The organism is Streptomyces sp. NPDC051563, assembly GCF_044454225.1.
Classification (GTDB): domain Bacteria; phylum Actinomycetota; class Actinomycetes; order Streptomycetales; family Streptomycetaceae; genus Streptomyces.
This window is the reverse complement of sequence record NZ_JBITDL010000026.1, coordinates 27914-83871: the sequence shown is the minus strand read 5'-3', so window position 1 is coordinate 83871 and position 55958 is coordinate 27914. Positions and strand designations below refer to the sequence as shown.

The following is a 55958-nucleotide window of genomic DNA, read 5'->3' as shown; positions in this document are numbered from 1 at the left end:
AAACTCCGTCAACCCCGCTTGTCACCGGGGTCCACGGAATCGCTTTCCGCCGCCTCGTCGTACGCCGACGTGCCCGAGTCCAGCAGCGGTTCCTGCTGCTTCATGTGCGCCGGGGCGAAGTAGCGCAGGGCGTGGTAGCCCGTGATGACGACGATCGTGCCGAGCGCGATCCCGCCCAGCTCGAAGCTGTCGCTGATGTGGAGCTGCACCCCGCCGACACCGATGATGATGCCCGCCGCGGCCGGCACCAGGTTCAGCGGATTGCGCAGGTCCACCCGGCCGTTGATCCAGATCTGCGCGCCGAGCAGGCCGATCATGCCGTAAAGGATCACGGTGATCCCGCCCAGCACCCCGCCGGGGATCGCGGCGACGACCGCGCCGAACTTCGGGCACAGCCCGAAGAGGAGGGCGAAGCCGGCCGCCGCCCAGTAGGCCGCCGTGGAGTAGACGCGGGTGGCGGCCATGACGCCGATGTTCTCGGAGTACGTGGTGTTCGGCGGGCCGCCCACCGCCGTGGACAGCATCGAGGCGGCGCCGTCGGCGGCGATGGCCGTGCCGAGCTGGTCGTCGAGCGGATCGCCCGTCATCTCGCCGACGGCCTTGATGTGTCCTGCGTTCTCGGCGATCAGCGCGATGACCACCGGCAGCGCGATCAGGATCGCCGACCACTCGAAGGCCGGCGCGTGGAAGGCCGGCAGCCCGACCCAGTCGGCCTTGGCCACCCCCGACAGGTCGAGCCGCCAGTGGTCCACCGCATCGGGACCGCCCACCGTCGAGTGGATCTTGCCGAAGACGAGGTCGAAGATCCACGAGATGCCGTACCCGAAGAGCAGGCCGAGGAAGATCGCGATCCGCGACCAGAAGCCCCGCAGGCAGACCACGGCCAGCCCGGTGAAGGCCATCGTCAGCAGGGCCGTCCACTGGTCCTGCGGCCAGTACGTGGAGGCCGTCACGGGCGCCAGGTTGAACCCGATCAGCATCACGACCGCGCCCGTCACCACCGGCGGCATCGCCGCGTGGATGATCCGGGCCCCGAACCGCTGGACAGCCAGCCCCACCAGGAACAGCGCCGCGCCGACCACGAAGACCGCGCCCGTGACGACCGCGCTGTCCCCGCCGCTCGCCCGGATCGCCGCCGCGACGCCCACGAAGGAGAGCGAGCAGCCCAGGTAGGAGGGGACCCGGCCGCGGGTCGCCAGCAGGAAGATGACGGTGGCGACACCCGACATCATGATGGCGAGGTTCGGGTCCAGCCCCATCAGGACCGGGGCCACGAAGCTCGCCCCGAACATCGCCACGACGTGCTGGGCGCCCAGCCCGGCGGTCCGCGGCCACGACAGCCGCTCGTCCGGCCGCACCACCGCGCCGGGGGCGGGGGTCCGCCCGTCTCCGTGCAGGGTCCAGCGCACGCCGAGGCCCATGTTCCACCGCTTTTCGTTCGTTCTGCGTCGTTCGTCAGGAGCGTGGTCACGCTACGAGGCCGTAGGTGGCCAGGCGACATATTACGGCCGGATAGGTGCAGGTTCGTCCTGGTTGACGGCCGGGGCCTGCGCCGTCACCGGCCGCTGCCGCAGGACGGTCGCCCCCACGATCAGGGCGAACGACAGCAGCGTGACCAGCCCGAACGACACCACCAGCGAGGTCGCGTCCGCCACCGCGCCGATGGCCGACGGGGCGATCAGCCCCGAGGTGTACGTGATCGTCGCGACGCCGGCGATGGCCTGCGCCGGGGCCGGGCCGCTGCGCGCGGCCGCGGCGAAGGCCAGCGGGACCACCACCGCGATGCCGAGCCCGATCAGCCCGAACCCGGCCAGGGCCGCGGCCGGCTGGTGCACGGTGACCACGAGCAGCCCGCCCGCGGTGGCCAGAGCGCCGCCCGCCCGGACCGTGCGCACGGCCCCGAACCGGTCCACGACCCTGTCCCCGACGAGCCGGGCGAGCGCCATCGTCAGGGCGAAGGCGGTGGTCGAGGCGGCTGCGAGACCGGCGTCGGTGTGCAGCACGTCCCGCAGGTACACCCCGGACCAGTCCAGGCTCGCGCCCTCCGCGAAGACGGCGCAGAAGCCGATCGCGCCGATGAACAGCGCGGACTTCGGGGGCAGCGCGAAGTGTGGCGGAGCCTCCTCCCCGCCGGTGTCGGTGCGCAGGTCCAGGACGCCCCGTACGGCGATCAGCCCGGCCAGCGTCAGCGCGAGCGCGGCGATCAGGTGGTGCAGACGGGCATCGGCGCCCGCGTGCGCGGCCACGGTGCCGGCGGCCGAGCCGATCAGGGCGCCCACGCTCCACATGCCGTGCAGCGAGGACATGATCGAGCGTCCCAGCCGGTTCTCGGTCTCGACGCCCAGCGCGTTCATCGCCACGTCCGACATGCCGGCGGTGGCTCCGTAGACGAAGAGCACGAAGCAGAGCGTCCACAGGTTCGGGGCGAGGCTCGGCAGGACGAGGGCGAGCGTCCACAGGCTCAGCAGCATCCGCAGGGCGGTGCGCGCGCCGAAGCGGTGGTTGATGCGTCCGGCCAGCGGCATCGTGAAGGCCGCGCCGAGCGCGGGGAAGGCGAGGGCCAGGCCCAGGGTGCCCGCGCTGAGCTGCGCGTGCTCCTGGATCCAGGGGATGCGGGTCGCGAAGGAGCCGGTGACCGCGCCGTGTGCGCAGAAGACGCCGGCGATGGCGAAGCGGGCATGGCGCAGTCGCGCCGGGCTGAGGTCGGTTTCCCCGGTCATGACCCGTAAACTATCAGGGACCCTGCCTGATAGTTAGCCCCCGGAACTCCTAAGATGGGCTTCGTGACTCCTGCCAAGGCCCTGACCGCCACCGCCGGCGCCGCCACCCGCGCCTCCACCCGCGCCGCGTCCCCGGCTCCGTCCCCCGCCTCGCCGAGCACGGCCCGGGCCATCAACGACCGGCTCGCCCTCCAACTCCTCCAGGAGGAGGGACCCCTGACGGCGCCCCAGCTCAAGGAGCTGACCGGCCTGTCCCGGCCCTCCGTGGCCGACCTGGTGGAACGCCTCACCGGAGCCGGACTGATCGAGGTCGTCGGGGAATCCGGCGAGCAGCGGCGCGGACCCAACGCCAAGCTCTACGGGATCGTCGCGCGACGGGCGTACCTCGCCGCCCTCGACGTGCGGACGGACAGCGCCACGGCGGTCGTCGCCGACCTCCTCGGCCGGCCGCTCGCGCAGGCGGCCCTGCCCGTGGACGCCGTGGAGGAGGCCGTCGACCGGCTGGAGGAGCTCGTCCGGGAGGCGGGCGCCGACCGGCTCCACACGGTGGTCATCGGAGCGCCGGGACTGGTGGCCCCCGGCAGCGGAGAGCTCCGCGACACCGCCGGCCTGCCCGCCTGGCACCGGGACCTGGTGGCGGCGGTGCAGCGGCGGCTGCCGGCGGTGGTCGCGGTGGAGAACGAGACCAACCTGGCGGCCCTGGCGGAACAGCGGGTCGGAGCCGCCCGGGACCTGAACTCCTTCGTGCTGCTCTGGCTCGGCGAAGGGGTCGGCGCCGCGGTGGTCCTCGACGGACGGCTGCGCCGGGGCGCCTCCGGCGGCGCGGGGGAGATCGGCTTCCTGCCGGTGCCCGGTACGGGCGGCCTCCCGTCGGCCACGAACTGCGACGGCGGCTTCCACGAACTGGCCGGGCGGGGCGGGGTGGCCGCGCTCGCCGCGGCCCACGGCTACGACGGGCCGGTCGAGGAGGCCGTCGCGGGCGCGGCCGGGCCGGAGTTCCTCGACGCCCTGGCCGAGCGCCTCGCCCTCGGCGCGGCGGCCGTCGCGGCGATCCTGGACCCCGGCTGCGTCGTGCTCGGCGGGGAGCTCGGCCGCGCGGGCGGCCCCGGGCTCGCAGCCCTGGTGGCCCGCCGCCTCGCCGCACTGAGCCCGATCCCGACCGAGGTCCGGGCCGGCGCGCTCGGCGACACGGCGGTGCTCACGGGGGCCCGGCTCGCCGCCCGCGAGTCGGCGCAGGCCGACCTCTTCACGGGCTGACCTCAGCGCGGCCCGCCCGGCCGCCCTCAGCCGGCCCCGGGGCCGGCCAGGAACTGCGCGAAGGTCTTCTTGCCCACCGCGTGCGCGGGCGCCAGGTTCCCGCCGCGGACGAAGCGATCGGCTGCACCCAGGTTCCCCGTGCCTCCCGTGACCAGGACGCCGCCCATGGTTCCGCTCCCTTCCCGGGCCGGCGCGCTCCCGTGCGAGCCCGCCGCGCGCTCCCGTGCGAGCCCGCCACCTGGGGACCGTACAGCCCACGGGGCCAAGGGAGTTGGCGGGACCCGGCAAGATCGCCGGACGGTCCGGGAAACGCGGGGACCCGGTGGCCGCCGGGCCACCGGGTCCTCACGTTCCTTCACCTACGAGGTCACCTGTGCGGTCACCGCGCGGGGAGTCAGCAGGCGCCCTGGTCCTTCCAGACGCCCCACTCGCCGGTGGTGCCGGGAGTCTCGTTCTGCGTCCACCACTGGGCCTTCCAGTTGCGGCCCTGGTACGAGACGACGTTGCCGCTGTTGTAGACCGTGCCCGCCACGTACGCGGGGTTGGTGCACGTGCCGCCCGGAGGAGTCGTGGGCGGGGTGGTCGGCGGCGTGGTCGGGGGAGTCGTCGGCGGGGTGGTGGGCGGCGTGGTCGGCGGGGTCGTGGGCGGGGTGGTGCTGCCCGGCTGGACCACCGTGGTGCCGCGCGCCAGGTCACCGGCGAGCGCGTACGTCGTGCCGGAGATGTTCACCGTCCAGTTGGAAGGCGTGGAGACCGGCAGGTAGTAGTTGAAGGCCAGGTCGACCGAGGCGCCCGGGGCGAGCGTCTGCCACGCCGGGAGCTTCAGCGAGACCCGGTGGAAGTCGCCCTTCAGACCGCCCACGTTGCTGCCGGTGTGGTCGCTCTTGATCACCTTGGTGCCGAAGCCCGACTGGTCGGAGGCGTTGGCCGGAGCCGCCGTCGAGTAGTCGAACTGGAACTCCGTGCCGCCCGGGAGCGTCGCGTTCGTGTTGTTGGTGATCTTGAGCTTCGGGGTGATCGGGTAGTTGGAGTCGCCGAGCTTGAACTCGTTGAACTCCGTCTTGATGTCCACGGCCTGCGTCGGCAGCGCGGTGTTGGACTTCTTGGCGCCGTACGGGGAGGCCGCCTTGAACTTGTCGTACATCACCGAGGTCAGCGTGTCGCCGATCTCGTACTGGCCCTTGGCGGCGTTCCAGCCGTAGTCGCCGGCCATCTCCCAGACCATGGTGCCGCCGATGCCGCGGTTGACCACGTAGTCGGCCTTGGCCGCGACCGACTGCTCGTCCTCGGTGGAGAGGAAGACCTTCTTCTGCGCGTTCCACAGCCAGGGGGCGACCAGGTTCGCGTCGTACTTGCGGACGTAGGTGCCGGTCAGCGTGGTGTTCGCCGGGAAGCCGTACTTGGTGACGTAGTCGCCGACGATCCCCTTCTCGAGGTTCTTGGCGTGCCACATCGGGTTGGAACCGGCGGGGGACTCGACCCCGTTGGTGTCCTTGTCGTGCCACAGGTTGTCGATGCCGACCGCGCCGTCGCCGCACTTGGTCAGACCCGCGCCGGCCGGGCAGGTGGTCGCGGAGGCCTTGCCCCACAGACCGTCGGTGCCGCCCTGGACGTTCTTGAAGCCGCGGGTGTAGTAGGGCAGGCCGATGTTGATGCGGCCCGCCGGCATGGAGCCGCGGAAGTAGTGGTAGGCCCAGTCGGTGTTGAGGTAGCCGATGCCGCCGTACTGGGAGCTGCCGTAGACGTTGGCGGCCGCCAGCTCGGCGTCCTTGCCGTCGTCGAAGAGCGAGGCGTTGGGACCGACGTACTCGTTCCAGGCGCCGTGCAGGTCGTAGGACATGATGTTGACGTAGTCCAGGTACTTCTGCATCTGGAACGTCTCCATGCCGCGCAGCAGGTAGCCGGAGGAGGGGGCGGCGACGGTCAGCAGGTAGTGCTTGCCGTCGGCGGCGCCGGCCCGGTCCAGCTTCTCGCGCAGGGACTTCATCAGGACGTCGTAGCCCTGGACCAGTCCGGCCCGGCGGGCGTTGGAGAGCTGCCAGTCGAGCGGGTTGCCCGCGTCCTTCATCGTGGTCGGGTACTCGTAGTCGATGTCGACGCCGTTGAACCCGTACTTGCGGATGAACTCGACCGAGGAGTCCGCGAAGGTGTTGATGCCGGCCGTGTTGACCGAGCCGTCGGCGTTGGTGGCCATCGAGTAGAAGCCGCCGGACGCGACGCGGTTGCCGTCGTCGCCGAAGTAGCCGCCGGTCTCCGCCCAGCCGCCGACCGAGATCAGCGTCTTGACGTTCGGGTACTGCTTCTTGAATTTGTTCAGAAGGTTGAAGTTGCCCTTGTAAGGGAGGGCGGGGTCCATCTCGGCACCCGCGACGCCCGGCCAGGTCATCCCGGTGGCGGAGTTGTTCGCGTTGTCGTTGCCGACCGAGATCTTGTTGTTGCCGTCGACGTGGGCGAAGGCGTAGTTCAGGTGGGTGACCTTGGACCACGGGATGTTGTTGGGCAGGTAGGCGGGGGTGCCGTCCTTGCCCGTGCGCCAGCCCGTGAAGTAGCCGATGACGCGGCGCTGGTGGTCGGCGCCCATCTTCTCGCGGCCCTCGGTGTCGTAGACCGAGCAGTACGGGACGTCCACACCCGCGGTCTTGTACAGACCGTCGGGGCGACAGGACTCGTTGTCGGCGGCGTGCGAGACGCCCGCCGAGAGCCCCGCGACCAGCAGTCCGGCGATTGCGGCGCCGGACGTCAGGAGCATGGCCCGCGTCTTGGTGGGGGACAGCATTGTGCCTCCTGGGGAGGGGAGGATGGCAGGACACAACAGGCTGAAAGGTGGTGCGTGTTGGCCCGTGACGTGCGCACATCTGACGGGCTGTCTCCCGGGGAAGATGAAGGGAACGTTAAGAGGACTAGACCAACCCGTCAATAGGTCTGGACCAAAGTGCGCGATCCGGCAAGGTCCGGCGCGGGTTCCGTCAAGGGGATCTTCCGCGCATGTGCGGGGGGCGGGAATCGGCCGGACGGCGCAATCCGCGCGCCCCGGGGTGACCGCATGTGTGACCCAGGCCACATTGACTCACCTGTATGGCTGCCGATCACCCGTGGCACACTGGCTTCAGTACCAGTAGCAGCGCACTCCGGGGTCGGTGTAATTCCGAACCGGCGGTTATAGTCCGCGACCCGTCCGCAGCCAGCGGCCGGTTGACCAGGTGAAATTCCTGGACCGACGGTTAAAGTCCGGATGGGAGGCAGTGCGCGGCGGGCCAGTCACCGGTACGCCGCCGTCGGCGGTCCATCGGCACATCCCTCGGGACGTGCCGTCGAACGGACCGATCTCCCGGCCCCGGCGTCCCCGCGTGTGCTACCCGCTTCATCTGTCGTTTCCCGACAGGCCCCGGAGTCCGTGCCCGATGAGGCAGGAGGACCCGGTGGCGACACACGCCGCGCACGCAGCACCCGACGCGGGCACCCGCGCCATGCGCCGAGCCGTAGAGCTCGCCGCCCGCGGACTCGGCTCCACCAGCCCCAACCCGGTCGTCGGCTGCGTCATCACCGACGCCTCGGGCAGCATCGTGGGCGAAGGCTGGCACGAGCGGGCCGGCGGCCCGCACGCCGAGGTCCACGCCCTGAACGCGGCCGGCGCGGCCGCCCGCGGCGGCACCGCCTACGTCACCCTCGAACCCTGCAACCACACCGGCCGTACGGGACCCTGCGCACAGGCCCTCATCGCCGCCGGGATCGCCCGCGTGGTCTACGCGGTCTCCGACCCGAACCCGCAGGCCAGCGGCGGCGGCGCCACCCTGCGCGCCGCCGGGATCGACACGGAGGCCGGACTGCTCGCCGAGGAGGCCGCGGCGGGCAACGCCGCCTGGCTGACCTCCGTACGCCTGGGCCGCCCGTACATCCTGTGGAAGTACGCCGCGACCCTCGACGGCCGCATCGCGGCCGCCGACGGCACCAGCCGCTGGATCAGCTCGCCGGAGTCCCGCGCCGACGTCCACCGGCTGCGCGCCGAGTCCGACGCCGTCGTCGTCGGCTCCGGCACCCTGCGCGCCGACGACCCGCACCTCGCGGTACGGGGCATCGACGGCTTCACCTCCGCCGACCAGCCCCTGCGCGTGGTCCTGGACACCCACGCCACCATCCGGCCCACCGCCCGGGTCCTGGACGAGGCCGCGCCCACTCTCGTCGCCGTCGCCGAGGATGCGGACACCCGCCACCTCGCCGGAGTGGAGCTGGCCCGGCTCCCGTACGACAAGTACGGGATCTCCGTGGACGCCCTGCTGCGCGAACTGCACGGGCGCGGCATCCGCTCCGTCCTCCTCGAAGGCGGCCCCACCCTGGCCGGCGCCTTCGTCGCCGCGGGAGCCGTCGACAAGGTCGTCGGCTACCTCGCCCCCGTCCTCCTGGGCGCGGGCCCCCTCGCCCTCGCCGACGCCGGCATCGGCACCCTCGCCGACGCGCTCCGGCTCCGGATCACCGAAACCGTCCGCATCGGCACGGACATCCGCGTCACCGCCGTCCCCGAGTCGGCCCCCTCCGCCCCCACAGCCCTCAAGGAGCACTGAGTGTTCACCGGAATCGTCGAAGAACTGGGCGAGGTCGTCGCCGTCGAGGAGCTCGCCGAAGCCTCCCGCTTCCGCCTGCGCGGCCCCGTCGTCACCGAGGACGCCAAGCACGGCGAATCCATCGCCGTGAACGGCGTCTGCCTGACGGTCGTGGAGACCGGTGACGGCGAGTTCACCGCCGACGTCATGCAGGAGACCCTGAACCGCTCCAGCCTCGGCGCCCTCGCCCAGGGCTCCCGGGTCAACCTGGAGCGCCCGATGGCGCTCGGCGGACGGCTCGGCGGCCACCTGGTCCAGGGGCACGTGGACGGCACCGGCGAGATCCTCGACCGGACCCCCTCCGAGCACTGGGAGATCGTCAAGGTCGCCCTCCCGGAGAACCTCTCCCGCTACGTGGTCGAGAAGGGCTCCATCACGGTCGACGGCGTCAGCCTCACCGTGGTCGAGGCCGCCGCCGACTGGTTCACCATCAGCCTCATCCCCACCACCCTCGCGCTGACCACCCTGGGCATCAAGAAGCCCGGCGACCCGGTCAACCTCGAGGTCGACGTGCTGGCCAAGTACGTGGAGCGGCTGCTCGGCGCGAACGGCGGGCAGGGGGAGACGGCACGATGAGCGCCCTGAACTGGCTGAACTCGGAGGCGTTCACCGCCTTCGACCAGCACATCAAGTGGTCCGACATGATCGGCAACACGATCGGTCTGATCGCCCTCGCCCTCGGCTGGCGGCGCTCCATATGGACCTGGCCGGCCCAGTTCCTCTCCGGCGCGATCCTCTTCGTGGCCTTCGCCGCCGGCCACCTCTCCGGCAGCGCCGGCAAGCAGGTCATCGTCATGCTCGTCGCCGCGTGGGGCTACGCCCAGTGGAACCGGGGCCGGAAGCAGGCCCAGGACGGCGGGCTCGCCGTCCGCTTCGCCACCTGGCGCGAACGCGGAGTCCTGGTGGCCGCGGCCGCCGTCGGCACGGTCGCCGTCGCCCTCCTCTTCACCGCCTACCCGGCCCTGTCCTGGGACCCCTGGCCCGACGCCTACATCTTCGTCGGCACGGTCGTCGCCATGTACGCCCAGTCGCGCGGCATGGTCGAGTTCTGGTTCGCCTGGCTCCTGGTCGACCTGGTCGGCGTGCCCCTGAACTTCGCCAACGGCTACGCCTTCTCCGGTTTCGTCTACGTCATCTACGGCGCGCTCGTCCTGTGGGGCATGCGCGACTGGTGGCTCCGCTCGCGCACCACCACCGCCCCGGCTCTGGAAGGAGCAACGGCATGACCCCGAACCCCGTCCTGAAGCCCGTGCCCGACGTCGAGCACGAAGAGGTCTTCCGGCTCGACCCCGTCGAGCAGGCCATCCGCGACATCGCGGCCGGGCGCCCCGTGGTCGTCGTCGACGACGAGGACCGCGAGAACGAGGGCGACCTCGTCATCGCGGCCGAGAAGGCCACCCCCGAGATCATCGCCTTCATGATGAGCGAGTGCCGCGGCCTGATCTGCGCCCCGCTGGAGGGCGACGAGCTGGAGCGCCTCGAACTCCCGCAGATGGTCCAGCACAACACCGAGTCGATGCAGACCGCCTTCACCGTCTCCGTCGACGCGAGTGGCGCCCACGGCGTCACCACCGGCATCTCGGCCGCCGACCGCGCCACCACCCTGCGGCTGCTGGCCGACGGTGTCTCGGGCCCCGAGGACTTCGTCCGTCCCGGACACGTCTTCCCGCTGCGCGCCAAGCCCGGCGGCGTCCTGGTCCGCAACGGCCACACCGAGGCCGCCGTCGACCTCGCCCGCCTCGCCGGCCTGCGCCCGGCCGGCGCCATCGTGGAGATCGCCGGCGAGGACGGCGTCATGCTGCGCCTGCCCGAGCTGATCCCCTTCGCCCGCAAGCACGGACTGACGATCATCTCCATCGAGGACCTGATCGCCTACCGCCGCTCCGCCGAGCCGACCGTGCGCCGCGAGGCCCAGGTCAGCCTGCCGACCGCCTTCGGCCACTTCACCGCGTACGGGTACCGCTCCACCGTCGACGGCGTCGAGCACGTCGCCCTCGTCCACGGCGAGATCGGCGACGGCGAGGACGTCCTGGTCCGCATGCACTCCGAGTGCCTGACCGGCGACATCTTCCAGTCGCAGCGCTGCGACTGCGGCCCCCAGCTGCACACCGCCATGGAGCGGGTCCAGGCGGCCGGCCGCGGGGTGATCGTCTACCTGCGCGGTCACGAGGGCCGCGGCATCGGCCTGCTGTCCAAGCTGCGCGCGTACGAGCTCCAGGAGCGCGGCCGCGACACCCTCGACGCCAACCTGGAACTGGGCCTGCCGGCCGACGCCCGCGACTACGGGGCCGGCGCCCAGATGCTCGCCGACCTCGGTGTCCACAGCGTCCGGCTGCTGACCAACAACCCCGAGAAGGCGGAAGCCCTCGTCAGCCACGGCATCAGGGTTTCCGACCGGGAGCCGATGCCCATGGAGGCGGGCGAGCACAACCTGCGCTACCTGCGCACCAAGCGGGACCGGATGGGCCACGACCTGCCCTGGCTGGAGGGGACCGTGACCACCTCCGCCTGCGGCAACCAGTAGCACCACCCCGAGCACCACCCACACCCCACGCAGTAACCCATACGAACGCAACGAGGAGCAGAGCTGTGAGCGGCAAGGGCGCACCCGAACTGAGCGTGAAGAACTGCGGAGACCTGCGTGTTGCAGTGATCGCGGCCCAGTGGCACGAGAAGGTCATGGACGGCCTGGTGGACGGCGCCCTGCGGGCCCTGCACGAGCTGGGGATCGACGAGCCCACCCTGCTGCGCGTCCCGGGCAGCTTCGAGCTCCCGGTCGTGGCGAAGGTACTGGCCGGTCGCGGTTACGATGCCATCGTCGCCCTCGGCGTGGTCATCCGCGGCGGCACCCCGCACTTCGACTACGTCTGCCAGGGCGTCACCCAGGGCCTGGTGCAGGTGTCGATCGACACCGGAGTCCCCGTCGGCTTCGGCGTACTGACCTGCGACAACGACGAGCAGGCGCTGGACCGCGCCGGGCTCGAGGGGTCGAACGAGGACAAGGGGCACGAAGCGGTCACCGCCGCCGTCTCCACCGCCATGACCCTGCGCACCGTCAGCGAACCCTGGCGCCAGTAGGCGGCCCCGGACCCCGTATTCTGAGGACCATCATGGCGAACAAAACCCCCAAGAGCTTCGAAGAGCTCTTCACCGAGCTCCAGCTCAAGGCCAACGGTGACCCCAGCACCTCCCGTACCGCCGAGCTGGTCGGCAAGGGCGTCCATGCCATCGGCAAGAAGGTCGTCGAGGAGGCCGCCGAGGTCTGGATGGCCGCCGAGTACGAGGGCAAGGAAGCCGCCGCCGAGGAGATCTCCCAGCTGCTCTACCACGTCCAGGTGATGATGGTGGCGCGCGGGATCTCCCTCGAAGACGTCTACGCGCACCTCTAGGCCCCGGCAGTCCTCAGGCTGCAGCGGTCCCGCGCGGGCCCCCGGCACAGGCTGCCGGGGCGTCCGCGCGCCCCGCACACGTACCAGCACACCCTTTCGCACCTACGCACCAAAGGAAGCCCCATGCTGCGCATCGCCGTCCCCAACAAGGGTTCACTCTCCGGACCGGCGTCGGCGATGCTCCATGAGGCCGGCTACCGGATGCGCAAGGAGTCCAAGGAGCTCGTGGTCGTCGACCCCGAGAACGAGGTGGAGTTCTTCTACCTCCGCCCCAAGGACATCGCGATCTACGTGTCCTCCGGCAAGCTCGACATCGGCATCACCGGCCGCGACCTGCTGCTCGACTCCGGCGCCAGCGCCGAGGAGATCCTGCCGCTGAACTTCGGCCGCTCCACCTTCCGCTACGCCACCATCCCCGGCACCGCGAAGGGCCCCGAGGACTTCCACGGGATGACCATCGCGACCTCGTACGAGGGAATCGTCGCGAAGCACCTCGCCGACCAGGGCATCGAAGCCTCCGTCGTCCACCTCGACGGCGCGGTCGAGACCGCCATCCAGCTCGGCGTCGCCCAGATCATCGCCGACGTGGTCGAGACCGGCACCAGCCTGCGCAACGCCGGACTAGAGGTCATCGGCGAGCCGATCATGACCTCCGAGGCCGTCGTCATCCGCGGCAACGGCACCGACCCCGAGGACCCCCGGGCCCAGCAGTTCCTGCGCCGCCTCCAGGGCGTCCTGGTCGCCCGCAGCTACGTGATGATGGACTACGACTGCCGCGCCGAGCACCTGGAGCGCGCGGTCGCCCTCACCCCGGGCCTGGAGTCGCCGACCGTCTCCCCGCTGCACAACGAGGGCTGGGTCGCCGTCCGCGCCATGGTCCCCGCCAAGGAGGCACAGCGGATCATGGACGACCTGTACGAGCTCGGCGCGCGCGCGATCCTCACCACCTCGATCCACGCCTGCCGCCTCTGACGGCCCCCCGGGTCTCCCCGATTTCCCCGATCCGTCACCCGGCACCACCCGAAGGCATCTGACGCACATGGCCGACGCCACCGCCCAGCCCGCACCGCCCGCCCTGCCGGTCACCTTCCGGCCGACCCGCACCCGGGCCGTCCTGCTGGGCGTGGGCGCCGCCATGTTCGTCACGATCACGTCGATCGCGCTGGTACTCGACACCCTGCACCCCGGTGAGCGGATCGCCTTCGTCTTCACCGCGGCCCTGCTCTCCTCCGTCCTCGTGCTGCTCAGCCGCCCCAAGGTGGTCGCCGACGAGACCGGGGTCACGGTCGTCAACCTCACCACCACCCGCCGCCTGGAGTGGGCGCAGATCCTGCGCGTCAACCTCCGCCCCGGCGACGCCTGGGTGTTCCTCGACCTCAACGACGGCACCAGCCTGCCCGCCCTCGGCATCCAGCCCGGGGTCGCCAAGGCCCAGGCGATCGGCGACGCCCGCGCCCTGCGCGCCCTGGCCGAAGCCCGCGGAACCGGCTCAAAGAACGACTGACCCGGCCCGACCTCGTCGCTGCGTCCCATTGCGGCGGCGGTCCCAATGACTAACCTGGTGGGCGGGGCACGCACGTGCGTGCCCTCCCACACGCCCCGGGACCCCGTGGCCCGTGGGCACCATCGACCTGAGGAGTGACTCCCTCCAGCAATGGACGGATCGTCCGGTAGTACACGCGCCGCCCTCCCTCCGGAGGCGGCGGCATGACCATCCCGCTACTCCTGCTCGTGGCGGCATTCGCCCTGATCCTCGCCAACGGTTTCTTCGTGGCGGCCGAATTCGGCCTCGTCACCGTCGAGAGACCCGAGGCCGAACGCGCCGCGGCCGAGGGCGACCGCCGTGCCCGCACGGTCGTCGCAGCCCTGCGAGAGCTGTCCTTCCAGCTCTCCGGCACCCAGCTCGGCATCACCATCACCTCCCTCGTGGTCGGCATGCTCGCCGAGCCGGCCCTCGCCGCCCTGCTGGCCGGGCCGCTCGAAGCGACCGGCCTCCCCAAGGGAGCCGTGCCCGGCGCGGCCGTCGTCATCGGCATGCTGCTCGCCTCCGCCGTCCAGATGGTCGTCGGCGAGCTCGTCCCGAAGAACTGGGCGGTCTCCCGGCCGCTCCAGGTGGCCCGTTTCGTGGCCGGCCCGCAGCACGTCTTCTCCCGGGTCTTCCGGCCCGTCATCGCAGGCCTCAACGCCGTCGCCAACCGGCTCGTCCGGGCGCTCGGCGTGGAGCCCACCGAAGAGATGGCCTCCGCCCGCACCCCCGGCGAACTGGTCTCCCTGGTCCGCCATTCGGCCCAGGCCGGAGCCCTGGAACAGGACACCGCCGACCTCTTCGTACGGACCCTCTCGCTCGGCGAGCTCACGGCGCAGCTGGTCATGACCCCCCGGGTCAAGGTCAGCGCCCTCCAGCACACGGCCACCGCGGCCGACGTGCTCAACCTGACCCGCGCCACGGGCCTGTCCCGCTTCCCCGTCTACCGCGAGCGCATCGACGAGATCACCGGGGTCGTCCACCTCAAGGACGCCCTCGCCGTGCCCGAGTCCGAGCGCGCCCGCACCAGCGTCAGCGGGATCTGCGTGGCCCCGCTGCTGGTGCCCGGCTCCCTGCCGGTGCAGCCGCTGCTGGAACGGCTGCGCAGCGAACAGCCCATGGCCGTGGTCGTCGACGAGTACGGCGGCACCGCCGGCGTCGTCACCCTGGAGGACATCGTGGAGGAGCTCGTCGGCGAAGTCCGCGACGAGCACGACCTCGCGGAGGACGGCAGCCCCGAACTGGCCGCCGTACCCGCCGAGGACGGCCGCCCCTCCTGGGAGGCCGACGGGAGCTGCCGCGTGCAGACCCTGCGCCGGATAGGCCTGGAGGTCCCCGAAGGCCCGTACGAGACCGTCGCCGGGCTCGTCGCCGATCTGCTCGGCCGCATCCCCGCCCCCGGGGACCGCGCCGAACTGCCCGGCTGGAAGCTCTCCGTGCGCCAGGTCCGCCGCTACCGCGCCGAGCGGGTCCGCCTCGTGCGCACCGCTCCCGCGGGCCCCGGCTCCTACGGGCTCGCCTCCGACGGGTTGCCCTCCGTGTCCGCGGCCCCCGCGGAGCTGGCACAGGTGGGTGGCCGGTGAACGCGCTCCAACTGCTCTTCGCCCTGCTGCTCGTCCTGGCCAACGGCTTCTTCGTCGGTGCCGAGTTCGCCCTCGTCTCCGTCCGCCGCAGCCAGATCGAACCGCTGGCCGCCGGGTCCAAGCGGGCCCGCCAGGTGCTCCACGGGCTGGAGAACCTGCCGCGCATGATGGCCGCCGCGCAGTTCGGCATCACCATGTGCTCGCTCACCCTCGGGGCCGTGGCCGAACCGACCGTGGCCCGGCTCCTGGAGCCCGTCTTCCACGCCGCCCACGTGCCCGAAGGCCTGGTCCACCCGCTGGGCTACGCGGTGGCCCTCACCGCGGTGATCTTCCTGCACCTGGTCATCGGCGAGATGGTCCCCAAGAACCTCGCCATGGCCGCCCCCGAGAGGACGGCCCTGTGGTTCAGCCCCGGACTCGTCGCCTTCGCGCGGGTCTGCGGACCGGTCACCACGGCACTGGGCGCCTGCGCCACGCTGATCCTGCGGCTCTTCAAGGTGGAGCCCAAGGACGAGGTCGAGGCCGTCTACACCTCCGCCCAGCTCGGGCGCCTGCTCAAGGACTCCCGGCAGGCCGGTCTGCTGGAGCCGGTCGAACAGGAGCGTCTGGAGGACGCGCTGGAACTGGGCAGCCGTCCGGTCACCGACGTCCTCCTCGCCCCCGCCCGGCTGGTCACGGTCGGCCCGGCCGTCACCCCGCGCCAGATCGAGCAGCTGACGGTCCGCACCGGGTACTCCCGGTTCCCCGTCCGCTCCGACAGCGGTGCCTTCATGGGCTACCTGCACGTGAAGGACGTCCTGGACCTGGAAGACCGGGAACGGGCCGTGCCCCAGCGGGTCTGGCGCCGGATGACCACGGTCTGCTCCACGCTCCCGCTGGACGACGCCCTGACGGTCATGCGCCGGGACGCCACCCACCTGGCGCAGGTCGCGGACCCGTCCGGGCGGGTGCTCGGCCTGGTCGCGATGGAGGACGTACTGGAAACCCTGGTCGGCGAGGTCCGCGACCCGGCCCACCGCACCGCGCCGCACGCCCGCCGGCCCGAACCCCGTTCGGAGGGGGCGCTCACCGGCTGACGCCGCCGCAGGACCTCTCGTACGAGGGGTCCTGCGAAGGCGGCGGGCCGCCATACTCGTCTGAGGCGGCGGGAGGGGGCGTTCATGCGATCCGGTGAACACGGTGAGCACAGTGAAGACGGCGAACACGGCGACTTCGGCGAACGCGTGTCCGGGGAACCGGACTTCGGGGACTCGGCGCGTGCCGTGCTGGAGCTGCTGCGGGAGGATCCCGACGCACCCTCCCCGGTGGCGCGCCGACTGCGCGAGGTGCTCCTCGACGGACTGCCGCCCGAACGGGTCGGCGCCGTCGCCGCCTTCGAGCGCGAACCCCACGCACCGGCCGCGGCCCTGGCCCTCGAAGCGGTCCTGATCCAACGCGCCGCGGCCGAGCCGGAGTTCGCGGACCGGGTCCGGGCGCTGCTGCACGGCAGGCTCGGGGACGGCGGGGCGGACGAGCGATGGGCCGAGCAGTACGGCGGACGGCCCCTCTGGGCGGGCTGGTTCCTGATCGCCGCGGCCGTCGCCTTCCTGGTCCTCTCCGCCTTCGCGGCCTTCTCAGGCGAGCCCCCGGACCTGCCGTAGGGGGTGTCTTGTCGATCAGGCCGGCCTCACAGCGGCGGCGGCTCCGGCCGTTCCTGGGGGCCGCGGCCCGACAGGACCTCCCCGTAGGCCTGCATCAGGTCCGCCAGCCGCAGGGTGCAGAGGTCCTCCCGGGACGGATCACCGGTGAACCCCGACAGCCGCAGGTCCCGGTACGCGCAGCTCTTCTCGTACAGCGTGCGCAGGAACCGCCCGTTGCCCAGCTCGTCGATCCACCCCTGCTCCACCACGTGCCCGCTGATGCTCCGCAGCTCCTCCAGCGCCTCCTCGTCCCACCGGTCGCCGTTGGCGTCCGCCAGCACCCCGCCGATCGACGTGAGTTCCGGCGGCCGGTAACTGGGGAAGTCCACCCGCGTGGTGAACCGCGAGGACAGCCCCGGATTGGTGGCGAGCAGCCGGTCCATCCCCGCCGGATAGCCCGCGAGGATCACGACCAGGTGGTCGCGGTTGTCCTCCGCCCGCTTCAGGAGCACCTGCAGGGCCTCGTCGCCGTACGCGTCGCCCTTGCTGTAGCCCGAGTTGGAGAGGCTGTACGCCTCGTCGACGAACAGCACCCCGCCGATCGCCGAGTCGATCAGCTCGTTCGCCTTCACGGCGGTCTGCCCGAGGAACTCGCCGACCAGGTCCGCGCGCCCGGCCTCCACGAGATGGTCGCCGCCGAGCAGGCCCAGCGCGTAGAAGACCCGGCCCAGGATCCGCGCCACCGTGGTCTTCCCCGTGCCCGACGGCCCGGAGAAGACGAAGTGCCGTTTCGGCGGCTGCACCGGCAGCCCCTGCCCCGTCCGCAGCCTGGCCATGTGCAGCTGCGCGGAGAGCGCCTTCACCTGCCGTTTGACCGGCTCCAGGCCCACCATCCGCTCCAGCTCCGCGAGCGCCTCGGCCAGCGCCGCCGGATCCGCCGGTCCGGCCGGCAGTCCCGCGGGTGCCGCCTGCGCGGGCAGCGAGGCCTTGTGCCGTACGCCGGCCGGCAGACCCGCGCCGGGTCCCGGCGCTCCCGCGCCGTGCCGCGGCTCCGGCGGGTCGGCCGCCATCGGCGGCTCCTGGTCCGGCTGCCCGTCGGCGGCGACCCCCTGGACGGGACCGCCGCCCAGCGCCACCGCCGCGAAGTCCCCGCCCGCCGGGGCCGCTCCGTGCCCGCCGAAGGCCTCGTAGCCGCCGCCGCTCGCGTATCCGGCCAGGCCGTCGGCGTCCTCGCTGTCCTCGATCGCCGTCAGCCGGGCCGCCGTGTCCATGAACGCCGGGTCCACCCGGTGCACCGCCCGGTACAGCGGCAGGGCCGCCGCGCTGCGCCCGGTCCCCTCGTGGGCCCGCGCCAGCCAGTACCGCAGCTCCTTGCGCTGGGGCTGCTCGCTGCGGCAGCGCATCAGGGAGGCCGCCAGCAGCGGCTCGGCCTGCCCGTACATCTCCAGCCGGACCCGGGCCATGCCGCCGAACAGGCCCGCCTCGATGCCCAGGAGCGGATCGTCGACCAGCGATTCGGTGGAGCGGACCAACTGCTCCCAGTCCTTGACCAGGTACGCCCGGCAGGCGTGCAGGAAGCGCACCTGGGGGTCGGTGTCCACGGGCGGCAGAGCGGCCAGCGCCTGGTCCAGCTCGGGGACGTGGCGCCCGTCCAGCCAGTGCGAGGCGTGCGCCAGCAGCAGGTCCCGCCGGGTCTCCAGCACCGGCTGCACCCACCAGCCCAGCCAGTACCAGGAGTTCAGCGTCCGCCGGTGGCGGGCCCGCTGTTCCCCGAAGCGGTCCTGGTGGGCGTACATGCGCAATAACGCGTTGGTGGTGTCGACGCGGAGCGCGTGCAGGCCCAGCCAGCCGTCGGCCATCGCCGGATCGAGTCGTACGGCCGTCCGGAACTCCTCCTCGGCCTGCGGGTAGGCGCCCATCGTGCAGGCGTCCACTCCTCGCAGCCAGGCGAGTTCGGCCGGGGCGTGCGCGCTGCTGCCGTGCGCGGCGAAGTCCATCACATCCCCCACAAGCCTGCCCCCGTGGTGCCCAGCAACCCCCGCGATGCGCACGCGAGTTGTTCCTGCGCCGATGAAATCAGGGGTGCATCGTACCTGCGGTTACGCACCTTACGTAGGGTGCGTCGAAGACGGGCCGGGTACGGATCCGGGCGGTCCGCCGTGACGGAGGGTGAGGGAATGGCCGAGATGTGCCCCCTGCGACGCGGCGGCGGAGGAGTGCCGGGCGGGACGTCGCGGGGGACCGGCGGACAGAACGAAGCCCCCGATCACGGGGGAACAATCAGGGGCTTCGCGTCCGTGGCGGCCGGTGAGAGCCGCTTCCACAGAACGTAAGGCCGTCCCGGTCCCGGGTCAAGCGGCTTGGAGACACCCGCGGGGCGGTCCTTTCCGTGGCCCTTCAGGCCTGGGGGGCCTCGTCACCTTCCGTCACGAGAGCACCTGTTCCGGCCGCCCCGGCCGCCCCGGAAGTCCACTCGTATCCCGTACTGCTCTGCCGCACCAGGGTGTCCGCGAAGGGGCGCGAAGGATCATCCGAGAAGTGCGCGAGCTCCGCGCGCTCCCATCCGTCCCAGAAGTCGGAAAGTTCGCGCCCGTCCCGGTTGCGTCCGCGCCCCCACGACTGCGCACGCGGCGTCTCCATCCACAGCAGCCGCGCCAGGTGCGGGCGCAGGGCGCGCCGTCCGGCACCGACCCCCTCGACGAGCAGCACCGGACCGGGCTCCAGCACCCGCTCCGGCCCGAACCGCCGCTCGACCCAGTCGTACGGGGCCCAGTGCGCGGCCCGCCCCGCGGCGAGCGGCTCCAGCACCTGGGCGCGCAGCCGCCCCACCCAGCCGAACAGCTCCTCATGGGTGGCCACATCGTCCAGCCGCACCACGGGAACCCCGCCCAGGGCCTCGGCGAGCACCCCCGCGAAGGTGCTCTTCCCGGAGCCGGCGTGCCCGTCGATCCCGATCACCCGGACCGGCCCGAGGGAGGGCGGCAGCGCGGCGATCTCGCGAGCGAGGGGCTGGACCGATGAAAGCGCAGAAAGCGACGGAAGGGACGGAAGTGACGGCTGAGTCTCCACGCCCCCAGCGTATGACGTCGGCCGGGGGCTCAGCCCCCGGAGGGCGTGGCATCAGGGGTGGCGTCGGGCTGCGCTTCGGCGGGCAGCGACCACACGTGGTCCGGAGTGGCGATCTCGGTGACGGTCCTGCCGATGAGGGTGCTGAGGCTCCCGTCGTCCTGGTCCCGGTCCTCGTCCGAGTTGACGATGACGACGAGGACCACGTGGTCCTGCGGGAGCTCGGCGGCGACCGTCTCGTAGCCCGGGAGCTCTCCGTTGTGCCCGACCCAGCCGTTCACCTCGGCGATCCCGAGGCCGTAGCCCACGCCCGGGTATCCGGTGGGCAGGGCCCGCATCCGCTCGGCCTGGGTGCCGGGCTTCAGGAGCGGACCTCCGCCCGCCGTCCGCCCGCCGGTCAGCGCGGGGACCCAGGTGTGCAGATCGTCCAGCGTGGAGGTCATGGCCCCGGCCGCCCAGGCCCACGAGGGGTTCCACGAGGAGGCATCGACGGACGCGCCGCCGGGCGAGAACGTCGTGTAGCCGTGGGCGTACGGGCTGGGGATCTCGGCGCCCTTCGGCAGCGCGGTGTCCGCCAGCCCGACCGGTTCGAGCACGTGGTCGCGCAGGTAGTCGGCGAGGCTCCGGCCGCTGAGCTGCTCCACGAGCACGCCGAGCAGCACCGTGTTGGTGTTGCTGTACTCCCACTTGGCCCCCGCACTGAAGTCCATGGGGTGCTTGAAGGCGACGCCCAGCAGTTGCTCAGGGGTGTACGTACGGTTCGGATCGGCTTGCAGCTCGGCCAGCCAGGCAGTGTCGGCGGTGTAGTTGAAGAGTCCGCTGCGCATGTCGGCGAGCTGGCGAATCGTCACGGCGTCCGCGCCGGCCACCCGCTTCAGCTGCTCGGCGAGCGGCCCGCGCAGGTACTGCAGGACGGGGGCGTCGAGGCGGAGCCTGCCCTGGTCGACGAGCTGGAGGACGGCCGTGATCGTGAAGGTCTTGGTGACGCTGCCGATGCGGGTGTGCAGGCCGGTCTTCATGGCCTGGCCCGTGGCGGTGTCCGCGGTGCCGAAGGCACGCTCGTAGGAACCTCCGCCCTCGAACCACAGGCCGACGCCCACCCCCGGTATGCCGGCCTTCTTCATGGCCGCGGTGATGGCACCGTCGAGGCGCTCGGCGGTGGCCGCGTCGACATCCGCCGCCCGCCCCTCGGGCAGGGTGCCCGCGCACAGCGTGGTCAGCACTAGGGAGGCGGCGGCGATGGCCGGGACGGCCCGGAACCTACGCATGACGGATCACCCCTGAACCGGGTTCCCCGAGCCTTTCCTCCCATCCTAGGAACGGGCCCGCCCCCCGGCCACCGGGTGCCCCCGAGCGCGGCTTGGCGGACCCTGCGGGGCTAGGTCCCCTACCCGCCCTCCGCCGGAGGGGCTGGGAAGGGGTACCGGGCTGCGCCCGGACCCCTCGCCTCAAACGCCGGCGAGGCTGGATTTTGGCCGGCGCAGCCTGCATGTGCGGGTACGTGCCAAACGAATCGAGCCGGCCGCCTGCCAAAACCCAGCCCCTCCGGCGTTTGAGGAGCGGGGGTCCGGGGGCTGGCCCCCGGGTACGGCGCCGCACCCGGCAAGGGTCCGGGCGGAGCCCGGGGAACGGTGGAAGGGCGGGTAGGGGACCTCCCCCGCAGGGCCGCCCAGCCGTGCGGGCCGGCCCGGCGTCACCCGGACACGGCATCGCGGCTTCGCCGCCCGGCAGCCGGGAACTGGAAGGGTGTGCGGGAGCCGACCCGCCGCACCGACCCCTGGGGGCCACGCCGATGACCGCACCCACACCCCGCCGCGCCCTCCTGGCCGTGGCCCTCGCGGCCGCCACCGCGGCCACCGTCCCGGGCGGCCGGGCCTCCGCCGCCGGGCCGGGCCCGGAGCCGATGACCCCGGCCCCGGCTCCGGCCCCGGCCCCGGTCCCGGAAGGAGCCACCGGCGGAGCCACCCGCAAGACGGTGGACAACCGCTTCTGGTACTCGTACGCCCACTGGACCGCCGGCCTCCACCAGGGCACCACCGCCCTCGGCGGCGCCCGCCCCGGCCTGGAGATCAAGACCCCGACGGGCCGCAGGGAGTACGCCGACCCGCACACCGGGAAGAAGAGCACCTGGGAGTACGCCGTCTGGACCTCCCCGGTCCACGCCTCCACCGTCCCCGCCACGGAGGCCATCGCCTCCTGGAACGCCCGCACCCCCGCCGGCACCTGGATCCAGACCGAACTGCGCGGCACCTACACGGACGGCACCGCCACCCCCTGGTACGTGATGGGCCGCTGGGCCTCCGGCGACGGCGACATCCGGCGCACGTCCGTGGACGGGCAGACCGACGGCAAGTCGACCGTCTGGACCGACACCCTGGCCGTGGACGCCCCCGCGAGCGGGCTGCGGATCAAGGACTGGCGGCTGCGCCTGACCCTGTACCGCAAGCCCGGGGCGAGCCGCGGCCCCACGGTGTGGCTGGCCGGCGCCATGGCCTCGGACGTCCCGGACCGGTTCGGCGTCCCGGCGTCCACTCCGGCCGGCGGGGCCCACGAGCTGAAGGTGCCGAGGTACTCGCAGGAGACGCACGCCGGGCAGTACCCCGAGTACGACAACGGCGGCGAGGCCTGGTGCAGCCCCACCTCCTCGCAGATGATCATCGAGTTCTGGGGCCGCCGGGCCAGCGCCACCTCCGTGGCCTGGGTCAAGAAGGAGTACGCGGACCCCCAGGTCTGCCACGCCGCCCGCTCCACCTACGACTCCGCGTACAAGGGCTGCGGGAACTGGCCCTTCAACGCCGCCTACGCCGCCACCTACCGGCAGCTCGCCGGCGTCGTCACCCGCCTCGGCTCCCTCGCCGACCTGGAGACGCTGGTGCGGGCCGGGGTCCCGGTCATCACCTCCCAGTCCTTCACGGCGGAGGAGCTCACGGGCGCGGGCTACGGCACGGCCGGGCACCTGATGACCGTCATCGGGTTCACGGCCGCGGGCGACGTGATCGCCAACGACCCGAACTCGGCCGACAACACGGCCGTGCGACGGGTCTACAGCCGTCGGCAATTCGAGAACAACTGGCTGCGGACCAAGCGCCACAACGCGGCCGGCAAGGTCGTCTCGGGCACCGGAGGCGTCTGCTACCTCTACGGTCCGATCCGGCCGAACCCGGCCCAGGTCCTCGCGCTGCGGGCGGTCGGAGTGCTCTGAGGTTTTGCGTTGCACCGAACGGCATGTAAGCGGAACATAAAGGGCAAAAGGGCAAGAGGAGCTTCTCATAGGAGGCAGCCCGCCATGACCACCCAACCGAGAATCGAACACCACCCCGACCTCGCTGAGATGCGTTCGCGCTTCGAGCGGGTCACCAGCACCCCGGGTGCCCAGGTCGTCGAGGCGCTCGCCCTGATGACGGGCCTCTACATCGCCGCGTCGCCGTGGATCGCCGGATTCAGCGGGCTCGGCTCGCTGGCGATCAACAACCTGATCGCGGGCCTGGCCTACTGTCTGTGCATGAGCGGACTCGGCTCCGCTTACGAGCGCACCCACGCCATGGCCTGGACGGCAGTCGGTCTCGCCGCCTGGACGATCGTCGCGCCCTTCGTCATCTCCGGCGACGTCAGCACCACCCGCACGGTGTGGAGCAACGTCCTCGCCGGCGGCATCGCCCTGTGCCTGGCCCTGGCCATGGCGGGCATGGCGGGCCGCAACCGCACCACCTGATGCGCACCACCTGATGCGCACCACCTGATCCGAAGCGCACGACGTACGACCGACCGCTCACGCCCCCGGTCCGCATCCAGCGGCCGGGGGCGTGAGACATGCCACCCGTGACCATCGTCTCTACCGCGAGCGCCGCCTCCGCTGTCACATTGGAGACATGACCGCACACAGCGCCGCCCCGACCGCCCGCGCCCGTGACCTGGCCCGCACCGGCGGACCCGAGGACGATTCCTCCTCCTGGCTGGAGCACGTGCTCGGCTGGACCCTGGTCGTGGTCGTGGCCATGTTCGTCACCCAGGTCGGCTGGTTCTTCTAGCCTCCGCCCCGGCCCCGGCCTTTGTCGCGGCTCCCGCCTCCGCCTCCGGCTCCACCCGCCAGTGCCCGTCCGGGATGCCCACCAGCCCGTACAGCAGCCGTACGGGCGAGCGCGCCGGCAGCAGCACCACCCCGGCCAGCAGGGCGAAGGCCCCGATCCCGGCCCACCACCCCAGCAGCCGGACGAGGACGCTGGCGCCCAACGCCCCCGCGAACGGCAGCCCGTAGACCCCCGCCCCGGCGATCGCCACCGCGATCACCCGGGGCACCTTGAGGTCCGCCGCGGCGCCCGGCAGCCGCCAGCCCTCCACCAGCCAGCCGATCTCGGCCAGCAGCATCGTGCCGATGACGGCCGTCCCGAAGATCAGTACGGCCAGGAAGGTGCCGGAGGTGGCGAAGGCGAGCATGCCGTTCGCGACGCCTTCCGCCCGCCAGTCGGCGAAGGCCTGCGGATCGGCGCTCAGCAGCCGCTCGTACCCCCTGCCGTCCCACCCGTGGATCAGGGTGAAGAACAGCAGGAAGTACCCGGCCACCGCCTGGAGGTACCCCCAGTACCCGGCCCCGACCAGGACGAACAGCCGCGCCACCAGGAAGCCGAGCAGCGCGCCGACCACCACCGAGGCCCCGTAGAAGAGGGCGAAGCCGGCCCACACCCCGTCGTGGTCGCGGGCCGCGTGCATGGTCGACCAGGCCGGGTTCTGCCAGAGCAGGTACGCCCCCGTGGGGGCGGGCAGCAGGGCCGCGTAGAGCAGGGTGAGGGCCAGGTACGGATTGGCCGCGCGGCTCCTCGTGCGGACCCCCTCGCCCCGGACCGACCGCTCCCACCACTGGAGCTGGCGTCCGGCGGCCACCGCGAAGGTGGCGCCGATGCCGTACGCCCACAGCGGCGCGGCCTGCACGGGGATCACGAGGCCACCAGCCGCAGGTCGTCGGTGCGGATCACGTCGGAGGTGACGAGCGCCTGCTCCGCGCTCACCCGGGTCATGAAGACGAACGGCGGGATGACCGGGGGAGCGGGCAGTCCGTCCGGGCTGAAGGTCACGCACAGCAGGCCCTCGATGCATCCGCTGAACCTCGTCAGGTACAAGGTCACGTCGCCGCTCAGGTCGAGCTTCCCGGCGGCGAGCCCGTACTCCTCGCGGCCGTCCCGGCTGTGCAGTTCGTAGTCGGTGAGCGTGGCCGCCCGCATCCGCAGCACCAGCACCTTCAGCGGGCCGTCCACCGTGGGCACGTCGGTGACCCCCGCGAAGGCGAACCCCTGCGGGGCGAAGAGCGAGGTGGTTACGGTCGGGGGAGTGCGCGCCGCCATCGGCGGACCGGCCCGGGCGGCCCTCGCCTCCCCGGTGCCCGCCACCAGCGAGGCGAGCAGCAGCACCGGCAGCGCGGCGGCCAGCGTGCGCGGCCCGCTGCCGTCCAGGCTCGGTACGTACGGGCCCTCCTCGCCCGCCTCCGGACCGGGCCGCGGGGTCCAGCCGAAGGCCAGCGCGCTGCCCGCGATGCCGAGCAGCATCCCGACGAGGAAGCCCCCGAGGTTGGTCGCCACGAAGGACAGCACCGAGAGCAGCAGGGCATGGATCGAGACGTAGGCCCGGGTCTGCGGCAGCAGCCACAGGAACAGCCCGGCGGCGATCAGTGCGAGGCCGATCCCGATGGCCGCGATCCCGCCGAGACCGAGGCTGACCAGCACGGTGAGCGGGGAGAGCGGGACCAGCAGCAGCTCGGTCCCGCCCAGGATCACCAGCAGGCCGCCCCAGAAGGGCCGGGTGCGGCGCCAGGCGCGCAGCCGCCGCCGGGGGCCGGGCAGTGGGAGGCGGCGTTCCAGCCACCCGCTGCCCGGCCCGGCGGCCTCGCGCAGGCCTAGAAGCACTTCTTGCCGTCCAGGCTGACGTTCAGCTTCAGGCCCTTGAGGTGGAAGTTGCCGCCGGTCGCCGACCAGGCGTGCGACTTCACGTCCACGACCTCGATGTCCCCGGCCTGGAGGCCGAACTTGCCCGCCTCGCCCTTGATCCCGCCGACCTGGTCGAGGGTGGAGGCGTCGCGGCCGATCTGGGCCGTTCCGAAGACGGCGTCGCCGGCCAGGTCCTCGCCGTCGATGACGAGATTGCTGGCGGTGACGGTGCCGGCCGGTCCGCCGGCGGTCAGCTTGAACACCACCGTGCCCACCGGGGTGTCCACCTCGGCGGCCTGGCAGATGTCCGTGAGGGTGGCCTCGCCGATGCCGAGCAGGGCGACGGGATGGCCCTTGCCGTCGACGGAGCGGTCCGTCTGCACGTAGGAGGCCAGTCCCTTGCTGCTCAGTTTCGACGAGGAGACCTGGAAACTGGTCCCCGAGACGGCGAAGGAGGCGGCGAGCGCGCCCTGCGCCATGACCATCGCCATCGCCCCGACCGCGACGACCGCGGGCATCGCGACGGCGGCGGTCTTCTTCCAGTGGACCCGGCCCTCGGGCGTCCTCCTCCTCGGGCCGGTCGTGCTTCCGGGGCTCGTCGTGCTCGTCGTGCTGGTCCTGTCGGTGCCCATGAGGTGGTCCTCCCGTACGTCGTCCGGTGCGCAGGGGGAGTGCAAAGGGGGGTGCTCAGAGGTCTGCCATACTGCGGGCATCCTGTGGCAGTTCGAGGCTAGGGCTGAATTTGAATAATAGTCAACAGCGCGGAACGAGCGGACGTTCGCAGGTTCGGCGGGCCGAACTCATAGCGATCGGACGCAAGTTGTTCGCCGACACCTCGTACGACGCGCTCTCCATGGACGACATCGCCAAGCACGCGGGTGTGGCCAAGGGGCTCATCTACTACTACTTCAAGAGCAAACGCGGCTACTACCTGGCCATCGTCGAGGACTCGGTGGCCGAGCTCGTGGCCCGCGCCGCGGGCGAGAGCGAACTGCCCACCGCGCAGCGGGTGCGCACCACCATCGACGGCTACCTGTACTACGCCGAGCACCACCAGGCCGCCTACCGCACCATCGTCACCGGCGGCGTCGGCTCGGACTCCGAGGTCCTCGCCATCCGCGACGCCGTGCGCGAGGAACTCATGGCGACCATCGCGGAAGGCGCGTACGGCCGCCGCGAGATCCCGCCGATCGCCCGGCTGGCACTCGTCGGCTGGCTGGCGGGCGTCGAGGGGAGCACCCTCGACTGGATCGGCCCGGCGCAGGCTCCGGCGGACGCCGCGGCGCGGGTACCGGCGCAGGTCCCGGTGCACGAGCCGGTGCAGGTCCCGGTGCACGACCCCGACGGGTCCCCGGCCACGGTCCCCGCCCCGGCGCCGGCCCGGGAAGGCCGTGGACCAGGGACTCCCGGCGGGCCGGGGCACCCGGACCGGGCGGAGTTCGGCGCGCTGCTGGTGCGCACGCTGCGCGCGACCCTGACGGTGATCGAGGAGTTCGCCCCCGAATGCCCGGCTCCGCCCCTCCCCGAGGAGGATCTCGTACCCGTGACGGGAAGCCCCTGATCGGGCATACTCAACCGCCGCAGCCTCTTGAACAGGACCTTCCCGCGATCCGGGAGGGCACCATCGGTTGTGAGCCCCGAGACCCGGCGACGCGTACCACCCTCACGCGCCGCCCCGTGCTTGAACGTGAGGAGAGCGCTGCCATGACCGACCGCGCGCCGCAGGTGGACCGATCGCTGCCCACCGAGGAGTCCCGAGACCTGCTCGCGCTCGTACGCGAGATCGCTCAGCGGGAGATCCGCCCCCGGGCCGCCGAGGAGGAGGACGCCGGCCGCTTCCCCCGGGAGGTCTTCTCGCTGCTCTCCGAGGCCGGACTGCTCGGGCTGCCGTACGCCGGCGAGTTCGGCGGCGGCGACCAGCCGTACGAGGTCTACCTCCAGGTGCTGGAGGAGCTGGCCGCGGCCCGTCTGACCGTCGGGCTCGGCGTCAGCGTGCACTCGCTGGCCTGCCACGGCCTGGCCGGGTACGGAACCAAGGAGCAGCAGGGCGCCCACCTGCCCGACATGCTCGGCGGCGGACTGCTCGGCGCGTACTGCCTCTCCGAGCCGTCCTCTGGCTCGGACGCGGCCTCCCTGACCACCAAGGCGGTCCGGGACGGCGAGGACTGGCTGATCAGCGGCACGAAGGCGTGGATCACCCACGGCGGCGTCGCCGACTTCTACACGGTGCTGGCCCGCACGGGCGCCGACGGCCCCAAGGGCATCACCGCCTTCCTGGTCCCGGGCGACGCGGAAGGCCTCACGGCGGCGGTCCCCGAGAAGAAGATGGGCATGAAGGGCTCGCCCACCGCCCAGCTGCACTTCGACGGCGTACGGGTCCCCGACACGCGCCGCATCGGCGAGGAGGGCCAGGGTTTCACCATCGCCCTGGCCGCCCTGGACGCGGGCCGCCTCGGGATCGCCGCCTGCGCGATCGGCGTGGCCCAGGCCGCGCTCGACGAGGCCCTGGCCTACGCCCTGGACCGCAAGCAGTTCGGGCACCCCATCGCGGACTTCCAGGGCCTGCGGTTCATGCTGGCCGACATGGCGACGAAGATCGAGGCGGGCCGCGCGCTGTACCTGGCGGCGGCCCGGCTGCGGGACGCGGGCAAGCCCTTCTCCCGCCAGGCGGCCATGGCCAAGCTCTTCTGCACCGACGCGGCGATGGCCGTTACGACGGACGCGGTCCAGGTCCTGGGCGGCTACGGCTACACGGCCGACTTCCCGGTCGAGCGGCTGATGCGCGAAGCGAAGGTCCTCCAGATCGTGGAGGGCACGAACCAGATCCAGCGCATGGTGATCGCCCGCCACCTGGCGGGCCCGGAATCCCGCTGACGGGCGGGCGCGTGGGCCTGTGAGGGGCCCGTTCCCGGGCTGTGCGGCCCGTCTGCGCTCAGCCGCCGAAGAGGGGGCCGGTCGGCCAGATGGGGGAGGAGGCGATCCGGGACCACTCCGGGTCGCGCTGCCCCGGCACGGTCCGGCCGTCCTCCTCCCACCGGGTGCGCAGTGCACGGTAGATGGGCGGGTCGGGCACCTGCCGAACCGATTCTTCGTGCCCTGCGGCGGGTGCCCGCCGGCGGCGTCCCACCCTCGGCGGGGAAGTCTCCATCGTGGTCATACCGGGCCAACGCGCCACCGGACCCACGGGTAACCCCGCCCATCCGTTCGACCCTTCCCCTACGGCTCCCCCCGCGACGCCGCCGCGGTTCCCCCGCGACGCCCCTCCGGCTCCCCGCTCACGCCGGTTCGACGGGCAGCCACAGCTCGCAGGTGGCGGTGCTGAAGTCATCGGCGCGCTCCAGGAACGCGACGATCGAGGGACCGGGCCGCAGGCGCCACGGGTTGGAGGGGAACCACTCCGTCGCGGTCGCGGCCCACGTCGTCTGCAAGGCCTGCGGAAAGGGGCCGGCGGTCCGGAAGACCGCCCACATCCCGGCCGGCACCCCGATGACGTCCAGATCACCGGGGGCCGGGGACCCGCTCCCCACGGCGACCCCGTGCAGGTAGGTCAGTTCGCTCCCCTCCGTGCCGTCGGGGTCGACCCCGTCGGACACCTGCAGCAGGCCGGCCGGTTCCGTGTCGCCGAGGGCCTTGAGCCGCAGGTGCTCCTCCAGCGGCAGCGCGGCGATGTGCCGCTGGATGTGCGGGTTGACGCCCTCGTGGATGAGCGGAACCCGGGCGGCGTGTCCGACCAGCCGGAAGGCGGGGCGGTCGATGAGGCGGGTGTCCATGGGGGTGCTCCCTTCGACGGTCAGGCGGATCCTGAGCCGTGGCTGTGTGCGCAGGGGGCCTCCGTCTCGGCGCACGTCGCGGGGCCCGACGCCGTGGACCGCGCGGAACGCGCGTCCGAACGCCTCGGTCGAGCCGTACCCGTACCGCACGGCGATGCCCAGCAGATCGTCCTCGCCCCGGACGACGTCGCCGGCGGCTACGGTCATCCGGCGCCGTCGCACGTACTCGGACAGCGGCATGCCGGCCAGCGACGAGAACATCCGGCGCAGGTGGTACTCGGTCGTACCGAGCTCCCCGGCCAGTCCGCGGACGTCGAGCTCCTCGGCGAGGTGTTCCTCGACGAGGTCCACGAGCCGGTTGAGTGCCGAGATCACGAGGCCTCCCTATCGGTGCCAACCCTGCCCGACCCCACCCCGGCGGGACCCGATCGTTGCGATCCGATCCGGTGTGCTCCGGCCCGGTGCGATCACGCGGGGGCGTGGCCGCCGGGCCCGGAACCGTCGCCGAGGGCCGGAAGCACCAGCGCCGAGTCCGCGTGGACCGTGATGCGCACCGGTGCCGAGGCGGTGGCGTCCAGCGGTGATTCCCCGGTGCCGGTACCGCGGGCGTAGCGGGGATGGGCGCCCCCGCTGATCTGCCAGCGTATGCGGTGACCGACGCCGAAGCGGTGCGCGGTGGAGCTCATCGGCACGGTGATCCGCGAGGGCTCCCGCCCCTCCGTCCGCACCTGGCCCAGCCCGTCGCAGACGTTCACGGAGCGGCCCTGCGCGTCCACGTCGCACAGACGGGTGAAGACGTCGGCGTGGCCGGTGTCGGTGGAGACGCTCAGCCGTGCGGAGACCGGACCGAGGACGTCCAGGGGCTCGGTCAGCGGTGGGCCGGTGAAGGTCAGTACGTCGTCCCGGGCCTCCAGGGTGCCGTTGTCGCGGGCGCCCGCCGTACGGGAGAGCAGCGGACCGCCGAGCGAAGGCGTGGGGTCGGCCGGGTCGTAGCGGAACGAGACCACGGGTGCGGACTCCGCCGGAGCCTGCCGGATCAGGTGCCCCTCCGCGGTGGGGAACCACGGGCCGGCGACCGTGTCCGGCGCCCAGTCGTCCATGTCCCGCCAGGCGTCCTCGCCGCCTATGTGCACGCGCACCCGGGTGGGACGCAGGCCCGAGGGATCGTCGCACAGGTGCGCGCGCAGCCAGGCGAGGCTCTCGGCGAACACCTCGGGCCACCCCTGCTGCAAGGCGGAGGTGTGGGTCCACGGGCCGACGAGCAGGGAGGTCTCGCACCCGGCCGCACGCAGGCGGTGGTACTGCTCGAAGGTCTGGTCGCCCAGCGCGTCGTGCCATCCCGTGATCAGGGCGGTCGGCACCTCCAGCCGCTGCGCCACCGCCGCCAGCGACGCACCGTGCCAGTACGGGTCTTCGGCATCCGGGTGCGCCATCACGTCGTCCAGCCAGGGCACTTCGCCCCCGAGGGCGGACGCGTGCGCCCCGCGCAGCGGCTGCGCGGTGGTGGCGTCGCCCAGGCGCCGCTGCAGTCGCAGGGTCGCCTTCACGAAGGTCGCCATCCCCTGGTGCTGGTACGTCATGCCCGCGCCGACGGCGAGGGCGTTCTCCAGGCGCAGCGCACCGTCCGCGTGGAACAGGGCGTGCGGATCGTGCAGGCCCACCTGCACCACCATCGCCTTCAGCTCCGGCGGGGGTTCCACGGCGAGGGCCCACTGCACGTATCCCAGGTAGCTGGGTCCGACGGTCCCCAGGGTTCCGTTGAACCAGGGCTGTTCGCGCAGCCAGGCCACCGTGGCGAGGCCGTCGGCGGCCTCGTTGCGCCACAGGTCGAACTCCCCGCCGGAGCCGCCCGTGCCGCGGCAGCTCTGCAGCACCACGTGGAAGCCCTGTTCGGCGAAGAGCACGCCGTACATGGGGGACCACGGCAGGCCCCTGCCGTACGGGGAGCGCACCAGGAGGGTGGGGAAATCGCCCTCGGTGCGGGGGAAGTAGTGGTCCGTGATCAGCGGGCTGCCATCGGCGGCCGGCACCGGCAGGCCCGGCTCCCACCCGACGTCGTGCCGCTTGGCCGGGAGGCCGCGCCAGGCCGCCCTCATCAGCCGTGCGGCCAGCGGAGGCTTGCCGGCGGGCGCCGCCCAGGCCGGCCTCGTCCCAGGACCCTGCGTGCGTACTGCTGCCATCGTGCCCCTCCTCTTTATCCGTACGATGTACGAGAATAGCTCATGTTTGGATGAGGGGCGCAAGGGCCTCGATCAAGGAAGCAGGCGCGGATCATGTCCCGTGCAACAGAAACCGGCACCCCGGGCGTCGACCCGGAGCAGCTCTGGCTGGGCTCCGACCGGCCCCGCAGGGGCCGCAAGCCCTCCTACAGCCGGGAGGCGATCACGGCGGCAGCCGTCGCCCTGGCGGACGCGGAGGGGATCGAGGCCGTCACCATCCGGAAGGTCGCCGCGGAGGTCGGGGCCGGCGCGATGTCGCTGTACAGCTACGCCCCCGACAAGGAGACGCTGCTGGAGCTGATGGTCGACCACGTCGCCGGCGAGCTGCCGACCGCGCACACGCCCACCGATGACTGGCGGGCCGAGCTGAAGGCGATCGCCCACCTCCAGCGCGCCCACATGCTGCGCCACCCCTGGCTCCCCGCCGCACTGACCGGCCGCCGCACCCCCGGACCCAACACCCTGGCCTTCCTGGAACGCGCGCTCGCCGCCCTGCGGCCCACCGGGCTGGACGGCGCGGCGAAACTGGAGGTCTTCGCGCAGCTCACCGCGTTCGTGGCCGGGCACGTAGCCCACGAGATCGCGGGGGCCGCGGCCCTGCGGTCCCCCGAACGGCTCGCGGCCGAAGTCCGCTACCTCACCACCGTCGCCACGGACGGCCACCACCCGGAACTGGCCGAAGCCCTGGCCGCCCCCGCCCGCCCGCTCACCCCCGAAGCCACCTTCACCCGCTTCCTCACCCGCCTGATCAACGGCCTCACCACCCCCTGACCCCCGCCGGCGAAGCCCCCGCGCACCCCACCGCCTGCGCGCCCGGTCAACCTCACACCCCGCGGCCCCACCCCGGCCCCGCCGCCTGCGGTCCCACCCCGGGCCCGCCGCCTGCGGTCCCACCCTGGCCCCGCGGTCCCACCCTGGCCCCGCTTCCCGCGGCCCCGGTCGGCCTCGCCGCATGCGAGCCTGGGTTGTGGGTCCAGCCGCCCTACCCTGCCCCGACGGGTCCACCCGTGCCGGCCCAGCCGGTCCGCACCTCAACCCGAGCCGGCCCGACATGCCCCTTCCCGGCGCGGCGGGCCCGTCGCTCTCTGGCCCAGGCTGGCGGGCCCGGCCGGGCCCGCCTGGCGCTGAGGCAGCACCCTGGCCGGCCCAGCTGGTCTGCCGCTCCCGATCGGCCCGGCGGTCTCCGCCCGCCTCGGACCAGCCGGTCTTGCCGCCCCCGCCCTGGACCAGCCGGCCCTCCCGCCCCCGGACCAGCCGGTCCTGCCACCTCCGCCCCGGCGCAGCTGGTCCTACCCCCGCCCCGGACCAGCCGGTCCCCCCGTTCCCGGTCCGGATCAGCCGGACCCCCGCCACGACGTGTCTCCCTGCCAGTTCGTGCCACAGCCCTGTTCCCCGGACCAGGATCTGACGTACCGTCATGTCCGCCCAGGTGTCATCCCGCGCACCCGTCCCGGAGGTTCGCCATGTCCGCCGACCGGCCCGTACCGCTCGACGAATACCCCATCCACCAGGCCCCGTTGTCGATGAAGCACCTCGTCACCGGCGACCGCAACGCCTACGACCGCTGCATCTTCCACGTCTTCGACCACGCCGGCCGCGCCGTCCTGATCCTCGGCCTCGGGGTCTACCCCAACGCCGGCGTCATCGACGCCTACGCCACCCTCCGCCTCGGTGACGAACTCCTCGCGGTCCGGGCCTCCGACGCCCTCACCGACGACCGCATGAACCTGTCCGTCGGCCCGCTCCGCATCACCGTCGACGAACCCCTGCGGCGGATCACCCTCTCCTGCGCAGCCGACCCCGAGGACCCCGACGGGCTCTCCTGCGAGATCACCTGGACCGCCGAGTTCCCCGCCGTATGGGAGCCGCACCACACCCAGCGCCGCGGCGACCGCCTCATCCTGGAAGGCCGCCGTTTCGTCCAGGCGGGCAGCGTCACCGGCACCATCCGCGCGAAGGGTGAGGAGTTCATCCTCGACGCCGACTGGACCGGCACGCGCGACCGGAGCTGGGGGGTGCGCCCGATCCCCGGCGAGGAGGGCGGCCGCGCCGCCGAGGAGCACCGGCCCGAGGGCTTCCACTGGCTCTGGATCCCCGTCCGGTTCGAGGACCGCTTCCTGATGGTCATCACCCAGGAGGACGCCGACGGCCACCGGGCCCTCAGCGAAGCCGTCCAGGTCTTCCGCGAGGGCAGCGGCCGCCACGACGTCCAGCTCGGCTGGCCGCACACCGACATCCGCTACCGCCCGGGCAGCCGCCACCCCGAGAGCGCCGTCGTCCACCTCACCGACCCGGCCGGCCGCAAACCCCTCGAACTCGGCGTGGAGATCCTGAACTCCTCCCCGCTCGCCGTCGGAGCCGGCTATCCGCCCGCCTCCGACTGGCAGCACGGCACCTGGCAGGGCCGCGGCTGGACCGACCGGCGCACCTACGACCTCTCCGACGCCGCGGCCCACCCCATGGCCGCCTTCGGGGTCACCGACCACTCGGCCCGCTTCACCCTCGAAGGCCGCACCGGCTACGGCATCTTCGAGCACGGCAGCTTCGGCCGCCACGACCCCAGCGGCTTCGCCGACTACAGCTCGACCGCCCCGTAGCTCCTGCGCCCGCCACCCTCAACAGCCAAGCCAGAGAAGGGGTTTCCCATGGCAGGACCGGCACCGCGCCCCCGTACCTCCACCCGCGAACCCGAGGAGCTGGGCCGCCGCCTCGCCGCCTGGCTCGACACCGAGCTTCCCGGCGCGAAGGTCACCAACATCTCCGTCCCCGGTTCCAACGGCATGTCCAGCGAGACCCTGCTCTTCGACATAGAGCACCCCGACGCACCCCTCCGCGCCTGCGCCCTGCGCCTCGCCGCCGACCCGGCCGCCTACACCGTGTTCCCCACCTACGACATGCCCCGCCAGCACCGGGTCATGAGCCTGGTCGCCGCCCACACCGACCTGCCGGTCCCGCGCGTGCAGTGGCTGGAAGAGGACCCCGGCCCGCTCGGGGCCCCGTTCTTCGTGATGGCCCGCGCCGAAGGGCGCGTACCGCCCGACGTGATGCCCTACACGTACGAGGGGAACTGGCTGCACGCCGCCACCGACGCGCAGCGCGCCACCCTGCAGGAGGCGAGCATCGCGCTGCTCGCCCGGCTGCACGACCAGTTCCCGCCCGAGGAGGCGCTGTTCCTCCTCCCGGAGGGCGACGGCAGCCCGCTGCGCCGGCACGTCGAGGCCCAACGCGCCTACTACGAATGGGTGGTTGAGGGAAAGTCCCGATCGCCCCTCCTTGAGCGGGCGTTCGCCCGGCTCGAAGAGCTCTGGCCCGCCGGCGAGGGCGGCTCGGCCGTCCTCAACTGGGGTGACGCGCGCATCGGCAACGTCATCTACGAGGCCGACGGCTTCGCACCGGTGGCCGTCCTCGACTGGGAGATGGCGGCCTGCGCCCCGCGCGAGGTCGACCTCGGCTGGACCGTCTACCTGCACCGGTTCTTCCAGGACCTGACGGTCGGTTTCGGCCAACCGGGCCTGCCGGGCTTCCTGCGCCGCGAGGACATCGAACGCCGGTACGCCGAACTCACCGGGCACACGCCGCGGGACATGGAGTTCCACACGCTCTACGCCGCCCTGCGGCACGGGATCGTGATGCTGCGCATCGCCTACCGGCAGGCGCACTTCGGCGAGGTCGAGATCCCGGCGGATCCCGACGGCCTGATCCTGCACCACGCCAGTCTCAGTGCCATGGTGCAGGGAACGTACTGGTAAGCGTCACGACAGGCCCTGGGCGGCCCGGGCCCGGGCTCAGGCGGCCTGCGCGTGCTGGCGCATCTGCGGCATCACCGCGGGCGCCGGCATCCGCACCGGACGCGAGCCGGGGCCGCCGACGTGCGAGAAGGGCTGCGTCCGCCAGTCCAGGCCCTGCGGCAGCGCCAAGTGGACGACGGGCTCCAGCTCCGCGGCCTCGCCGTCACCGTCGCCGAAGCCGAGGGTGGGCAGCGCGTCGGAGGCCGGCCGCCCGGTGCCCGCGCACACCGTGAGCCCGAAGGGGTTCCACGGGGTCAGGCAGAGGGCGTGCTCCGGCAAAAACTCCTCGTCCGCGACGAGGGCGATCGACTGGCCGCAGTCGGGGCAGGTCGCGTGGTGGATCTCGAAGCCCTCGGCGTATTCGAGGTAGTCGTCGTCGTCGGCGTAACCGCTCTCGACGATTTCCAGGGGCTCCGGTTCGGTACGACCGGCGCGCTTGGTGTTCAGCATGGATGTACTCCCCCTTGGGTGGGCCGGGCGGGCAGGTTCTTCGGCCACGGCCACCCCAAGCACTTCCCGTCGCGCGGCACGAGTAACCACATCCGGCCGCCGTACGCCCGCATACCCCTGTGGCCTTGGTCACATGCCCGCCGCAGGTGCCACCTCAATCCGTGGACACGGCTGGGCCTGGACGGTTCGGGGCCGTAAGTTGTGCGGCTATGAGCGCAATGGAGGAGCTGGACCGCCAGATCGTAGATCTGCTCGTGCGGGACGGGCGGATGAGCTACACGGACCTGGGCAAGGCCACCGGACTGTCCACGTCGGCGGTCCATCAGCGGGTACGCCGCCTGGAGCAGCGCGGGGTCATCCGCGGCTACGCGGCGGTCGTCGACCCCGAGGCCGTCGGCCTTCCCCTGACGGCCTTCATCTCGGTCAAGCCCTTCGACCCGAGCGCCCCCGACGACATCGCGGACCGCCTCTCCGGAGTCCCCGAGATCGAGGCCTGCCACAGCGTCGCGGGCGACGAGAACTACATCCTCAAGGTGCGCGTGGCCACCCCCCTGGAACTGGAAGACCTCCTGGGCCGCCTGCGCGCCCTGGCCCACGTCTCCACCCGCACGACGGTCGTCCTCTCCACCCCGTACGAGGCCCGCCCGCCCCGGGTGTGATCCCGCTGCAGCTCCGTGGTTCCCGCCGGCCAAGTCCAGCCCCTCCGGCGTTTGAGGAGCGGGGTCCGGGGCGGAGCCCCGGGGAACGGGCGAAGGGCGGGTAGGGGACTCCGCCCCGCAGGGTCCCCACCGAGGACCCTCACCCGGGGCCCGTGTTCCGCGAGGCGAACCGCACCCGCCAGACTGTCGGCATGACAGACCGCACCACCGACTCCGCCAACGCCGCCGGAGGCCCCCGAGCCACGGACTCCACCCCCGCCGCCGCAGGCCCCCGCACGGTCCTCCTCCGCGGCGGCGAGGTCCACAGCCCCGCCGACCCCTTCGCCACCGCGATGGTCGTCGAGCGCGGCCACATCGCCTGGGTCGGCTCCGAGGGCGCGGCAGACGCCTTCGCCCAGGGCGTGGACGAGGTCGTCGACCTCGCAGGCGCGCTGGTCACCCCCGCCTTCACCGACGCCCACGTGCACACCACCTCCGCGGGCCTGGCCCTGACCGGCCTGGACCTGACCGGGGCCCGCTCGCTCCCGGAGGCGCTGGAGCTCGTACGCGCGTACGCGGAGCGCCGCCCCGCCGACCGGGTGCTCCTCGGGCACGGCTGGGACGCCGCCCGCTGGCCCGAGCGGCGCCCCCCGCGCCGGGAGGAACTGGACCGGGCCGCCGGCGGGCGCCCCCTCTACCTGAGCCGGATCGACGTCCACTCGGCGGTGGTCACCACCGCCCTGCTGGAGCTCGTCCCGCAGGTGCGGCCGGACGGGGACGAGCCGCTGACCCGGGACGACCACCACGCCGTACGGCGGGCCGCGCTGGCCGCCGTGACCCCCGCCCAGCGCGCCGAGGCCCAGCGGGCCGCCCTCGACCGGGCCGCTTCCCTGGGGATCGGCTCCGTCCACGAGTGCGGCGGTCCGGAGATCTCCTCCCCGGAGGACTTCACCGCCCTCCTGGAACTGGCACGGACCCACCCGGGCCCGCGGGTCTTCGGCTACTGGGCCGACCGGGACCTCGCCCGGGTCAAGGAACTCGGCGCCGTCGGGGCGGCCGGCGACCTCTTCGTCGACGGGGCCCTCGGCTCGCACACCGCCTGCCTGCACGCCCCGTACGCCGACGCGGAGCACACCGGCACCGACTACCTCGACGCGCGGGCCGTCGCCGAGCACGTGGCCGCCTGCACCGAGGCGGGCCTCCAGGCGGGCTTCCACGCCATCGGGGACGCCGCGATCGCCGCCGTCGTCACGGGGGTCCGGGCCGCCGCCGACAAGGTCGGCCTGGACCGGGTGCGGGCCGCCCGGCACCGCGTCGAGCACGCCGAGATGATGACCCCGGCCACCATCGCCGCCTTCGCGGAACTCGGCCTCACCGCCTCCGTGCAGCCCGCCTTCGACGCGCTGTGGGGCGGCGAGCAGGGCATGTACGCCGACCGGCTGGGCGCCGAGCGCGCCCGCACCCTCAACCCGTACGCGGCCATGCTCAAGGCCGGCGTCCCGCTCGCCTTCGGCTCCGATGCCCCGGTCACCCCCCTCGACCCCTGGGGCACCGTCCGGGCGGCCGCCTTCCACCACACCCCCGCGCACCGCATCTCCGCACGGGCCGCCTTCGCCGCCCACACCCGCGGCGGCTGGCGGGCCCTGGGCCGCGACGACGCGGGCATCCTCGTCCCCGGCGCCCCGGCCGACTACGCGGTCTGGGACACCGCCGAACTGGTGGTCCAGGCCCCCGACGACCGGGTCGCCCGCTGGTCCACGGACCCGCGCTCGGGCACTCCCGGACTGCCGGACCTGACTCCCGGGGGCGAGCTGCCGGTCTGCCTCGCCACGGTGGTCGGCGGCCGGGAGGTATTCGTACGGCCACAGGGGTGATCCGGGTGGCCGTGGTTCGGTGAGTGCGGCCGGACCCGGATAGGTTCGGCCGGGTCCACCACCGGACGTCCGAACCGGACGGAGCCGATCGCTCAGCCGCGCCCGCGCCTCGGGGGCGAGGGAAGGTTTCGCCGCAAGGATGTCGCCCCTGCTCCACAGGAGCTTGGGGGCAGGTGGCCTCCGATCGGGGCCCTGCGGTCCAGTAGACAACGGTCAGGCGGCCCGCAGCCAGCGGGAGCCGGTCCGGCCCGAAGGACCGCGGGCCCCGATCGCTGTTCTAAAATCATCCTCTGCGACACGACGTACAGGATGTACGAGAACGCAAAAGGGGAATCAGTGAGCGACGGCGGACAGCGAAGCTACGGACCGCTCGGCACGGCCTTGGTGATCATTCCGACCTACAACGAGGCGGAGAACATCGGGCTGATCGTCGGCCGCGTCCGCGCGGCTGTACCCGGGGCACACGTCCTGGTCGCCGACGACAACAGCCCGGACGGCACCGGAAAGCTCGCCGACGAGCTGGCGGCCGCGGACGACCAGGTCCACGTCCTGCACCGCAAGGGCAAGGAAGGCCTCGGGGCCGCCTACCTGGCCGGCTTCGGCTGGGGCCTGGAGAACGGCTACGGCGTCATCATCGAGATGGACGCCGACGGCTCCCACCAGCCCGAGGAGCTGCCCAGGCTGCTCACCGCCCTGGAGGGCGCCGACCTGGTGCTGGGCTCCCGCTGGGTGCCCGGCGGACGGGTGGTGAACTGGCCCAAGAGCCGCGAGTTCCTCTCCCGGGGCGGGTCCACCTACTCCCGGCTGATGCTGGGCGTCCCGATCCGCGACGTCACCGGCGGCTACCGCGCCTTCCGCCGCGAGACCCTCGAAGGGCTGGGCCTGGCCGACGTGGCCTCCGCCGGCTACTGCTTCCAGGTCGACCTGGCGCGGCGGGCCGTGCAGAAGGGCTTCCGCGTGGTCGAGGTGCCCATCACCTTCGTCGAGCGTGAGTTCGGCGACAGCAAGATGAGCAAGGACATCGTGGTGGAGGCCCTGTGGAGGGTCACCCAGTGGGGTCTCAAGGAGCACGCCGGCAAGCTCTCGGACAAGGTGTCGGACAAGCTCACGGGCAAGCCCCGGAACACGTAGCCGCACCGCCCCTGACGAGGAGACACCCCCTAGGGGATGTCCGGTACCTCCGGCTGAGGACGTCTTTACACCGACCCAGGCACACTGGGGGTATGACGACCGGAGTTCCGACCTCTACGGCCCCCCGGCGGCGTTCGCCCGCCCGTACGTACCTTCCCCTGGCCATCGCGGCCTGGCTGATCCTGGAGATCTGGCTGCTCGGCCAGATCGCCGGACTGATCGGCGGCGGCGGTGTCGCCCTGCTCCTCGCGGGCGGCCTGGTGCTGGGTGCGGTGGTCATCAAGCGGGCCGGGCGACGTGCCTTCAAGAACCTGACGGACACCTTCCAGCAGGCCCAGGAGGGCCGTCAGCCGACTCCGCCGCAGCCCGGCAAGCCCGGCACGGGCAACGGCCTGACCATGCTGGCCGGCCTGCTCCTGATGATGCCCGGCCTGATCTCCGACGCGGCCGGCCTGCTGCTCCTGCTCCCGCCCGTCCGCGCCCTGATCGGCCGCCGGGCCGCCCGCTCCCTTGAGCGGAAGATGGCCTCCGCGCCGGCCGGCTCCTTCGGCGACGCCTTCCAGCAGGCCCGGATCCACTACCCGGACGGCAAGGTCGTCCCGGGCGAGGTCATCCACGGCGAGGTTGTCCGCGAGGACGGCGGCCCGCAGCACCCCGGCAACGGCTACCGGCCCCCGCTGACCCCCTGACGGGGGGCGCCCGGCGGTGAAGACCACCCCTGACGGGGGCGCGCACGACCAGCACGACAAAGCCGAGGGGCCCCACCACACGGTGTGTGGTGGGGCCCCTCGGCTTCTTGCTGTCTTGCGGTGCTGCGGTACTGCTCGCCGCTGGTGCGTCCGGCTGTCAGGCGGACTTGCGGCTGTCCCGCGGATGCACGGCAATGTTCATGGCGCCGGAACGAAGGACCGCCAGCCTCTCGGCCAGCACTTCCTCCAGCTCCTCGCGGGTGCGCCGCTCCATGAGCATGTCCCAGTGCGTTCGCGCAGGCTTGCCCTTCTTCTCTTCGGGCCCATCCCCGTCAACCAGGAGTGCCATGGCGCCACACGCCTTGCACTCCCACTCCGGCGGAATTTCTGCCTCAACCGAGAACGGCATCTCAAATCGATGTCCGTTCTGGCATGCGTACTCCACCGCCTGGCGCGGGGCCAGATCGATGCCGCGGTCCGTCTCGTAGCTGGTAACCACGAGCCGCGTACCGCGGAGAGCTCGCTCACTCATGAATCGTGCCTCCCGGGCTTGTCGCCCACAGGACAGGTGTCGCTGTCGTCGTCATCCGGTCAACGTCCGGTCGGCGGTATAGATTCCCGCTCCGGGTCATGCGTCGCCCGTCGTACCGCCCCTTGTTGTACCCACCAGTGCCCGTTTTGTCACATCTGGCAGCAGATGTCACCCAACGTCTTCACTTCATAAGCACGCAGTAACGGTCCGCCTGGCAGGCCAAAGGCGTACACTACCGGCCCTTAGCTTGAACGTCGAAATTCGTTCCGAATTCGCGCGGCTGTGACCCCTCGGATCCGTCGGTTGCGTCGGATCCCCGGTCAGATCCGCTCGGGTACAGGATTCCCCGCCGCCTCCACCGCACGCCGCACCGGCACTCGGGCGAGCAGCACGAAACCCAGTGCGAAGAAGACCACCAACGAGATGATCGCGTCCCGGTAACTGCCCGTGACCTGGTACGTAAGCCCGAAAACCAGTGGTCCCACCCAGCTCAGCCCCCGGTCGCTCATCTCGTACGCGGAGAAGTACTCGGCCTCCTTCCCCGCCGGAACCATGTGCGAGAACAGCGAGCGCGACAGCGCCTGGCTGCCGCCCAGCACCAGTCCGATCATCGCGGCGAGCGCGAAGAACCAGACCGGGGTCCGGGCCGGCAGGAAGTATCCGGCGGCCAGGGTCACGCCCCAGGCCAGCAGCGATCCGAGGATCGTCCGCTTGGCGCCGTAGCGGACGGCCAGCCGGCCCATCCCCAGCGCACCCGCCACCGCCAGGATCTGGACCAGCAGCACGGCGACGATCAGCGTCGACTGCTCCAGCTCCAGCTCCTCCGAGCCGTAGAGGGAGGCCTGGGAGATCACGGTCTGCACGCCGTCGTTGTAGATCAGGTACGCCAGCAGGAACGACAGGGTCAGCGGATAGCGCCGCATGTCCTTCAGCGTGGCCACGAGCTGCTTCCAGCCGCTGACGGGCGGACCCTCCCCGGGCTCCCGGACCACCGCCCGGTCCCGCAGCCGGCGCAGCGGGACGATCGTGAAGGCGCCCCACCACAGCCCCGCCGAGGCCAGGCAGATCCGTACCGCCTCGCCCTCGGAGAGCCCGAAGGAGTCGTGGCCCTGGTAGAGCACCAGGTTCAGTACGAGCACGAAGGCGCCCGAGGTGTAGCCGAAGGCCCAGCCGCGCGAGGAGACGGTGTCCCGCTCGTCCGGGGTGGAGATCTGCGGCAGATAGGCGTTGTAGAGCACCACGGAGCACGACAGCGAGGCGTTGGCGACGATCAGCAGCAGCCCGCCGAGCAGGTACCGGTCCCCGCCCAGGAAGAACATGGCGGCGGTGGCCGTCGCGCCGGTGTACGCGGCCGCCGCCAGCAGCGGCTTCTTGCGGCCGCTCCGGTCGGCCAGGGCGCCCACCAGCGGCATGAGCAGGACGGCCACGATCACCGAGGCGGACACGGTGTACGCGAAGTACGAGCCGGCCCGCACCGGGATGCCCAGCGGATGGACGTACCCGTCGGCATCGGCGGCGGCCTTGGCCACCGCCGTCAGGTACGGCCCGAGGAACACCGTGAGCACGCTCGTCGAGTAGACGGAGCTGGCGAAGTCGTAGAAGTACCAGCCGTGCTGTTCGCGCTTGCGCGCCGCCGCCGCGGCCCGGGCCCCGGCGGCTTCCGCTCCGCCGTCCCCGGCCCCCGGTTCCGCGTCTTCCGTGGTCTGCGCACTCATTGGTTCCCCCTCGCTGGTCCCCGTACCGCTGCGGCCGCCGCCACCGGGCGCGCAGCCGAACGGGCCGGTCAGGCCCAGGCTCCGCGCCGGTCCAGCACCGTGCGCAAGATGTCGATCCGGTCGGTCATGATGCCATCGACTCCCAGGTCCAGGAGAGCCTCCATGCGTTCCGGTTCGTTCACGGTCCACACGTGCACCTGGAGCCCCCGCTCGTGGGCCGTCCGCACGAACCGGCGGTCCACCACGCGGATGCCCGCCTGGGTCTCCGGCACCTGGGCCGCCACCGCGCCCGCGCGCAGCGCGGCGGGGATCGCGTACGACCGCAGCCGCAGCCCGACCACCCCCGCGACCCCGTACGAGGTGGCCAGCCGCGGGCCGGCGATCTTCTGGGCCCGGGCGACCCGGCGCTCGGAGAAGGAGCCCACGCACACCCGGTCCCAGACCCCGGTCCGCGCGATCAGGCCGACCAGCGGATGCACCGCGGACTCGTCCTTGATGTCCACGTTCCACCGGGCGTCCGGGAACTCCTCCAGCAGGTCCTCGAAGAGCGCGAGGGGCTCGCTGCCGCCGGCCCGGACCTCGCGGATCCGGCTCCACGGCAGCTCCCGGATGCGCCCCCGGCCGTCGGTGACCCGGTCCAGGGTGGCGTCGTGGAAGGCGACCAGCTTCCCGTCGGCGCTGGCGTGCACATCGGTCTCGAAGTACCGGTAGCCCGCGGCGGCGGCCCGCCGGAAGGCGGCGGCGGTGTTCTCCAGCCCGTCCGCGGCCCCGCCGCGGTGCGCGAAGGGGATCGGACCGGGGTGGTCGAGGTAAGGGTGGGGGAGGCGTCCGTGTGTCACCGCGGCAGTATGCCCGCTGCTCGCGCCGGCGCGGGAGCACCCCCGGTTGCCGGTGGGTGAACGGCCGCCGGGTCAGCTCCCCGGCATGCGCGGCCCGCGGCCGGAGTACACGTACGCGGCACGGCCGCACGGGTCGTCGTAGCACTCAGCCTCGCCCCGGTGCACCGCCACCAGCGAGTCCGGTCCCCGCCACCAGTCGTCCGCGATCCCCGCCACCTCGGGAACCCGCTCGAAGCCGGTCAGGTCGAGGTCGTCCACCGCGTCACCGGTGAGCCTGGTGACCTGGTCCGCCCACCGGAAGGCGAAGTGGGCCAGCGCCTGCGACTCGATCCACCCCTCCACCGTGGCGTGCAGCGGGGCCCAGCGTTCGCCGTAGGCGCCGAACTCGCCGTCCGGAGAGATCAGGAACCCGAAAGCGACCGAGCACCGCGGGAATCCCGCGGGGATCCACCACCCCTCCTCGGCGGAGCCCTCCGGGATGTCGGTGTCCAGGACCTTGGGACCGCCCTCGAACTGGTGCGAGGGCGGCAGGATCAGGCCGCCCCAGCGCGCCGCGTACGCCTCCGCCCGGTTGATCTCCCGCGCCGGGGCGCCGTCGGCGAGCCAAAGCTCCCGGTGGGCGCCGACGTCCACCGGCTCCTGCCGGGTGCACTGAACCGTCACGAAGTGGGCGGCGCGCTCGGTCAGGTCCGGGATGCCGCGGGGAAAGAGGTCCAGAGCCACCCTCCGGACGCTACAGGCGGGCCCCGGGCCGGGGCCTCCCCATTTCGCGCGGAGCACTCCGTGGCACCCTGGACCCTGCAGGACCAATCCAATGACGGCCCCCACGGGTCGGCAGGGGCCAATTCGACGAAGGTGGACCGGAACGCATGGCTCAGTGGACCTCGGCGGTCGGTGCCGCACAGCTCGGCCGGCTCATCACCTCCCAGCAGGGCCGGGCCTCCGTGCCCGGCGGGCGCAAGCTGCCCGCGTACCGCACCCTCGCCGACGGCATCCGCCTGCTCGTCCTCGAAGGCCGCATCCCCGTCGCCGCCCGGCTCCCCGCCGAGCGGGAGCTGGCCGTGGCCCTCTCCGTCAGCCGCACCACCGTCGCCGCCGCCTACGAGGCCCTGCGCGGCGAGGGGTTCCTCGAATCCCGCCGGGGCGCGGGCAGCTGGACCTCCGTGCCGGCCGGCAACCCCATGCCGTCCCGCGGCCTGGAGCCCCTGCCCCCCGAATCCCTCGGCTCGATGATCGACCTCGGCTGCGCCGCCCTCCCGGCCCCCGAGCCCTGGCTCACCAAGGCCGTCCAGGGAGCCCTGGAAGAACTCCCGCCGTACGCCCACACCCACGGGGACTACCCGGCCGGACTCCCCGCGCTGCGCCGCATGCTCGCCGACCGCTACACCGAGCGCGGCATCCCGACCATGCCCGAGCAGATCATGGTCACCACGGGCGCGATGGGCGCCATCGATGCCATCTGCAGCCTCTTCGCGGGGCGCGGCGAGCGGATCGCCGTGGAATCCCCGTCCTACGCCAACATCCTCCAGCTCATGCGCGCCGCCGGCGTCCGCCTCGTGCCCGTCGCCATGGGGGAGGGGCTGACCGGCTGGGACATGGACGTCTGGCGTCAGGTGCTCCGCGACTCCGCCCCCCGGCTCGCCTACGTGGTGGCCGACTTCCACAATCCGACCGGGGCCCTGGCCTCCGACGAGCAGCGCCGCGCGATGGTGGACGCGGCCCGCTCCGCCGGCACCGTCCTCGTCGCCGACGAGACCATGGTCGAGCTCCAGCTCGACCCGGCGCTGGAGATGCCCCGCCCGGTCTGCTCCTTCGACCCGGCCGGCTCCACGGTCATCACCGTGGGCTCCGCCAGCAAGGCCTTCTGGGCCGGCATGCGCATCGGGTGGGTCCGCGCGGCCCCCGACGTCATCCGCAGCCTGGTGGCCGCCCGCGCCTACGCCGACCTGGGCACGCCCGTGCTGGAACAGCTCGCGGTGGACTGGCTGATGCGTACCGGAGGCTGGGCGCAGGCCGTGGAGATCCGCCGGGACCAGGCGCGCGAGAACCGGGACGCGCTGGTGGCGGCGGTCCGCCGGGAGCTGCCCGACTGGGAGTTCCGGGTCCCGCTCGGCGGCCTGACCCTGTGGGCCCGCGCGGGCGGGCTCTCCGGCTCCCGGCTGGCCGAGGTGGGGGAGCGGGTGGGCGTACGGGTCCCCTCGGGGCCCCGCTTCGGTGTCGACGGGGCCTTCGAGGGGTACGTCCGGCTCCCCTTCACCGTCGGCGGCCCGGTGGCCGAGGAAGCGGCGGCCCGGCTGGCCGCCGCCGCCCGGCTGGTCGCCACCGGAGCGGGCGGCGGCGGGGCGGAGCCGCCGCGCACCTTCGTCGCGTAGGACAGGACGAGCCGGAGGGGCCGGACGGATCCGATGCGCCGGACCCGCGGAGTCCTACGGGGCGTCCGCCGGGACCTCGGGGATCTCCGAGGCGTCGATCGCCGGGCCCTGCGCCTGGGCGGGCGCCTGGACGATGTGCAGCGGCTTGCTCAGGGTGACGTGGTCCGGGACCGGCTTGGGCGGTGCCTGCCGCTCGGGCAGCAGGTCCAGTACGGCCTGCCGGTGTCCCGGGTGGGTGGCGTCGTCGTACGGGTCCGGGGTGGCCGGCACCTGGAGCCGGTGCACGGGACCGGAGCCGAGCCGGGCGTACCCGCGCCCCGGCGGCAGTACGGCCGTCGGCGTGGTGTGCGGGGGCAGCCCCAGCACGTCGGCGATCTGCTGGATCGTGGCGGCTCCGAGCACCGCCCGGGCCCGCGTGTGCTGCCAGACGGAGTCGTTCAGCAGCTCCAGGTGGTCGAACTGCTCGACCACCACCACGGTGACGTGCGCGGCGCGCCCGTGCCGCAGCGGCACCTGGAGCTGGGCGATCGGGTCGGGGGCGCCCTCGGCGGTGGCCAGGTGGGCCAGCACGCTGGGCCGGTCGAGCAGGATCCACAGCGGACGCCGGGTGTCCTCGGGGGCGGGCCGGCCGGCTTCGCGGGCCCGGTGGGTGGCGATCAGGCGCCGCTCGGTCTCGCGGGCGGCCCATTCCAGGGTGGCCATTGCCCCGGTCGGCCCGCACTCCACGGCGAGCACGCCGGCGCGGCCGGAGAGACAGGAGTACTCGCCGGTGCCGCCGCCCTCCACGATCAGTACCTCGCCCCCGTGCCGCAGGGCCTGCAGCGCGATGGAGCGCAGCAGCGTGGACGTACCGCTGCCGGGCTGGCCCACGGCCAGCAGATGGGGTTCGGCGGAGCGGGAGCCGGTGCGCCAGATGACCGGCGGCACGTCCCGGGGCTCGTCGCCGTCCAGGACGGGCAGGGTGCGCTGCACGCTGCCGGGGTCGGTGAAGCCGAGCACGGTCTCACCGGGGGAGGTGACGAAAGGCTGGGCGGCGATGCCTGTCGGCAGCGCCGCCAGCACGCTCAGGTCGAGCTGGTTGCCCTCCTCGTCCCAGTCGAAGAGATACTCCCGTCCGCGTCCGGACTTGGCGTGCAGCAGTGCCTCGATCCGGGCCCGTGACGCGGCCTCGCCGTCGGTGAAGTAGGCCGGGTAGCGGATGTGGAGCCGGGTGACGCGGCCCGCCTCGTCGAACTCGTAGCCGCTGAAGGCCTTGTCCCACTCCCCGCCGTGGGCGAAGAGGGGGCTCGGGTCCTCCGGGATGGAGAAGTACGGCACGAGGGCTTCGTAGAGGGAGCCGAGGCGTTCGGTCTCGGCATCGCTGGGCCCGGTCTTCACCGGGGTGCGGTCGCGTCCCTGCCAGGCCGCCGCCGCCATGAGGGTGATCAGGGCGGTGAGCGGACCGTAGGGGACGAGCGCGACCACGAGGACGCAGGCGGCCCCCAGGAACAGCGCGGGACCACGCTTGTCCTTGGGGGTGTCGCACCATTTGCGCCGTCCGGCCGAGGCCAGGACCCGCAGTCCGCGTCCGATGGTGAGGAGCGGATGGAGGACGTCCGTGGCGCTGTCGGCGGCCGTGCGAGCGAAGTCGCGGCCCCGGGTCAGCGACACGGTGCCGCTGCTGAGGATGCGGGGAAGTGGGCGCCGGGCCACGGGCGTCTCCTGGAGTTGTGGATGCTTCGGGTGGGTGCCGGGGGCCGGGCGCTAGAGCTTGATCCCGCCGAGAAGGCTCGCGAGGCTCGCCGTACTCGCCGTGATGCTGGGGGCGATGGCGGAGCCGGCGAGGAAGAAGCCGAAGAGTGCGCACACGAACGCGTGCGTCAGCTTCATGCCGTCCTTCTTGAAGAACAGGAAGCAGATGATGCCGAGCAGGACGACACCTGAGATGGACAGGACCATGAGTCAGTTCTCCTGGTGGGTGGGGACAGTCACCATCAGTTCTTCCAGGCTCACAGGAAGTATCAATGCGATAAAAGGTGCATACGGGTGAATCCAGCAATTTTTCACTGGACCGGCCCCTCCCGGGTGGCGCGCCTGGCGGGTTGGGGGCACGGGGACCGCAAGGTGATCATTGCCTCGGCCCGCGCCTCTCATGTGCAGGTCCGGGCGTTACTCTGACGCTTCACCCGTACGGACGCAGAGCCGTGCGCAGCCCTGCCCGTGAAAGGCGGTACGACCGATGAGTGAGCACGTCGAGAACGGCTCCCAGGACTCCCCGGACTCCCCGGACTCCCAGGACTCCCCGGACGTTCCCGACCAGGACGTCGTCGAGCTGGCCACCAAGATCTTCGACCTCGCCCGTCGGGGTGAGACCGAGACCCTCGCCGCGTACGTCGACGCGGGCGTCCCGGCGAACCTCACCAACGACCGCGGCGACACCCTCGTGATGCTCGCCGCCTACCACGGCCACGCCGAGGCCGTCACGGCCCTGCTGGCCCGCGGTGCAGAGGCCGACCGCGCCAACGACCGCGGCCAGACCCCGCTCGCCGGGGCGGTCTTCAAGGGCGAGGAGGCCGTCATCCGCGCGCTGCTCGCCGGCGGCGCCGACCCGAACGCCGGGACTCCCTCCGCCGTGGACACGGCCCGCATGTTCGCCAAGGCCGACCTGCTGGAACTTTTCGGAGCCAAGTAGTCCGTTTCTGGCCGGTACCTGCCCGGTCCCTGCCCGGTCCCTGCCCGCGCCCTGGCCGGTTCTTTGGCCGGTCCAGACCTCACGGGTTGGTCACGGCGGCCTTAAATGTGGTCGCGGCGCGCAAACCGCCTGGGTCATCATGGCGTCGGATTCGATTCGCGGACAGGACGGACGGGCAGGAGCGGGCAGGACACAACGGGTGTCCGACCCCCACTCCTGCCGGGGGACCGCCGCCCTGGCCGAGAAGCACCGACGAGAGTGAGAAGGCAATGGTCTACATCGAGCGGAACCTGACGGCGGACGTCCTCGCATGCTGTTACGCGGCCCTGTGAATTCCGATTCCCGGTTGCGTCCCCAGCTTGATTTGAGGCCATTCCCATGTTCGAACCAGTCATAGCGCCGAGCGGCACCCTGCTCGGTCTCCTCCAGCGCGGCCGCGGCGACGGCACGCTGCACGCACTCGCGGCGCCCAGGGCCGAGGCCCTCGCGGCGCTCAACCACTGCGTGGCCGGCGATCCGCGCCAGGACTGGCAGGTCGAGAACCGCTCCCTGTACTACGCACGCCTGTACCTGGATCTCGACGGCCCCCTGGGCGAGATCGAGGCCCACCTCTTCAGCGTCGACGACCTCGTCGACGAGGACGACCACCGCACGGGCCTCGCCCTGTCCGTCCTGGGCCACCTGGCCTCGTACGGCCGCGACGACGCGCTCATGCTGCTGCGCCGCTACGCCGCCACGGGCGCCAACTGGGCCTGGGCCCTCGACGAACTCGCCCTGCGCGACGACGACGAGGGGCTGCGCTCGCTCGCCGGCCCCGTCCTCGCCCGCTTCCCCGCCGGCGCCGAGGGCGAGGCGCGGCTCGCCGCCGCCGTCCGCGACGCCTACGAGCCCAGGCCCTGGCGCCTGTGGGAAGAGGCGGCGGAACCCAACGCCCACGCCGAGCGGCTGCGCGCCGCCCGCCAGCAGGGCTCCTTCGACCGCTGGCAGCGCCAGCTCACCCCGCGCGGCCCCCAGCCGGGCTGGGGCGTCCAGGCCGTCTTCGACTGGGCCGCCGACGGACTGCGCCGGGGCACCCCCCTGCACGTCCCGGCCGCCCGCTGCCTCGCCGCCGTGGCCACCCCCGAGGACCGCTCCGCGATCCTGGCGGCCGCCGCCGGAGCCTGCGGAGAGGCCGCCCGCGCCACCGCACTGCACCACCTGGTCCTCGCCGAGCCGGACAACCCGGCCGTACTGGACCTCATCGAAGCCGCCGGCGACGAGCCGGCCGTAGCCGCCTACGAGCGCATGTGCGGCCCCGCCGCCGTCGAGCGGGCCCGGCGCTGGGTCCAGCGCCCCGACGCCCTCGGAACGGCCGCAGCCACCCTCCTGGCCGCCAAGGGCGGCACCGAGGACGCCCCCCTCGTCCTCGGAGCCCTGCGCTCCACCGTCCGCGGCTCCGGCCCGGACTCGACCCCCCTGTTCACCCTGGTCGACGGAGCCGGCCGGCTCCGCATCGCCTGCGCGGCCCCGGTCCTGCGCCACGTCTACCGCGAGACGGCCTCCTCCGCCCTCCGCGGCCGCGTCGCACGCGCCCTGGCGGCGACGGACCCCTCCTTCGCGGCGGGCTTCGCCGTCGAATGCCTCTGGGACTGCGAGGAGACCACCCGAGAGGTCGCCGCCCGCCACGCCGAAACGGCCGACGCCCGAGTGGCCCCGCGCCTGCGCCGCCTGGCGGCCGACCCGGCGGAAGAGGAAGACGTCCAGTCGGCAGTCCGCAGCCGCATCACCCCGGAGTCGGCGGTGTAACCCCCACCGGCCCACCCGGCCGGGCGCCGAGCCCTGGCCTGGGCGGGCCCTGGCCCGTGGACCGGGTGGGTCCCGGCCCGTGGACCGGGTGGGTCCCGGCCCGTGGACCGGGCGGGTCCCGGCCCATAGACCGGGTGGGTCCCGGCCCATGGGCCGGGTAGGTCCCGGCCCATAGACCGGGTAGGTCCCGGCCCCTGGCCCGGGCGGGTCTCGGCCCGTGGACCGGGTGGGTCCCGGCCCATAGACCGGGTAGGTCCCGGCCCCTGGCCCGGGCGGGTCCTGGCCTCTGAACCTTTACGAGCTCTGGGCCATGGCCCTCCCTGTCTGGACCCTGGCGCTGCCAGGGATCCGGCCCGGGCCGGGTGTGTCCGCGGTGGCGCGTCTGCACGGGTGCCGCTGCGTGGTGCGGAGTTCCCCTACCCGCCCTTCGCCCGTTCCCCGGGGCTGCGCCCCGGACCCGTTGCCGGGTGCGGCTCCGTTCCCGGGGGCCGGCCCCCGGACCCCCGCTCCTCAAACGCCGGAGGGGCTGGAATGCGGCCGGCGTCCGGCTCGATTCCGGCCGCGGTGCGGCAGGGGACCGAGGCGCAGCGATTCCAGCCGTCCGGCGTTTGAGGACCGGGGTCTGGGGCGGAGCCCCGGAGGGGTCCGGGCGCAGCCCGGTAGCCCGTTTTCAGCCCGTCCGGCGTTTGAGGACCGGGGTCCGGGCAGCGCCCGGGGAACGGTGGAAGGGCGGGTAGGGGACCCAGCCCCGCGCAGCGGCAGCCGCAGCCCCCGCACGGCCGAGGCCCAGCCGCCCCGCCCCCGCAGGCCCCGAAGGGCGCCCGCCCGGGGAGGAGCCCCCAGGGCGGGCAAGACCGGGGCGGGCCCCGGGTCATCAGGGGAACCGGGCAGCCCAGGCCCGGCCGGAGCGAAATCGGGCGGCGCACGCCCGGCGGGCGGGAATGGGGGGCAGAGCCCCCCGGCCGGGGCGGCACCGGGCGGCGCACCCCCGGCCGGGGCGGCACCGGGCGCCCCCCGCCGGAGCGGGAACGCTGCCGTGCACCCCTGGCCCGGGCGGGAACGCTGCCGCGCAGCCCCGGCCGGGGCGGAACGGGGCACGGCCGCCCCCCGCCGGGGCGGAACCAGGCACGGCCGCCCCCCGGTCAGAGCCGGACGAACCGCACCGGAACCCCCGCCCCCACCTGCGCCACCGCATCAAGCGCGGCCCCCGCCACGACCCCGACCACGGGATACCCCCCGGTCACGGGATGGTCCGCGAGGAACACCACCGGCCGCCCGTCCGGCGGTACCTGTACCGCCCCGAGCACCATGCCCTCGCTCGGCAGCTCCCCGCTCCGCGCCCGTACCAGCGCCGGCCCCTCCGTCCGCATCCCGATGCGGTTCGAGGAGGCCGAGACCCGGTACGTCGCCCGCAGCAGGCTGCCCGTCACCGACTCCGCCGTGAACCAGTCGGCCCGCGGCCCCAGCCGCAGCGGAAGCACCAGCTCCGAAGGTGGACCCGGCGCCGCCGGACCGTCGACCCCGGCCACCGGGTCAGGCCCCGGTGCACCCACCGGCAGCACCGCCCCCGCCGACAGGACCGGCGGGCCCAGGCCCGACAGCAGGTCGGTCGAGCGACTGCCCAGCACCGGCTCGACCGCGAAACCTCCCCGCACCGCCACGTAGCCGCGCACCCCGGACTCCGCCCGGCCCACGTCCAGCTCCGCCCCGTCGCGCAGCAGGACCGGCGCTCCCCAGGCCGCCGGGCGCCCGCAGACCCGTACCGCGCACGGCGCTCCGGTCACCGCGACCGTCAGCGGGCCGCCGACCGCCCGCAGCCCGACCCCGTCCAGGGTCGTCTCCAGGACGGCCGCCCCGGGCGGATTGCCCACCAGCCGGTTCGCGAGCCCGCGCGCCCCCGCGTCGAGGGCCCCCGACCGGGGGACGCCGAGGTGGGCGTACCCGGGCCGCCCCAGGTCCTGGAGGGTGGTCAGCGCGCCCGCCCGTACGACCTCCAGCCCCTTCACGCCGCCGCCCCCGCCTCGGCGAACCGCACCCGTACCCCCGGCGCGAACAGCGCGGCCGGCTCCCGCGCCGGATCCCACAGCACCGCGTCGGTGGACCCGATCAGCTGCCAGCCGCCGGGGGAGGAGCGCGGGTAGACCCCCGCGTACTCGCCCGCGAGGGCCAGCGAGCCCGCGGGCACGGACGTACGGGGCGTCGCGCGCCGGGGCAGGTGCAGGCGGGCGGGCAGGCCCGTCAGGTAGCCGAAGCCCGGGGCGAACCCGCAGAAGGCCACCCGGAAGGTGATCCCGCAGACGATGCCGGGCACCTCCCCGGGCGCCACCTCCCACAGCGCGGCCACCTCGGCGAGGTCCGGACCGTCGTAGCGCACCGGGACCGTCACCGGGGGCGGCCCGTCGGACGGCGCGAGCGGGGGAACGCGCCAGCGGGCGATCCGGGCGGCGAGGGCTCGCGGCTCGCGTACCCCGTCCAGCAGGACGGTCCGGGCCGCCGGCACGATCTCCCGTACGTCGCCCAGCTCGCCCGCGTCCCGGCGGCGCAGCAGCTCCGCGTGGAGCGCGGCCGCCTCCTCGGCGGAGTCCACCTCCAGCAGCAGCGCCCCGGCGCCGGCCTCCAGCGCCCTCATGCGAAGGCCTCCACCCGCACCCCGGCCCCGCCGAGGGCCTCGCGGACCCGCAGGGCCAGCTCCGCCGCCCCCGGGGTGTCCCCGTGCAGGCACAGGGAGCGGGCGGCCACCGGGATCCGGGAGCCGTCGGCGGCCGTCACCACGTGCCGGGCGGCCATGTCCACCGCACGGGCCACCACCGCGTCCGGGTCGTGGACCACGGCGCCCGGCTCACCGCGCGGTACGAGGGTGCCCGCGGGGGTGTAGGCGCGGTCGGCGAAGGCCTCCGGGACGGCCGGCAGCCCGGCCCGTCCGGCGGCGGCGAGCAGGTGCGACCCGGGCAGCCCGAGCACCGGGAGCCCGCCGGGACCGGTGGCGAGCAGCACGCCCGCCACCACGGCGCCGGCCTGGTCCTCGTCGCGCACGGTGCGGTTGTACAGAGCACCGTGCGGTTTCACGTACGACACCCGGGAGCCGGCCGCCCGCGCGAAGACCTCCAGCGCCCCGATCTGGTAGGCCACCTCGTCGGCCAGCTCACCGGCCGGCACGTCCATGGCGCGGCGGCCGAAGCCCGCCAGGTCCCGGTACGAGACCTGCGCGCCGATCCGAACCCCGCGCGCGGCCGCCAGCTCGCAGACCCGGCGCATGATGGACGGATCGCCGGCGTGGAAGCCGCAGGCGACGTTGGCGCTCGTGACGACCGACAGCAGGGCCTCGTCGTCGGTCAGCGTCCACCGCCCGAAGCCTTCGCCGAGGTCGGCGTTGAGATCGATCACGGGGATGTCCGCCTGGGCGGCCGCCGGGGTGTCCGGCGTGATCACGGGAGCCATGCGGTGAGCGTAGAACAGGCCGCGGACCCCCGTGGCCGGCCGGCCGGGAGGATCGGGCGAACCATCCCGTTTGGGATGTTGTCAGGGTCAGCGCCTAGTCTTTGCCCGTGACTCTCCCTGCCCCGGCGAAGACCCTTCCCTCCCCGGCGCCGGGCCCGGCCGCCGACGAGGGCCTGGCCCGGCGGCTGCGCGCGCTCGCCTGCACCGCCCCGCTGCACGACCTCGACGTGCGCAAGGCCAATCTGGCCGGCGAGTACGGGGTGTACGCGATGGCGGAGGTCGCGCTCGCCGCGATCGACCTGGTCACCCTCAACATGGACTTCGACACCGGCGCGGACCACGAGCAGATAGTGGCCCGCCTGCTGCCGCGCGTCGCCGCCCAGGCACCGGCGCGCCCCGCGGCCGAGCACGAGCGGGTGGCCCGCTGGGTGCTGGAGAACCTCATCAACGTCGGCAGCGTCGACCGCGGATTCCGCGCGATCTACGGCACGTTCGGCCCGGACGGGGTGTACGTCCGCCGCGACTACGACTTCAAGCTGATCGAGGAAGTCCCGGGCTACGGCGGCGCGGTGTACCTGCGCACGACGGACGAGGCCGTCAACGTCCTCGTCGGCGCCCTCGACACGGACGTCACCAGCGCGCAGATCGCCGCCGAGGTCAAACTGGAGGTCCTGATCAGCCGGGGCCGGCTCGCCGATGCCCAACTCGCCGCCGAGCAGGCCCGCTACCGCACCGTCCAGTACGCCGAGACGCTGCGCCGCACGCTCGACGCGACCCGGCGCAACGTGCGGGCGGTGGACTGGCTGGTGACCGTCCCCGACATGATCGCGGAGGCCCTCGACCACGTCGCCGACCGCTACCGCCACGAGAACGCGATCCTGACCAACATCCGCAAGGCCCGCGACGAGGCGGAGGAGCCCGACAACAAGCGGCGCGCCGCCGAACTGGTCGACATCGTCAAGGACTGCATCCGCCGCCACACGCAGCTCCAGTCCCGACTGCTCGACGCGGGCCCGCTGTTCCGCGCCGAACAGGACCGCCAGGCCTTCGCGGCCCCCGCGCCGCGCTCCGGAATCGACCTCTACGGCCAGCTCGTGGCGCCCACGCTGCCGCTTCCGGTCGCCCAGGCCATCCGCGTGACGGACGCCTTCTTCGCGTCGGGCGCGGGCCTGCGCACCCCCGTCTCGGTCCGCGTCGCGGACCTCGTGGAGATCCTCCTCACCCCGCCGGTGGAGCGCGAGCACCTGGGCCTGGAGATGCCGGAGCCGGACCTGATCGCCACCCCGGACGACAGCCGCTTCAGCGAGGAACAGCTCGCCGCCGCGATGGCACTCCTCGAACTCCCGCACGACGCCCCGCGCCGCCTGTCCGGCCTCCTGGCGGAGGCCCGCCGCTCCGACCCCGACCTGCCCTACCTGGTCGCCCTCCTCGCCGTCCACGCGGCCAGCCCGGCGGTGGGCACGGCGTACCGCCAGGGCGAGGAGCGGCTCCTCTTCGCGGTCGACGACGGCACGGAACTCGAAGACCCGGAATTCGGCGGCGCCGACCTCATCGTCGGCACCGCCCTCCTGGACGCGGCCGCCATGACGGCAGACCGCACGGAGGCAGCATGACCCCGCCCTGGCCCTGGCCGGGCGACGAACGGCGCCGAGGCGGGACGGTCGAGGTCGTCGGAGGCAGCATCCCCGAGGCCCGCCACCCCGGATCCGACGGAGCCCCGGCCACGAACGTCGTCCAGTGCCAGGGTGTCCCGTCCCCGGCGGAGCTGACGCCCCCCGTCACCGGGGCGAAGCCCCTGGTGACGCGGTCCCACCGGGGGGTGCGGGGGCCCGCCCCCGCCTCCGGGAAGGTGCGGGGTGGGGGAAGACTCCCTACTGCCGGGTGTGCCGGGTGTGCCGGGTGTGCCGGGTCTGCCGGGTCTGCCGGGCCTCGGCGGCTGCCGCACGGCGGACCCGCCCCTGTGCGGCTGATGCACGCTGGGCCCACCGCTGCGCGGTCGGCACAGGCCCGGCCCGCTGCTGCGCGGCTGGCGCACGCCGGACCTGCCGCTGCGCGGCTGACGCATGCTGAGCCTGCCGTTGTGGGGTTGAGGCATGCCGGACCGGTCGTTGTGGGGTTGAGGCATGCCGGACCGGTCGTTGTGGGGTTGAGGCATGCCGGACCGGCCGTTGTGCGGCTGAGGCAGGCCGGGCCTGCCGCTGTGCGGTCGGCACAGGCCCGGCCCGCTGCTGCGCGGCTGGCGCACGCCGGACCTGCCGTTGTGCGGCTGACTCATGCTGAGCCTGCCGCTGTGCGGTCGGCACAGGCCCGGCCCGCTGCTGCGCGGCTGGCGCACGCCGGACCTGCCGTTGTGCGGCTGACTCATGCTGAGCCTG

At 73.1% G+C, this 55958-nt stretch carries 50 protein-coding genes, 1 pseudogene and 1 riboswitch; of the genes and pseudogenes, 28 read left to right on the top strand and 23 right to left on the bottom strand.

Translation table 11 applies throughout. The features are described 5' to 3' along the window. Positions 1-8: 8 nt before the first annotated feature. Together ACIA8F_RS28190 and ACIA8F_RS28185 are read right to left on the bottom strand one after the other, a co-directional pair. A complete protein-coding gene (locus ACIA8F_RS28190) occupies positions 9-1421 on the bottom strand; it encodes a uracil-xanthine permease family protein (RefSeq protein WP_399382886.1) in 1413 nt (470 codons plus the stop codon). Positions 1422-1502: 81 nt separating this feature from the next. Further along, positions 1503-2720 (bottom strand): MFS transporter, encoded by a 1218-nt coding sequence (locus ACIA8F_RS28185; protein ID WP_399382885.1) that lies wholly within the window; start codon positions 2718-2720, stop codon positions 1503-1505. A gap of 54 nt (positions 2721-2774) precedes the next feature. Here ACIA8F_RS28185 and ACIA8F_RS28180 point away from each other — a divergent pair, with 54 nt between their 5' ends. Then, positions 2775-3977 (top strand): ROK family transcriptional regulator, encoded by a 1203-nt coding sequence (locus ACIA8F_RS28180; RefSeq protein WP_399382884.1) that lies wholly within the window; start codon positions 2775-2777, stop codon positions 3975-3977. Between the two features lie 26 nt (positions 3978-4003). Here ACIA8F_RS28180 and ACIA8F_RS28175 read toward each other — a convergent pair whose 3' ends face one another. Together ACIA8F_RS28175 and ACIA8F_RS28170 are read right to left on the bottom strand one after the other, a co-directional pair. Further along, positions 4004-4144: a hypothetical protein gene (locus ACIA8F_RS28175; protein WP_399382882.1), complete on the bottom strand. Its 141-nt coding sequence runs from the start codon at positions 4142-4144 to the stop codon at positions 4004-4006. 227 nt (positions 4145-4371) lie between these two features. Continuing rightward, a complete protein-coding gene (locus tag ACIA8F_RS28170) occupies positions 4372-6753 on the bottom strand; it encodes a chitinase C-terminal domain-containing protein (protein ID WP_399382880.1) in 2382 nt (793 codons plus the stop codon). Between the two features lie 343 nt (positions 6754-7096). Then, positions 7097-7227: riboswitch (FMN riboswitch) on the top strand. Positions 7228-7378: 151 nt separating this feature from the next. Here ACIA8F_RS28170 and ribD point away from each other — a divergent pair. The 11 genes from ribD (at position 7379) to ACIA8F_RS28115 (ending at position 16712) form a co-directional block, all read left to right on the top strand. Continuing rightward, positions 7379-8536, top strand: coding sequence for a bifunctional diaminohydroxyphosphoribosylaminopyrimidine deaminase/5-amino-6-(5-phosphoribosylamino)uracil reductase RibD (gene ribD, locus ACIA8F_RS28165; protein ID WP_399382878.1), 1158 nt, complete (start codon positions 7379-7381; stop codon positions 8534-8536). Then, positions 8537-9151 carry a riboflavin synthase gene (locus tag ACIA8F_RS28160; protein WP_399382876.1) on the top strand — a complete coding sequence of 205 codons (615 nt, stop codon included), beginning with the start codon at positions 8537-8539 and terminating at the stop codon, positions 9149-9151. It abuts the gene before it with no gap. Then, entirely contained in the window at positions 9148-9801 is a 654-nt protein-coding gene (locus ACIA8F_RS28155; protein ID WP_399382875.1) for a nicotinamide riboside transporter PnuC, read from the top strand. The genes ACIA8F_RS28160 and ACIA8F_RS28155 overlap by 4 nt, the downstream gene beginning before the upstream one ends. Further along, a complete protein-coding gene (locus ACIA8F_RS28150; protein ID WP_399382874.1) occupies positions 9798-11099 on the top strand; it encodes a bifunctional 3,4-dihydroxy-2-butanone-4-phosphate synthase/GTP cyclohydrolase II in 1302 nt (433 codons plus the stop codon). The genes ACIA8F_RS28155 and ACIA8F_RS28150 overlap by 4 nt, the downstream gene beginning before the upstream one ends. A 65-nt stretch (positions 11100-11164) precedes the next feature. Further along, positions 11165-11653, top strand: coding sequence for a 6,7-dimethyl-8-ribityllumazine synthase (gene ribH, locus ACIA8F_RS28145; RefSeq protein WP_150520523.1), 489 nt, complete (start codon positions 11165-11167; stop codon positions 11651-11653). 32 nt (positions 11654-11685) lie between these two features. Next, positions 11686-11964, top strand: coding sequence for a phosphoribosyl-ATP diphosphatase (locus tag ACIA8F_RS28140; RefSeq protein ID WP_327251701.1), 279 nt, complete (start codon positions 11686-11688; stop codon positions 11962-11964). 123 nt (positions 11965-12087) lie between these two features. Then, positions 12088-12936 carry an ATP phosphoribosyltransferase gene (hisG, locus tag ACIA8F_RS28135; protein WP_266876436.1) on the top strand — a complete coding sequence of 283 codons (849 nt, stop codon included), beginning with the start codon at positions 12088-12090 and terminating at the stop codon, positions 12934-12936. Between the two features lie 67 nt (positions 12937-13003). Beyond that, positions 13004-13468, top strand: a complete 465-nt coding sequence (locus ACIA8F_RS28130; protein WP_399382871.1) for a PH domain-containing protein — start codon at positions 13004-13006, stop codon at positions 13466-13468. Positions 13469-13671: 203 nt separating this feature from the next. Then, a complete protein-coding gene (locus ACIA8F_RS28125) occupies positions 13672-15072 on the top strand; it encodes a hemolysin family protein (RefSeq protein ID WP_399382870.1) in 1401 nt (466 codons plus the stop codon). Then, on the top strand, positions 15069-16148 hold the full coding sequence (locus ACIA8F_RS28120) for a hemolysin family protein (protein ID WP_399382869.1): 1080 nt from the start codon (positions 15069-15071) through the stop codon (positions 16146-16148). Before ACIA8F_RS28125 ends, ACIA8F_RS28120 begins: the two co-directional genes overlap by 4 nt. A gap of 84 nt (positions 16149-16232) precedes the next feature. After that, positions 16233-16712: a hypothetical protein gene (locus ACIA8F_RS28115; protein ID WP_399382868.1), complete on the top strand. Its 480-nt coding sequence runs from the start codon at positions 16233-16235 to the stop codon at positions 16710-16712. A gap of 26 nt (positions 16713-16738) precedes the next feature. Here ACIA8F_RS28115 and ACIA8F_RS28110 read toward each other — a convergent pair whose 3' ends face one another. The 3 genes from ACIA8F_RS28110 to ACIA8F_RS28100 form a co-directional block, all read right to left on the bottom strand. Further along, positions 16739-18688 carry an AAA family ATPase gene (locus tag ACIA8F_RS28110; RefSeq protein ID WP_399382867.1) on the bottom strand — a complete coding sequence of 650 codons (1950 nt, stop codon included), beginning with the start codon at positions 18686-18688 and terminating at the stop codon, positions 16739-16741. A gap of 400 nt (positions 18689-19088) precedes the next feature. Further along, positions 19089-19760 carry a uridine kinase gene (locus ACIA8F_RS28105; RefSeq protein WP_399382866.1) on the bottom strand — a complete coding sequence of 224 codons (672 nt, stop codon included), beginning with the start codon at positions 19758-19760 and terminating at the stop codon, positions 19089-19091. Between the two features lie 29 nt (positions 19761-19789). Continuing rightward, a complete protein-coding gene (locus ACIA8F_RS28100) occupies positions 19790-21025 on the bottom strand; it encodes a serine hydrolase domain-containing protein (RefSeq protein WP_399382865.1) in 1236 nt (411 codons plus the stop codon). A 524-nt stretch (positions 21026-21549) separates the two neighbouring features. On the opposite strand from ACIA8F_RS28100, the gene ACIA8F_RS28095 reads away from it, so the two are divergent. The 3 genes from ACIA8F_RS28095 to ACIA8F_RS28085 all read left to right on the top strand — a co-directional run bounded on the left by ACIA8F_RS28095 (position 21550) and on the right by ACIA8F_RS28085 (position 23785). Then, positions 21550-22959, top strand: coding sequence for a peptidase C39 family protein (locus ACIA8F_RS28095; protein ID WP_399382863.1), 1410 nt, complete (start codon positions 21550-21552; stop codon positions 22957-22959). An 84-nt stretch (positions 22960-23043) separates the two neighbouring features. Continuing rightward, a complete protein-coding gene (locus ACIA8F_RS28090) occupies positions 23044-23469 on the top strand; it encodes an SPW repeat protein (protein ID WP_399382861.1) in 426 nt (141 codons plus the stop codon). 157 nt (positions 23470-23626) lie between these two features. Next, the gene (locus ACIA8F_RS28085; RefSeq protein ID WP_399382860.1) at positions 23627-23785 is read left to right on the top strand and encodes an SCO1431 family membrane protein; all 159 of its coding nucleotides are present in this window, start codon (positions 23627-23629) and stop codon (positions 23783-23785) included. Here ACIA8F_RS28085 and ACIA8F_RS28080 read toward each other — a convergent pair. From ACIA8F_RS28080 to ACIA8F_RS28070, 3 genes are read right to left on the bottom strand one after another with little or no spacing between them, the layout of a single operon-like run. Continuing rightward, positions 23760-24692 carry a hypothetical protein gene (locus ACIA8F_RS28080; RefSeq protein WP_399382858.1) on the bottom strand — a complete coding sequence of 311 codons (933 nt, stop codon included), beginning with the start codon at positions 24690-24692 and terminating at the stop codon, positions 23760-23762. The genes ACIA8F_RS28085 and ACIA8F_RS28080 overlap by 26 nt on opposite strands. Beyond that, positions 24689-25651, bottom strand: a complete 963-nt coding sequence (locus ACIA8F_RS28075; RefSeq protein ID WP_399382856.1) for a DUF6114 domain-containing protein — start codon at positions 25649-25651, stop codon at positions 24689-24691. Before ACIA8F_RS28075 ends, ACIA8F_RS28080 begins: the two co-directional genes overlap by 4 nt. Further along, entirely contained in the window at positions 25642-26190 is a 549-nt protein-coding gene (locus ACIA8F_RS28070) for a DUF6230 family protein (protein ID WP_399382938.1), read from the bottom strand. The genes ACIA8F_RS28075 and ACIA8F_RS28070 overlap by 10 nt, the downstream gene beginning before the upstream one ends. 224 nt (positions 26191-26414) lie before the next feature. Between ACIA8F_RS28070 and ACIA8F_RS28065 the strand changes: the two are divergent. After that, positions 26415-26936: pseudogene (locus tag ACIA8F_RS28065) on the top strand (TetR/AcrR family transcriptional regulator); the annotation flags it as partial. A gap of 440 nt (positions 26937-27376) precedes the next feature. Then, positions 27377-28546, top strand: coding sequence for an acyl-CoA dehydrogenase family protein (locus tag ACIA8F_RS28060; RefSeq protein WP_399382854.1), 1170 nt, complete (start codon positions 27377-27379; stop codon positions 28544-28546). 58 nt (positions 28547-28604) lie between these two features. Here the strand turns inward: ACIA8F_RS28060 and ACIA8F_RS28055 are convergent, their stop codons facing one another. From ACIA8F_RS28055 to ACIA8F_RS28045, 3 genes are all read right to left on the bottom strand, one after another. Then, positions 28605-28745 (bottom strand): hypothetical protein, encoded by a 141-nt coding sequence (locus ACIA8F_RS28055; RefSeq protein WP_399382852.1) that lies wholly within the window; start codon positions 28743-28745, stop codon positions 28605-28607. 202 nt (positions 28746-28947) lie between these two features. Then, positions 28948-29817, bottom strand: coding sequence for a GyrI-like domain-containing protein (locus ACIA8F_RS28050; protein WP_399382850.1), 870 nt, complete (start codon positions 29815-29817; stop codon positions 28948-28950). Positions 29818-29909: 92 nt separating this feature from the next. Next, on the bottom strand, positions 29910-31538 hold the full coding sequence (locus ACIA8F_RS28045; RefSeq protein ID WP_399382936.1) for a CocE/NonD family hydrolase: 1629 nt from the start codon (positions 31536-31538) through the stop codon (positions 29910-29912). A 177-nt stretch (positions 31539-31715) separates the two neighbouring features. Between ACIA8F_RS28045 and ACIA8F_RS28040 the strand changes: the two genes are divergently transcribed. From ACIA8F_RS28040 to ACIA8F_RS28030, 3 genes are all read left to right on the top strand, one after another. Next, positions 31716-32432 carry a TetR/AcrR family transcriptional regulator C-terminal domain-containing protein gene (locus ACIA8F_RS28040; RefSeq protein ID WP_399382848.1) on the top strand — a complete coding sequence of 239 codons (717 nt, stop codon included), beginning with the start codon at positions 31716-31718 and terminating at the stop codon, positions 32430-32432. 692 nt (positions 32433-33124) lie between these two features. Beyond that, positions 33125-34258, top strand: coding sequence for a hypothetical protein (locus tag ACIA8F_RS28035; protein ID WP_399382846.1), 1134 nt, complete (start codon positions 33125-33127; stop codon positions 34256-34258). A gap of 48 nt (positions 34259-34306) precedes the next feature. Then, positions 34307-35410: a phosphotransferase family protein gene (locus ACIA8F_RS28030; protein WP_399382844.1), complete on the top strand. Its 1104-nt coding sequence runs from the start codon at positions 34307-34309 to the stop codon at positions 35408-35410. 36 nt (positions 35411-35446) lie between these two features. Here ACIA8F_RS28030 and ACIA8F_RS28025 read toward each other — a convergent pair whose 3' ends face one another. Then, a complete protein-coding gene (locus ACIA8F_RS28025) occupies positions 35447-35899 on the bottom strand; it encodes a hypothetical protein (RefSeq protein WP_399382842.1) in 453 nt (150 codons plus the stop codon). A 218-nt stretch (positions 35900-36117) separates the two neighbouring features. Here ACIA8F_RS28025 and ACIA8F_RS28020 point away from each other — a divergent pair, with 218 nt between their 5' ends. From ACIA8F_RS28020 to fxsA, 4 genes are all read left to right on the top strand, one after another. Continuing rightward, positions 36118-36558, top strand: coding sequence for an Lrp/AsnC family transcriptional regulator (locus ACIA8F_RS28020; RefSeq protein WP_326593949.1), 441 nt, complete (start codon positions 36118-36120; stop codon positions 36556-36558). A gap of 191 nt (positions 36559-36749) precedes the next feature. Continuing rightward, on the top strand, positions 36750-38411 hold the full coding sequence (locus ACIA8F_RS28015) for an amidohydrolase (RefSeq protein WP_399382841.1): 1662 nt from the start codon (positions 36750-36752) through the stop codon (positions 38409-38411). Between the two features lie 309 nt (positions 38412-38720). Continuing rightward, entirely contained in the window at positions 38721-39542 is an 822-nt protein-coding gene (locus tag ACIA8F_RS28010; protein ID WP_399382840.1) for a polyprenol monophosphomannose synthase, read from the top strand. Between the two features lie 92 nt (positions 39543-39634). Then, positions 39635-40231 carry an FxsA family membrane protein gene (gene fxsA, locus ACIA8F_RS28005; protein ID WP_399382839.1) on the top strand — a complete coding sequence of 199 codons (597 nt, stop codon included), beginning with the start codon at positions 39635-39637 and terminating at the stop codon, positions 40229-40231. Between the two features lie 157 nt (positions 40232-40388). Here the strand turns inward: fxsA and ACIA8F_RS28000 are convergent, their stop codons facing one another. The 4 genes from ACIA8F_RS28000 to ACIA8F_RS27985 form a co-directional block, all read right to left on the bottom strand. Further along, on the bottom strand, positions 40389-40763 hold the full coding sequence (locus ACIA8F_RS28000) for an RNA polymerase-binding protein RbpA (protein ID WP_007262928.1): 375 nt from the start codon (positions 40761-40763) through the stop codon (positions 40389-40391). A gap of 320 nt (positions 40764-41083) precedes the next feature. Continuing rightward, positions 41084-42478, bottom strand: coding sequence for an MFS transporter (locus ACIA8F_RS27995; protein WP_399382838.1), 1395 nt, complete (start codon positions 42476-42478; stop codon positions 41084-41086). Positions 42479-42546: 68 nt separating this feature from the next. Continuing rightward, positions 42547-43317 (bottom strand): glycerophosphodiester phosphodiesterase, encoded by a 771-nt coding sequence (locus tag ACIA8F_RS27990; protein WP_399382836.1) that lies wholly within the window; start codon positions 43315-43317, stop codon positions 42547-42549. A gap of 72 nt (positions 43318-43389) precedes the next feature. Then, complete coding sequence (locus tag ACIA8F_RS27985; RefSeq protein WP_399382834.1) at positions 43390-44040, bottom strand: hypothetical protein; 651 nt, start codon at positions 44038-44040, stop codon at positions 43390-43392. Positions 44041-44186: 146 nt separating this feature from the next. Between ACIA8F_RS27985 and ACIA8F_RS27980 the strand changes: the two genes are divergently transcribed. Further along, complete coding sequence (locus tag ACIA8F_RS27980) at positions 44187-45689, top strand: PLP-dependent aminotransferase family protein (protein ID WP_399382832.1); 1503 nt, start codon at positions 44187-44189, stop codon at positions 45687-45689. A gap of 54 nt (positions 45690-45743) precedes the next feature. Here the strand turns inward: ACIA8F_RS27980 and ACIA8F_RS27975 are convergent, their stop codons facing one another. Continuing rightward, the gene (locus ACIA8F_RS27975) at positions 45744-47381 is read right to left on the bottom strand and encodes a hypothetical protein (RefSeq protein WP_399382830.1); all 1638 of its coding nucleotides are present in this window, start codon (positions 47379-47381) and stop codon (positions 45744-45746) included. A gap of 51 nt (positions 47382-47432) precedes the next feature. Further along, positions 47433-47627, bottom strand: coding sequence for a hypothetical protein (locus ACIA8F_RS27970; RefSeq protein ID WP_007262923.1), 195 nt, complete (start codon positions 47625-47627; stop codon positions 47433-47435). A gap of 280 nt (positions 47628-47907) precedes the next feature. On the opposite strand from ACIA8F_RS27970, the gene ACIA8F_RS27965 reads away from it, so the two are divergent. Together ACIA8F_RS27965 and ACIA8F_RS27960 are read left to right on the top strand one after the other, a co-directional pair. Next, positions 47908-48360 carry an ankyrin repeat domain-containing protein gene (locus tag ACIA8F_RS27965; protein WP_399382828.1) on the top strand — a complete coding sequence of 151 codons (453 nt, stop codon included), beginning with the start codon at positions 47908-47910 and terminating at the stop codon, positions 48358-48360. Positions 48361-48738: 378 nt separating this feature from the next. Beyond that, positions 48739-50145, top strand: a complete 1407-nt coding sequence (locus ACIA8F_RS27960; protein WP_399382826.1) for a HEAT repeat domain-containing protein — start codon at positions 48739-48741, stop codon at positions 50143-50145. A gap of 1142 nt (positions 50146-51287) precedes the next feature. Here ACIA8F_RS27960 and ACIA8F_RS27955 read toward each other — a convergent pair. From ACIA8F_RS27955 to ACIA8F_RS27945, 3 genes are read right to left on the bottom strand one after another with little or no spacing between them, the layout of a single operon-like run. Next, positions 51288-52151, bottom strand: coding sequence for a biotin-dependent carboxyltransferase family protein (locus tag ACIA8F_RS27955; protein ID WP_399382824.1), 864 nt, complete (start codon positions 52149-52151; stop codon positions 51288-51290). Continuing rightward, the gene (locus ACIA8F_RS27950; RefSeq protein ID WP_399382823.1) at positions 52148-52774 is read right to left on the bottom strand and encodes an allophanate hydrolase subunit 1; all 627 of its coding nucleotides are present in this window, start codon (positions 52772-52774) and stop codon (positions 52148-52150) included. The genes ACIA8F_RS27955 and ACIA8F_RS27950 overlap by 4 nt, the downstream gene beginning before the upstream one ends. Then, entirely contained in the window at positions 52771-53583 is an 813-nt protein-coding gene (locus ACIA8F_RS27945) for a LamB/YcsF family protein (RefSeq protein ID WP_399382821.1), read from the bottom strand. The genes ACIA8F_RS27950 and ACIA8F_RS27945 overlap by 4 nt, the downstream gene beginning before the upstream one ends. A gap of 107 nt (positions 53584-53690) precedes the next feature. Between ACIA8F_RS27945 and ACIA8F_RS27940 the strand changes: the two genes are divergently transcribed. Then, positions 53691-55196 (top strand): hypothetical protein, encoded by a 1506-nt coding sequence (locus ACIA8F_RS27940; RefSeq protein WP_388498468.1) that lies wholly within the window; start codon positions 53691-53693, stop codon positions 55194-55196. The last annotated feature ends 762 nt before the right edge of the window (positions 55197-55958 follow it).

What these genes read in the sequence shown, in the direction of transcription:
- ACIA8F_RS28025 (WP_399382842.1), bottom strand. Translation starts at nt 35,899, where the DNA reads ATGCTGAACACCAAGCGCGCCGGTCGTACCGAACCGGAGCCCCTGGAA.
- fxsA (WP_399382839.1), top strand. Translation starts at nt 39,635, where the DNA reads ATGACGACCGGAGTTCCGACCTCTACGGCCCCCCGGCGGCGTTCGCCC.
- ACIA8F_RS27965 (WP_399382828.1), top strand. Translation starts at nt 47,908, where the DNA reads ATGAGTGAGCACGTCGAGAACGGCTCCCAGGACTCCCCGGACTCCCCG.
- ACIA8F_RS28155 (WP_399382875.1), top strand. Translation starts at nt 9,148, where the DNA reads ATGAGCGCCCTGAACTGGCTGAACTCGGAGGCGTTCACCGCCTTCGAC.
- ACIA8F_RS28030 (WP_399382844.1), top strand. Translation starts at nt 34,307, where the DNA reads ATGGCAGGACCGGCACCGCGCCCCCGTACCTCCACCCGCGAACCCGAG.
- ACIA8F_RS28035 (WP_399382846.1), top strand. Translation starts at nt 33,125, where the DNA reads ATGTCCGCCGACCGGCCCGTACCGCTCGACGAATACCCCATCCACCAG.
- ACIA8F_RS28040 (WP_399382848.1), top strand. Translation starts at nt 31,716, where the DNA reads ATGTCCCGTGCAACAGAAACCGGCACCCCGGGCGTCGACCCGGAGCAG.
- ACIA8F_RS28095 (WP_399382863.1), top strand. Translation starts at nt 21,550, where the DNA reads ATGACCGCACCCACACCCCGCCGCGCCCTCCTGGCCGTGGCCCTCGCG.
- ACIA8F_RS28010 (WP_399382840.1), top strand. Translation starts at nt 38,721, where the DNA reads ATGTACGAGAACGCAAAAGGGGAATCAGTGAGCGACGGCGGACAGCGA.
- ACIA8F_RS27995 (WP_399382838.1), bottom strand. Translation starts at nt 42,478, where the DNA reads ATGAGTGCGCAGACCACGGAAGACGCGGAACCGGGGGCCGGGGACGGC.
- ACIA8F_RS28045 (WP_399382936.1), bottom strand. Translation starts at nt 31,538, where the DNA reads ATGAGGGCGGCCTGGCGCGGCCTCCCGGCCAAGCGGCACGACGTCGGG.
- ACIA8F_RS27970 (WP_007262923.1), bottom strand. Translation starts at nt 47,627, where the DNA reads ATGGTCCTGTCCATCTCAGGTGTCGTCCTGCTCGGCATCATCTGCTTC.
- hisG (WP_266876436.1), top strand. Translation starts at nt 12,088, where the DNA reads ATGCTGCGCATCGCCGTCCCCAACAAGGGTTCACTCTCCGGACCGGCG.
- ACIA8F_RS28110 (WP_399382867.1), bottom strand. Translation starts at nt 18,688, where the DNA reads ATGGACTTCGCCGCGCACGGCAGCAGCGCGCACGCCCCGGCCGAACTC.
- ACIA8F_RS28125 (WP_399382870.1), top strand. Translation starts at nt 13,672, where the DNA reads ATGACCATCCCGCTACTCCTGCTCGTGGCGGCATTCGCCCTGATCCTC.
- ACIA8F_RS27980 (WP_399382832.1), top strand. Translation starts at nt 44,187, where the DNA reads ATGGCTCAGTGGACCTCGGCGGTCGGTGCCGCACAGCTCGGCCGGCTC.
- ACIA8F_RS28000 (WP_007262928.1), bottom strand. Translation starts at nt 40,763, where the DNA reads ATGAGTGAGCGAGCTCTCCGCGGTACGCGGCTCGTGGTTACCAGCTAC.
- ACIA8F_RS28115 (WP_399382868.1), top strand. Translation starts at nt 16,233, where the DNA reads ATGCGATCCGGTGAACACGGTGAGCACAGTGAAGACGGCGAACACGGC.
- ACIA8F_RS28170 (WP_399382880.1), bottom strand. Translation starts at nt 6,753, where the DNA reads ATGCTGTCCCCCACCAAGACGCGGGCCATGCTCCTGACGTCCGGCGCC.
- ribD (WP_399382878.1), top strand. Translation starts at nt 7,379, where the DNA reads ATGAGGCAGGAGGACCCGGTGGCGACACACGCCGCGCACGCAGCACCC.
- ACIA8F_RS28070 (WP_399382938.1), bottom strand. Translation starts at nt 26,190, where the DNA reads ATGCCCGCGGTCGTCGCGGTCGGGGCGATGGCGATGGTCATGGCGCAG.
- ACIA8F_RS28185 (WP_399382885.1), bottom strand. Translation starts at nt 2,720, where the DNA reads ATGACCGGGGAAACCGACCTCAGCCCGGCGCGACTGCGCCATGCCCGC.
- ACIA8F_RS28020 (WP_326593949.1), top strand. Translation starts at nt 36,118, where the DNA reads ATGGAGGAGCTGGACCGCCAGATCGTAGATCTGCTCGTGCGGGACGGG.
- ACIA8F_RS28175 (WP_399382882.1), bottom strand. Translation starts at nt 4,144, where the DNA reads ATGGGCGGCGTCCTGGTCACGGGAGGCACGGGGAACCTGGGTGCAGCC.
- ACIA8F_RS28100 (WP_399382865.1), bottom strand. Translation starts at nt 21,025, where the DNA reads ATGCGTAGGTTCCGGGCCGTCCCGGCCATCGCCGCCGCCTCCCTAGTG.
- ACIA8F_RS28140 (WP_327251701.1), top strand. Translation starts at nt 11,686, where the DNA reads ATGGCGAACAAAACCCCCAAGAGCTTCGAAGAGCTCTTCACCGAGCTC.
- ACIA8F_RS27950 (WP_399382823.1), bottom strand. Translation starts at nt 52,774, where the DNA reads ATGAGGGCGCTGGAGGCCGGCGCCGGGGCGCTGCTGCTGGAGGTGGAC.
- ACIA8F_RS28180 (WP_399382884.1), top strand. Translation starts at nt 2,775, where the DNA reads ATGGGCTTCGTGACTCCTGCCAAGGCCCTGACCGCCACCGCCGGCGCC.
- ACIA8F_RS28090 (WP_399382861.1), top strand. Translation starts at nt 23,044, where the DNA reads ATGACCACCCAACCGAGAATCGAACACCACCCCGACCTCGCTGAGATG.
- ACIA8F_RS28190 (WP_399382886.1), bottom strand. Translation starts at nt 1,421, where the DNA reads ATGGGCCTCGGCGTGCGCTGGACCCTGCACGGAGACGGGCGGACCCCC.
- ACIA8F_RS28085 (WP_399382860.1), top strand. Translation starts at nt 23,627, where the DNA reads ATGACCGCACACAGCGCCGCCCCGACCGCCCGCGCCCGTGACCTGGCC.
- ACIA8F_RS28060 (WP_399382854.1), top strand. Translation starts at nt 27,377, where the DNA reads ATGACCGACCGCGCGCCGCAGGTGGACCGATCGCTGCCCACCGAGGAG.
- ACIA8F_RS28130 (WP_399382871.1), top strand. Translation starts at nt 13,004, where the DNA reads ATGGCCGACGCCACCGCCCAGCCCGCACCGCCCGCCCTGCCGGTCACC.
- ACIA8F_RS27945 (WP_399382821.1), bottom strand. Translation starts at nt 53,583, where the DNA reads ATGGCTCCCGTGATCACGCCGGACACCCCGGCGGCCGCCCAGGCGGAC.
- ACIA8F_RS28015 (WP_399382841.1), top strand. Translation starts at nt 36,750, where the DNA reads ATGACAGACCGCACCACCGACTCCGCCAACGCCGCCGGAGGCCCCCGA.
- ACIA8F_RS27960 (WP_399382826.1), top strand. Translation starts at nt 48,739, where the DNA reads ATGTTCGAACCAGTCATAGCGCCGAGCGGCACCCTGCTCGGTCTCCTC.
- ACIA8F_RS28150 (WP_399382874.1), top strand. Translation starts at nt 9,798, where the DNA reads ATGACCCCGAACCCCGTCCTGAAGCCCGTGCCCGACGTCGAGCACGAA.